Source organism: Streptomyces sp. NPDC033845, assembly GCF_055576225.1.
In genome coordinates, this window is record NZ_JBVIRI010000010.1 from 1 (window position 1) to 56,348 (window position 56,348).

Genomic DNA, 56,348 nt, shown 5'->3' on the forward strand with positions numbered 1-56,348 from the left:
CACGGCCCCGTAGGCACGGCCGCGGAAGATCCGGCCGTCCTCCAGGACGAGTACGGCGGGAGCTTTCACAGCTCCCCTGGTGGAGGTCGTCATCGTTCGGCGCCTTCCGTCGTGATGGATTGGTTCATGAGGTTGATCGCCTCGACCCAGGCGGCGTGCTCGGCCGCGCGGTCGGAGCGGAATCCGGAGTCGATCAGCTTGTCACCGTGCGCCCAGGTGACGACGAGCAGACCGCCCTCGGTCAGTACCTTGCCCGCGATTCCCTTGTCGAGGCGGGCGCCGCGCAGCTGCGCGGCCGGTACGAAGAAATCGGTGGCCCCCGGACGGACCACGTCGAGGCCCTCGTCGGTGAGGGTGAGCTCGACCCGGCTGCGGACGCCCAGACCGTGGGCCACGATCCGGTCGAGCCACTGCCCGGCCGTCGTGGACCCGTGGTACCGGCCGGTCAGTGCCAGCCGGTGTTCGGGGAGCCCGCCGGGGGCGGCGGGCAGCTCCGGCAGATCGTTCTGCAGGGCCCCCCGCCATTTCCAGCCCTGGCGCATCAGCCAGTACACGAATGCGATGAAGACGAGCAGACCGATGATCCACGCGATCCGCGCGTCCCAGTCCGTCACCTCCGCCGACTTCCGTTCGGCGGCCAGGCCGGCCTCGGAGGCCAGCTGGATTACTGCAGGTGTCACGCCAGTTTCCCGTCCACGACCGTTGCCCGGCCCCGCAGGAAAGTGTGAGTGACGCGACCCGGCAGCTCACGGCCCTCGTAAGGCGTGTTGCGGCTGCGGGAAGCGAAGTGTGCGGGGTCCACGACACCACGGTACGAGGTATCGACCAGCGTCAGGTTCGCGGGTTCACCTGCCGAGACGGGACGTCCGTGGTTCGAGAGGCTGCCGATGCGCGCGGGAGCGAAGGACATCCGGTCCGCGACCCCCGCCCAGTCCAGCAGTCCGGTCTCCACCATGGTCTGCTGGACCACCGACAGGGCGGTCTCCAGACCGACCATGCCCATGGCGGCGGCGGCCCACTCGCAGTCCTTGTCCTCGTGCGGGTGCGGGGCGTGGTCGGTGGCGACGATGTCGATCGTGCCGTCGGCCAGCGCCTCGCGCAGGGCCAGCACGTCGGCCTCGGTGCGCAGCGGCGGGTTCACCTTGTAGACCGGGTCGTAGGAGCGGACCAGCTCGTCGGTGAGCAGCAGGTGGTGCGGGGTGACCTCGGCGGTGACGTCGATGCCGCGGGACTTGGCCCAGCGGACGATCTCGACGGAGCCGGCCGTGGAGAGGTGGCAGATGTGCACGCGGGAGCCGACGTGCTCGGCGAGGAGCACGTCGCGGGCGATGATCGACTCCTCGGCGACGGCGGGCCAGCCGCCGAGGCCCAGCTCGGCGGAGACCACGCCCTCGTTCATCTGGGCGCCCTCGGTGAGCCGGGGCTCCTGGGCGTGCTGGGCGACGACCCCGCCGAAGGCCTTCACGTACTCCAGGGCCCGGCGCATGATCACGGCGTCGTCCACGCACTTGCCGTCGTCGGAGAAGACGGTGACCTGGGCGGCGGACTCGTGCATGGCGCCGAGCTCGGAGAGCTGGCGGCCTTCGAGGCCGACGGTGACGGCTCCGATGGGCTGCACGTCGCAGTAGCCGGACTCCTTGCCGAGCCGCCAGACCTGCTCGACCACGCCGGCGGTGTCGGCGACGGGGAAGGTGTTCGCCATGGCGAAGACGGCGGTGTAGCCGCCGGAGGCGGCGGCGCGGGTGCCGGTGAGGACGGTCTCGGAGTCCTCGCGGCCGGGCTCGCGCAGATGGGTGTGGAGGTCGACCAGGCCGGGGAGGAGGGTCTGGCCCTCGGCCTCGATGACGGTGGCGTCGCCGGCGTCCAGGCCGGTGCCGACGGCGGCGATGGTCTCGCCGTCGATCAGGACGTCCTGCGGCTCGCCGCCCAGTACCTTCGCGCCTCGGATCAGGATCTTGCTCATGGCTACTTGCTCTCCTCGGTACGCGTGGCGGGGGCGGCGGTGCTGGTGGTGACTGCGGGCTCGGAGCCGCCGAGCAGCAGGTAGAGGACGGCCATCCGGACGGAGACCCCGTTGGCGACCTGCTCGACGACCGTGCAGCGGTCGGAGTCGGCGACCGCGGCGGTGATCTCCATGCCGCGGACCATCGGGCCGGGGTGCATGACGATGGCGTGCTCCGGCATCCGGGCCATCCGCTCGGAGTCCAGGCCGTAGCGGCGGGAGTACTCGCGCTCGGTGGGGAAGAAGGCCGCGTTCATGCGTTCGCGCTGCACACGCAGCATCATCACCGCGTCGGACTTCGGCAGCACCTCGTCGAGGCTGTACGAGATCTCGCAGGGCCAAGTCTCGACGCCGACCGGCACCAGGGTGGGCGGGGCCACCAGGGTGACCTCGGCGCCCAGGGTGTGCAGCAGGTCCACGTTGGAGCGGGCCACCCGGCTGTGCAGCACGTCGCCGACGATGGTGATGCGGCGGCCGTCCAGGCCCTTGCCGAGGCCGGCGTCCCGGCCGACCAGCCGGCGGCGCATGGTGAAGGCGTCCAGCAGGGCCTGGGTGGGGTGCTGGTGGGTGCCGTCGCCGGCGTTGATCACCGGGGCGTCGATCCAGCCGGAGGTGGCCAGCCGGTAGGGGGCGCCGGAGGCGCCGTGCCGGATGACCACGGCGTCCACGCCCATGGCCTCCAGGGTCTGCGCGGTGTCCTTGAGGGACTCGCCCTTGGAGACGCTGGAGCCCTTGGCGGCGAAGTTGATGACGTCGGCGGAGAGGCGCTTCTCGGCGGCTTCGAAGGAGATCCGGGTGCGGGTGGAGTCCTCGAAGAACAGGTTGCAGATCGTGCGGCCGCGCAGGGTGGGCAGCTTCTTGATCGGCCGGTCCGCGACCCGGGCCATCTCCTCGGCGGTGTCGAGGATGAGGACGGCGTCGTCGCGGGTGAGGTCGGCGGCCGAGATGAGGTGGCGCTTCATCTGGGTGCTCCGTTTTTTCGGGGCGGGCGAGGGAGGGTGCGGCGGGCGGTACGGGCGGGCCCGGGGCCCGGGCATGCCTCTCCCGGCTGGGCGGGTCGGGGCGCGCGGCCGGGGGCTTGCCGGGGTTCCGCCTCCGGGACGTGCCGGGGGCGGGTCGGGCGGTGGGCCGGGGGGCGTGACCGGCTAGCGCCGGTCTCCGGCGCGGTCGGGGCCCTGCCCGAGCAGCACGGCGTCGCGGCCGTCCTCCTCCTGGAGCTGGACCTTGACGGTCTCCCGCAGCGAGGTGGGGAGGTTCTTCCCGACGTAGTCGGCGCGGATCGGGAGTTCGCGGTGGCCGCGGTCGACCAGGACGGCGAGCTGCACGGCGCGGGGGCGGCCCAGGTCGCCGAGGGCGTCCAGGGCGGCGCGGATGGTGCGGCCGGAGAAGAGCACGTCGTCGACGAGGACCACGAGCCGGCCGTCGATGTCGTCGCCGGGGATCTCGGTGCGGCCGATCGCGCGGGCGGGCTTCATCCGCAGGTCGTCGCGGTACATGGTGATGTCGAGGGAGCCGACCGGGATCTTGGTCCCGGTGATCTCTTCGAGCTTGGCGGCCAGCCGGCGGGCCAGGAACACACCGCGGGTCGGGATGCCGAGGAGCACCACGTCGTCGGCGCCCTTGGCGCGTTCGACGATCTCGTGGGCGATGCGGGTCAGCACCCGGGCGATGTCCTGCGCCTCCAGTACGGGGCGTGCGGTGTCGCCGGCGGGGACCCGGTCGTTCTGAGCGTCCATGGAAAGGACCTCCTTCTCCGCCTCACGGGACGGCTCTTAAAGGACGTCTGATGTACGGGAGCAACGTTACCAGGGGGATTCCGGGGCCCGCACAGGGGGCGTCCCATTCGGCTTGACGCAGGCAAGTAACGCTGCGTAACCTCACAGTGAGTTACCAGCCTCGCGGCGGAGCCGCATGTTGCCCATGTCGTCACAGCGTCCGGGAGCGTTATGTCCAGCGAATACGCCAAGCAGCTCGGGGCCAAGCTCCGCGCCATCCGCACCCAGCAGGGCCTTTCCCTCCACGGTGTCGAGGAGAAGTCCCAGGGCCGGTGGAAGGCCGTCGTGGTCGGTTCGTACGAGCGCGGGGACCGCGCCGTGACCGTCCAGCGTCTCGCCGAGCTGGCGGACTTCTACGGGGTGCCGGTGCAGGAACTGCTGCCGGGCACCACCCCCGGCGGGGCCGCCGAGCCGCCGCCGAAGCTGCGTCTGGACCTGGAGCGGCTGGCCCACGTGCCCGCCGAGAAGGCCGGTCCCCTGCAGCGGTACGCGGCGACCATCCAGAGCCAGCGCGGCGACTACAACGGCAAGGTGCTGTCGATCCGCCAGGACGACCTGCGCACCCTCGCGGTCATCTACGACCAGTCCCCCTCGGTGCTGACCGAGCAGCTGATCAGCTGGGGCGTGCTGGACGCGGACGCCCGCCGGGCCGTGGCCCACGAGGAGATCTGAGCCGTTTCCACTGAGCCCGACCGGCCCAGCAGAAACGTATAGCCACGAGAAAGGGCCCGCAGCGCTCGCGCGCTGCGGGCCCTTTTCCGTCCGGCTCAGCCCTCGCTGCGCCGCAGGCTCGGCTTGAGGTCCTTGAAACGGCCCAGCAGGCCGTTCACGAACGCCGGGGAGTCGTCGGTGGAGAACTCCTTGGCGAGCTGCACGGCCTCGTCGATCGCCACGGCGTCCGGGGTCTCGTCGACCCAGATCAGCTCGTAGGCGCCGAGCCGCACGATGTTGCGGTCGGCGACGGGCATCCGGTCGAGGTCCCAGTCCACCGCGTAGGTGGCGATCAGATCATCGATCCGGTTCACCCGATCGGCGTAGCCCTCGACGAGGTTCATCGTGAACTCGTTCACCGCGGGCTGCCGGGGGTCGTTCCGGGAGTGGCGGACCCAGTCCGCGAGGACCTCGCGCACGGGCACGTCGCGCTGGTCGGCCTCGAAGAGGATCTGGAAGGCGCGCTTGCGCGCGTTGCTCCGGGCGGCCACGGTTAGCTGTTCACCCGGCCGAGGTAGTCGCTGGTGCGGGTGTCGACCTTGACCTTCTCGCCGGTGGTGACGAAGAGCGGGACCTGGATCTCGTGACCGGTCTCCAGCTTCGCCGGCTTGGTGCCGCCGGTGGAGCGGTCGCCCTGGACGCCCGGGTCGGTGTGCTCGATGGTCAGCTCGACGGCGGCCGGCAGCTCGACGTAGAGCACCTCGCCCTCGTGCTGGGCGACCGAGGCGGTGAAGCCCTCGATCAGGAAGTGGGCGGCGTCGCCGACGGCCTTGCGGTCGACCATCAGCTGGTCGTAGGTCTGCATGTCCATGAAGACGAAGTAGTCGCCGTCCATGTACGAGAACTGCATGTCACGGCGGTCGATGGTGGCCGTCTCGACCTTGGTGCCGGCGTTGAACGTCTTGTCGACGACCTTGCCGGACAGCACGCTCTTGAGCTTGGTGCGCACGAAGGCCGGGCCCTTGCCGGGCTTGACGTGCTGGAACTCGACGACGGACCAGAGCTGGCCCCCGTCGAGCTTGAGCACCATGCCGTTCTTGAGGTCGTTCGTGGAAGCCACGGTTGCGAAATCTCCTGGACTGGTGGACCACGGATGGCGCGCACAGCAGAGCTAGAGCGCGAGCAGCTCCTTGGTCGTAATGGTGAGTAGCTCGGGTCCGCCGTCCGCCTCGGGGCGTACGACGAGCGTGTCATCGATCCGGACTCCGCCCCGTCCCGGGAGGTGAACCCCCGGTTCGACGGTGACCGGCACGCAAGCGTCCAGTTTACCCATGGCTGTAGGTGCAAGCTGCGGGTCCTCGTCGATTTCGAGCCCCACCCCGTGTCCGGTCCACGGGGCGAGGGCCTCGCCGTGGCCGGCGGAGTCCAGCACGGAGCGCGCCGCGTGGTCCACGTCCCGGTACGCGGCCCCCGGCAGCAGGGCCTCCCGGCCGGCCCGCTGGGCGGCGAACACCAGGTCGTACAGGTCGATCTGCCAGTCGGCGGGAGTGGTGCCGATCACGAAGGTCCGGCCGATCTCGCAGCGGTACCCCCGGTAGTTGGCGCCCAGGCAGACGGACAGGAAGTCGCCCTCCTCCACCCGGCGATCGGACGGCCGGTGCCGGGAGCGGCCGGAGTGCGGGCCGGTGCCCACCGAGGTGGGGAAGGCCGGCCCGTCGGCCCCGTGGTCCACCAGCCGGCGCTCCAGCTCCAGGGCCAGATGGCGTTCGGTCCGGCCGACCAGGATGGATTCCAGCAGCTCGCCCAGGGCCTGGTCGGCGATCTCGGCGGCGATCCGCAGACAGGCGATCTCCTCCTCGTCCTTGACCAGCCGCTGCTGCTCCACGGCCCCGCCGAGGTCGGTGAGGCGCAGCCCGGGGGCCACCGAGAGCAGGGCCCGGTGCCGGGCGACGGTGAGGTGGTGCTCCTCCACGGCGAGGGTCTCGGCCCGGGCGGAGCCCGCGCAGTCGGCGGCGGCCACCGCGGGATCGCCGCCGGGGCCGGTCAGCACCGAGATCCGCAGCCGTTCGTCCAGCCGGCCCTCGTCCGGTTCCCCGGTGGGTGCGTCGGCGCTGAACAGCACGTCCTCGGACGGGCCGACCAGCAGCACGGCCCCGCGGGGGCTGCCCCCGGTGAGGTAGCGGACGTTGGCCGGACGCGTGACCAGAGCGGCCGAGTTTCCGGCGGCGGCACAGCGGTCGCGAAGCGTGGCCCGGCGGGAGGCGTACACGTCTGACATGACTTGAGCGTATTTGCGGCCCGCGCGGTCGGCGCGTTGAGCGCCGCCGCCCGTGGCCGCGCCCGGCACCGGGGGTCGGGCCCCTGCATCCGGCCCCAGGTGTCCGGCCCCTGGTGCCCGGGCCCCGGCTACCAGCGGGGCGGAGCGGTGAGGGCTCGGGCCAGCGCCTCGTCCAGGGCGCGGGCGGTGCCCTCCACGTCCAGGTGGGAGTTGTCGATGATGGGGAGGCCGGAGCCGTACCAGCCGGCCATCCGGCCGTGGATCCGGGCGACCTCCTCGTCGGAGAGCCGGCGGTTCCCGGAGCGGGCCGCGTTGCGCTCCAGGACCACTTCCAGTCCCGGCAGCAGGACCACGGGCAGCAGGTGCGGTCCCACGTGCCGCTTCCAGCCGCCGAGGCCCACCACCGGCCGGTCCGGGAAGACGGCGTCGTCCAGGATGCAGGAGATGCCGTTGGCCAGGAAGTTCCGGGCGGCGAACCCGCAGGTGCGGCGGGCCAGCCGGTACTGGGCCTCGGAGTGCTCGTTCCAGCCGGCCTGGGGGTCGGCGAATCCGGCGCAGACCCATTCGCGGACGTCGTCCAGGCTGATGTGGGCGGTGGCCACCTTGCGGGCGGCGGCCCAGTGCCGGGCCACCGTGGTCTTCCCGGCACCGGCCGGGCCGATCAGCAGTACGGCCAGGGTGGTGGTCCCGGTGCCCGGCCCGGGGGCGGCCACCGGGGCCGGGGCCGCCGGGGGCAGCGGCACGTGCCCGGTGGCCTCGGGCACGGGGCCCGCAGGCCAGCCGTGCGGGGGCGGTATGGGCGGCTGCGGGGGCGCCGCCGGGTGCTGTCCCGGGGCGCCCCAGCCGCCCACTCCTTGCTGCATCCGCTGCCATCCGTCTCGTATCGGCGTCTCGTCTCGGCGACGACTGATGCGAGAACGTTATCTCAGGCGTCGAGTTCCTCCGCCAGCGCCCGGAGCGCCAGCCGGTAGGAGCCCAGTCCGAAGCCCGCGACGGTGCCGGTGGCGACCGCGGCGATGACCGAGGTGTGCCGGAACTCCTCCCGTGCGTACGGGTTGGAGATGTGCACCTCGATCAGCGGGGCGGTGCGCTGGGCGGCCGCGTCCCGCATGGCGTAGGAGTAGTGGGTGAAGGCACCGGGGTTGATGACCACCGGGATCCGCCCGTCCGCCGCCTCGTGGAGCCAACGGACCAGCTCGCCCTCGTCGTTGGTCTCGCGGACCTCGACCTCGAAGCCCAGCTCCTTGCCGAGCTCGGTGCAGCTCGCCACCAGCCCGGCGTACGAGGTGGCCCCGTAGACGTCGGGTTCGCGGGAGCCGAGCCGGCCCAGGTTGGGGCCGTTCAGCACCAGCACCGGGCGGCTCACGCCGACACCTCGCCGTAGGCCGCCACCAGGTGGGCCGGGTCCGGTCCCTCCAGTACGGAGGGCTTGCCCAGGCCGTCCAGGACGATGAACCGCAGCAGGTTGCCGCGGGACTTCTTGTCCAGCTGCATGGTCTGGAGCAGCTGCGGCCACTGGTCGCCGCGGTAGCTGAGCGGCAGTCCGACCGAGCCGAGGACGGCCCGGTGCCGGTCGGCGGTGGCGTCGTCCAGCCGGCCGGCCAGCCGGCCCAGTTCGGCGGCGAAGACCATGCCCACGGACACGGCGGCGCCGTGCCGCCACTTGTAGCGCTCGTTCTTCTCGATGGCGTGCGCCAGCGTGTGGCCGTAGTTGAGGATCTCCCGCAGGCCGGACTCCTTGAGGTCGCTGGAGACCACGTCGGCCTTGACCTGGATGGACCGGACGATCAGCTCGGCGGTGTGCGGGCCCTCGGGGGTCCGCGCGGCCGCCGGGTCGGCCTCGATCAGGTCCAGGATCACCGGGTCGGAGATGAACCCGGCCTTGATGATCTCGGCGAGCCCGCTGACGTAGTCGTGGACGGGCAGCGAGTCCAGCGCGGCCAGGTCGCAGAGCACTCCGGCGGGCGGGTGGAAGGCGCCGACCAGGTTCTTGCCCTCGGCGGTGTTGATGCCGGTCTTGCCGCCCACGGCCGCGTCCACCATGGCCAGGACGGTGGTCGGCACGGCGATCCAGCGGACCCCGCGCAGCCAGGAGGCCGCGACGAAGCCCGCCAGGTCGGTGGTGGCGCCGCCGCCGACGCCGACGACCACGTCGGTGCGGGTGAACCCGGACTGGCCGAGCGCCTTCCAGCAGTAGGCGGCGACCTCGGCGGTCTTGGCCTCCTCGGCGTTCGGCACCTGGATGGCGACCGCCTCGTAGCCCTGCTCGGCGAGGTCGGCGCGGAGCGCCTCGCCGGTCTCGGCGAGGGCCTCCGGGTGGATCACGGCGACCCGCTGGGCCCGGTTCCCGATCAGGTTGCCGAGCTCGCCGAGCAGCTGCCGGCCGACCAGCACCTCGTACGCGTCGTGTCCGGCGCTGGCGCCGACCTGGATCCGCGTCACCTGGTCCGTCATACGTCCTTCAACTCCAGTGCGTCGAGGACCGCCTGGGCGACCTCTTCGGGGGTGCGGTCGTCGGTGGGTACGACGATCCGCGCGACTTCGGTGTACAGCGGCCGGCGGGCCTCCATCAGCTCGCGCCACTGCCGGCGCGGGTTGATGGCCAGCAGCGGCCGGGCGGTGTTGAGGCCGACCCGGCGGACGGCCTCGTCCACGTCCATGGACAGGTAGGCCACCGGCCGGCCGGCGAGCTCGGCCCGGGTGCCCGGGTCGAGCACCGCGCCGCCGCCGAGGGCGAGGACTCCGGTGTGGTCCCGGAGGGCGTCGGCCACGGCCTGCCGTTCCAGCTGCCGGAAGTGGGCCTCGCCCTCGTCGACGAAGATGTCGGCGATCTCCCGGCCCTGGGCGGCGACGATGTCGGCGTCGGTGTCCCGGTAGCCGGCTCCGAGCCGCTCGGCGAGCAGCGAGCCGACCGTGGACTTGCCGGACCCGGGGGGCCCGACCAGGACGACCAGGGGTCCGCCGGTCACCGGATCTGCAGGTTGTCGAGGTAGGCGCGGACGTTGCGGCGGGTCTCGGGGACCGAGTCCCCGCCGAACTTCTCCACCACGGCGTCGGCGAGGACCAGGGCGACCATGGCCTCGGCGACGATGCCCGCGGCGGGCACCGCACAGACGTCGGAGCGCTGGTGGTGGGCGACGGTGGCCTCACCGGTCGCCACGTCCACGGTGGCGAGCGCCCGGGGCACCGTCGCGATGGGCTTCATCGCGGCCCGTACCCGCAGCAGCTCGCCGGTGGTGAGTCCGCCCTCGGTGCCGCCGGCCCGGCCGGAGGTGCGCCGGATGCCCTCGGGGGTGGAGACGATCTCGTCGTGGGCCTGGGATCCTGGGACCCGGGCGAGCTCGAAGCCGTCGCCGACCTCCACGCCCTTGATGGCCTGGATGCCCATCAGGGCGCCGGCCAGCCGGGCGTCGAGGCGGCGGTCCCAGTGCACGTGGGAGCCGAGGCCGACGGGCACGCCGTAGGCCAGGACCTCGACCACGCCGCCGAGGGTGTCGCCGTCCTTGTGGGCCTGGTCGATCTCGGCGACCATCGCCTCCGAGGCGGCCTCGTCCAGGCAGCGCACCGGGTCGGCGTCGAGCTTCTCGACGTCGGCGGGGGTCGGGTAGAGCCCGTAGGGGGCCTTGGCCGCGGCCAGCTCCACCACGTGGGAGACGATCTCGATCCCGGCGACCTCCTTGATGAAGGAGCGGGCGATGGCGCCCAGGGCCACCCGGGCCGCCGTCTCACGGGCGCTGGCGCGCTCCAGGATCGGCCGGGCCTCGTCGAAGCCGTACTTCTGCATGCCGGCGAGGTCGGCGTGACCGGGCCGGGGCCGGGTCAGCGGCGCGTTGCGGCCGGTGTCCTTGAGCAGCGAGGGGTCGACCGGGTCGGCCGACATCACGGTCTGCCACTTGGGCCATTCGCTGTTGCCGACCATCACGGCGACCGGGGAGCCCAGGGACAGGCCGTGACGGACGCCGCCGATGAAGGTGATCTCGTCCTGCTCGAACTTCATCCGGGCACCGCGGCCGTAGCCGAGCCGCCGCCGGGCCAGGTGGTCGGCCACCAGCTCGGTGGTGATCGGGACGCCGGCGGGAAGACCCTCCAGCGTCGCGACCAGCGCCGGTCCGTGAGATTCCCCGGCGGTCAGCCAACGCAACCTGCTCAACGATGCTCCTCATGCTCGCGCCTGATCCAGCGATGGCGCGGCCGGGTGCGCGGCCCGGGCCCGCCGTACCCCGATCCTGCCATGTCCGGAAGGGTTCGCCGGGCCGCGGTCCAGCTATCGGACGCCGGGAGCGCTCCCGGTGGACGCGGTCCGCCCCGCTGACCACCGGGCTACGGGCCCTCCGGCGGCGGTCCGGGGCGCCGACGGGCCCGGGGAATCCATCACGTCAGCGGGCCGAGAGGGCCCTCTCCCCCGCGACGCGCATGGCGGCGAGGGGGGCCGGGCCGCGGCCGGTCATCTGTTCCACCTGGAGGACGGCCTGGTGGACGAGGAGGTCGAGGCCCCCGAGCACGGCGCCCGCACGGGCCGACCAGGCGGCGGCGAGGGGGGTGGGCCAGGGCTCGTAGAGCACGTCGAAGAGGGTGCCGGGGCGGTCGGGGACCGCGTCGGCGAGCGCGTCGGTGCTGCCGGCCGGGGTGGTGGCGATCACCAGCGGGGCGCCGAGCGCCTCGGGGGCGTCCGCCCAGTCGGCGGTGCGGACCGCGACTCCGAGGCGGTCTCCCCACTGCTTCATCTCGTCGGCCCGGGCCGACGAGCGGACGTAGGCGGTGACCTCGCCGGTGCATATCCGGGAGAGGGCGGCGAGGGCGGAGGAGGCGGTGGCACCGGCGCCGAGGACGGCCGCGCTGTCCACCTTCTCCACCCCCCGTTCGCGGAGGGCGGAGATCAGGCCGGGGATGTCGGTGTTGTCGCCGACCCGGCGTCCGTCCTCGGTGAACACCACCGTGTTGACGGCCTCCACCGAGGCGGCGGTGTCGGTGATCTTGTCGAGCAGCGGGATCACCGCCCGCTTGAGCGGCATGGTCAGGGACAGCCCGGCCCATTCGGGGCCGAGGCCGGCCAGGAAGCCCGGGAGCGCGGCCTCGTCGATCTCGAACCGGTCGTAGGACCAGTCGTCGAGGCCGAGCTCCCGGTAGGCGGCGCGGTGCAGCACCGGTGAGAGGGAGTGCTCGATGGGCGAGCCCAGCACCGCGGCCCTGCTGCCTGCCATGTCGTTCCTACCCGCCGTTCTTGTTCTTCTGCCGTTCGTTGAACTCGGCGACCAGCCTCATGTGGTCGGCGTAGTTCGTGGTGAACGTGGTCTTCTTGCTGTCCACCGAGACGAAGAACATCCAGTCCCCGTCGTCCGGGTCGAGGGTCGCGGTCAGCGCCTCGTCGCCCGGGTTGCCGATCGGGCCGGGCGGCAGACCCTCGTGGACGTAGGTGTTGTAGGCGTGGGTGATCCCCTTCGCCTCCGCACGGCTCACGTGGATGTTACTGGTGCCCTTGAGGTAGTTGATCGTGGAGTCGAACTCCAGCTTGCGGTTGGTCACGTCGTTGTCCGGCTTGAGGCGGTTGTAGACCACCGCGGCCATCTTCCGGTAGTCGTCGTGGGTCATGCCCTCGGCCTGGACCAGGCTGGCCACGGTGACCACGTCGAGCGGGGACTTCAGACCGAGGTCCTTGGCCTTGCCCTCGATGCCGAGCTCGTCGTACTTGGACTTCGCCCTCGTGACCATCTGCTTGAGGAGTTCCTCGGGCGCCATGTCCTTGCGGAGGTCGTACCGGGCCGGGTAGAGGAAGCCTTCCAGCGGCTCCATGATCGGCGCACCGGTCGGGGCCCAGGACGGCAGGCCGAGCTTGTTGAGGTCCCGTTTGGCGACCGTCCGGGTGGTGCCGGGCTTCAGCTGGAGCTTCTTGTCGATGGCCGCGAAGACCTCGACGGCACGCTTCCCCTCGGGGATGGTGAGCACGTTCAGCTTGCTCGGGTCGGTCATGACCTCGACCACGGCCTTCGCCGACATGCCCTTGCGCAGCGGGTAGACACCCGGCTGGATCGAGGTGCCCTGCTTGTCCGCCTGGGCGGCCTCGGTGAAGGCCTCGACGCTGGCGACCACACCGGCGTCCTTCAGGGCACGGCCCATCTGCCCCAGGCTGGAGCCGGCCGCGATCTCCACGTCCACCGGTTCCGAGCCCTCGCCGGTGAAGTCGGCCGGCTCGCCGAACCGCTCCGACAGGAAGGAGTAGCCGTAGTAGCCGATGCCGCCGACCCCGCCGAGCAGGACCATCGCCACGAACAGGCAGGCGACCCCGTTGCGGCCCTTCTTGCCTTTGCCTTTGCCACGGCCGGAACGGCGGCCTCCGCCGCCTCCGCCGCGCCCGTCGTCGTCTCCCCCGTCGCCGTCGTCACCGCCGCCCCGGCGGTCCTCCGGCTCCTCGGTGTCCACCTCGGTGGCCGGTTCGGGGACCAGCCGGCGGCCCGGGGGCCGCGGCGGCGGGTAGGCCTCCTCGGTGCTGTAGAGGTCGGGGGCCTCCCCCGGGTAGCCCGCGGGCTGCTGGGCGTACGGGTCGGGGGCCGTCGCATAGGGGTCGACGGCCTGGACCTGGTACGCCTGCTGCTGTTGTTGCTGCGCGTAGTACTGCTGCTGCTGTTGCTGCTGGTACTGGGGTTGCTGCTGGAACTGCTGCTGGTACTGCTGTTCCTGGGGGTACTGCGGCTGCTGCGGGTATTGCTGCTGGGCGTACTGCTGCTCCTGGGGAACGTACTGCTGCTGCTCCTGGGCGTACTGCTGGGGGGCCTGCTGCTGCTCGGCCCAGCCCTGGTCGCCGTACAGGGGGTCACTGGGGTGCCACGGTTCGGGGGCCGGGCCCCGCCCATACTCAGTCATCGATCCCCTAGGAGCCGCGTCGGAGAGCCGACGGCTGTTCGAATGCCGCCATCTGGCGCGGAACGTTACCGTATCGCGATCAGATGACCACTTCGACGCACTCGCCGGGCGGATTTCCCGATACCCGTTCGGTCTCAAGAGCGTTCTGAAGGATGATCACAGCGGCGGCCTGGTCGATGACCGAGCGGCCCTTCTTCGCGTTCTTCCCGGCGGCCCGCAACCCCTGGGCCGCGGTCACCGTGGTCATCCGCTCGTCCACCAGACGCACCGTCACCGGTTTGACGCCCTTGGCGAGTTCGTTGGCGAACGCGCGGACCTTGGCCGCGGCCGGCCCCTCCCGCCCGCTGAGCGAGCGCGGAAGGCCGACCACCACTTCGAGGGGCTCGTACTCCGCGACCAGCTGGCGCAGCCGGCGGTGCGCGAACGGGATGTCCCGTCCGGGCACGGTTTCCACCGGTGTGGCCAACACCCCATCGGGGTCGCACGAGGCGACCCCGATCCGGGCGTCACCGACATCGATCGCGAGGCGTCGGCCACGGCGCAGCGTCACGGCGGTCAGACCGTCTCGACGACGAGGCGCTCGACCGCGGCGATGGCCTGCGGCACGGCGGCCGGGTCCTGGCCGCCGCCCTGGGCCAGGTCCGGCTTGCCGCCGCCCCCGCCGCCCAGGGTCTTGGCGGCGGTGCGCACCAGGTCGCCGGCCTTGAGGCCGCGCTCGCGGGCGGCCTCGTTGGTGGCGATCACGGTCAGCGGACGGCCGCCCGAGACGGTGAACAGGGCCACCACGACCGGGCGGTCGCCCTGGATCCGGCCGCGCACGTCGAGGACCAGCTTGCGCAGGTCGTCGGCGCCGGTGCCGTCCGGCACCTGGCCGACCACCAGGGCGGTGCCGCGGATGTCCTGGGCGCCGGCGGCCAGGCCGGCGGCGGCCTGGAGGACCTTCTCGGCGCGGAACTTCTCGATCTCCTTCTCGGCGTCCTTCAGCTTGCCGAGCATGGAGGCGATCTTCTCGGGGAGCTCCTCCGGACGGCCCTTGACCAGCTCCTGGAGCTGGGCGACGACCGTGTGCTCCTTGGCGAGGAAGTTGTAGGCGTCCACGCCGACGAGGGCCTCGACCCGGCGGACGCCGGAGCCGATGGAGGACTCGCCGAGCAGCTTCACCAGGCCCAGCTGGGCGGTGTTGCCGACGTGGGTGCCGCCGCACAGCTCCTTGGAGAAGTCGCCGATGGTGACCACGCGGACCCGCTCGCCGTACTTCTCGCCGAACTCGGCGATGGCGCCCTGCTTCTTCGCCTCGTCGATGCTCATGATCTCGGCGGTGACGTCGAGCTCCCGGGAGAGCACGTCGTTGATCTTCTGCTCCACGTCGGTGAGCACCGAGCCGGGCACGGCGTTCGGGGAGCCGAAGTCGAAGCGGAAACGGCCGGGCGAGTTCTCGGAACCGGCCTGGGCGGCCGTGGGGCCGAGCGCGTCGCGCAGCGCCTGGTGGGTCAGGTGGGTGGCCGAGTGGGCGCGGGCGATGGCCCGGCGGCGGTTGACGTCGATGGCGGCGTACGCGGAGGCGCCCACCGTCACCTCGCCGACCTGGACGGATCCCTTGTGCACGGAGACGCCGGGGACCGGCTGCTGGACGTCGCGGATTTCGATGACGGCGCCGGAGTCGAGCCGGATGCGTCCCTGGTCGGCGAGCTGGCCGCCGCCCTCGGCGTAGAAGGGGGTGCGGTCGAGGACGACCTCGACCTCGTCGCCCTCGGAGGCGGCGGGCGCGGAGACGCCGTTGACCAGGAGGCCGACGATGGTGGACTCGCCCTGGTTGGTGGCGTAGCCGGTGAACTCGGTGGCGCCGGAGCCGTCGGCGATCTCCCGGTAGGCGGACATGTCCGCGTGGCCGGTCTTCTTGGCCTTGGCGTCGGCCTTGGCCCGGTCCCGCTGCTCCTGCATCAGCCGGCGGAACCCGGGCTCGTCCACGGAGAGGCCCTGTTCGGCGGCCATCTCCAGGGTGAGGTCGATCGGGAAGCCCCAGGTGTCGTGGAGCAGGAACGCCTTGTCGCCGCCGAGGACGGTGCCGCCGGCGGCCTTGGTCTCGGACACGGCGGTGTCGAGGATGTTGGTGCCGCCCTTGATGGCCTTCAGGAAGGCGGCCTCTTCGGCGAGGGCGACGGTCTCGATGCGCTTGCGGTCGGTGACGAGCTCCGGGTACTGCTGCCCCATCGTCTCGATGACCACGTTGATCAGGTCCTGGACCACCGGGCCGGTGGCGCCCATCAGGCGCATGTTGCGGATGGCGCGGCGCATGATGCGGCGCAGCACGTAGCCGCGGCCCTCGTTGCCGGGGGTGACCCCGTCGCCGATGAGCATGGTGGAGGTGCGGATGTGGTCGGCGACCACGCGCAGCGAGACGTCGGTGCCCTGGGCGGCGCCGTAGGCGACCCCGGTCAGCTCGGTGGCCTTGTCCATGACCACGCGGAGGGTATCGGTCTCGTACATGTTCTGGACGCCCTGGAGGATCATCGCGAGGCGTTCCAGGCCGAGGCCGGTGTCGATGTTCTTGGAGGGCAGGTCCCCGAGGATCGGGAAGTCCTCCTTGCCGTCGCCGGCGCCGCGCTCGTACTGCATGAAGACCAGGTTCCAGATCTCCACGTAGCGCTCGTCGTTGACGGCCGGGCCGCCCTCGACGCCGAACTCGGGGCCCCGGTCGTAGTTGATCTCCGAGCAGGGGCCGCACGGACCCGGGACGCCCATGGACCAGAAGTTGTCCTTCTTGCCCAGGCGCTGGATGCGCTCGGCGGGGACGCCGATGACGTCGCGCCAGATCTGCTCGGCCTCGTCGTCGTCGAGGTAGACGGTGATCCAGAGCTTCTCGGGCTCCAGGCCGTAGCCGCCGTCCGCCACGGAGCTGGTGAGCAGCTCCCAGGCGTACTTGATGGCGCCTTCCTTGAAGTAGTCCCCGAAGGAGAAGTTGCCGCACATCTGGAAGAAGGTGCCGTGCCGGGTGGTCTTGCCGACCTCTTCGATGTCCGGGGTGCGGACGCACTTCTGGACGCTGGTGAGCGTGGGGGCGGGCGGCTTGACCTCGCCGAGGAAGTACGGCTTGAAGGGCACCATGCCCGCGGGCACCAGCAGCAGAGTCGGGTCGTCCGCGATCAGCGACGCCGAAGGGACGACGGCGTGACCGCGCTCCTCGAAGAAGCTCAGCCAGCGGCGGCGGATCTCAGCCGACTCCATCAGTGGTCCTCATTCCGGTTGTACGAATCGTAGGAAGGGTTGGTTCGGGTGGTGCCGTGGTCATTCTGGACGGCCCGCAGCCGGCGCGGACCGGGTAGGACGCGCAGGTTCTCGGCCGGTGCCGGGCGGTCGGGGTCCTGGGTGAGGCCCAGTGCGTCGTTCAGCTGTTCCTCGCGCTGGGACATTCCCGACCGGACGTCGAGGGCGAAGTCCTTGAGCCGGTGTCCGGCCTCGACGGCCTTGTCGGCGGCCTGTGCGGCCAGGCTCTCCGGGGTGAGCTGCTTGAGCTTGCGGTTGACCTTGGTGGTGGCCCACACGCCGGCGGCTGCGCCCGCGGTGAACCAGAAGGTGCGGCGGAACATCGCGTCTAGCCCTTCTGCTTCCGGCGCCGGGCGGCCGGCACGGTCCGTCCGGCGATCACGTTACGTCGATCCGGGCGGGGCGGCACGTCATCCGTGCGGCCCAGCGCCCGGCGCACCCCGTACCCGAAGGCGGCGATCTTCACCAGCGGGCCGCCGAAGGTGGAGGCCACCGTGGAGGAGAGCGCGGAGGCGTTGGAGGTGACCTCCTGGACGTCGCTGGCGATGGCGTCGACCCGGTCGAGCTGGGTGCGGGCGGAGCGGACGGTGCCGGCGGCGTCCGCCAGCAGCGGGACGGCCTGCTCCGTGACCTCGGCGACCATCCGGGTGGTGGCCTTCAGGGTCTGGGCCAGTCTCGTCAGGGCCACCGCGAGGAAGGAGACGAGGATCGCCCAGAAGACGGCCACGAGGATCCCGGCCACCTCTCCACCCGACACGTCGCACCGCTCCCTGAAGTCAAAGAAAAGTCGTCCCCCGACCCTATCGCGCCGGGGCCCGGCCGCCGTACCGGAATTCGCCGGTGGGGGGCCCGCCTTGTACGCAGTGCACGCGGAGCAGTACCCTCCGTGTCCCATGCGATCCAGGACGTACGGCAATCTTCCCTCGGAGCTGAACGGTCTCGTCGGCCGGGGTGGCGAACTCGCCGGGCTGGGGCGGTCGCTGGGGTCCTCCCGGCTGGTGACGGTGACCGGGGTGGGCGGGGTGGGGAAGTCCCGGCTCGCGGTGGCGGCCGCCAGGAACGTGCAGGAACGCTTCCCCGACGGGGTGTGGCTGGCCGAGCTGTCGGCCGTACGCGATCCGGCGCTGCTGGCGCTGGCGCTGACCGACGCCCTCGGACTGACCGACCACACCGCCCGGCCGCCGCGTGCGGTGCTGGCCGAGCGGCTGGCCGGCCGGGAGCTGCTGCTGGTGCTGGACGGGTTCGAGCAGGTGGTGGACGGGTGCGCCGAGCTGGTGCGGGAGCTGCTGCTGCGGGCCCCCGGACTGCGGGTGCTGGCCGCCGGGCGGCGGCCGCTGGCCCTGGACGGCGAGCAGGTGTTCCCGCTGTCCCCGCTGGGCACCGAGGACGCGGTGCGGCTGCTGGGCGGGCGGGCGGCCGCGGCCGATCCGGGGTTCGCGGCGGATCCGGACGTGCTGCGGGAGCTGTGCCTGCGGCTGGACGGCATCCCGCTGTCGCTGGAGCTGGCCGCGGGCCGGCTGCGCACGCTCTCCGCCGAGCAGGTGCTGGCCCGGCTGGAGGACCGGTTCCGGCTGCTGACCGGCGGGACCCGGGGGGCGCTGCCCCGGCACCGGGCGCTGCGGACCGCGATCGGCTGGAGCCACGAGCTGTGCACGGCCCGGGAGCGGCTGCTGTGGGCGCGGCTGTCGGTGTTCGGCGGGGTCTTCGACCTGGACGCGGCGGAGTACGTGTGCGCGGGCCCGGACCTGCCGGCCGAGGAGGTGCTGGACGTACTGGGCGAGCTGCTGGCGCAGTCGCTGCTGGTGCGGGAGGAGCCCGGCCGGTCCGGGGCCGGGGTGCGCTACCGGATGCTGGAGACCGTACGGGAGTACGGGGCGGGCTGGCTGGAGTCTCTGGGTGACGCGGACCGGCTGCGCCGGCGGCACCGGGACTGGTACCTGGGGCTGGCGACCTGGTGCGAGCTGGACTGGTTCAGTCCGCGGCAGCGGGAGGTGGCCCTGCTGGTGGGGGCGGAGTTGCCGAACCTGCGGCTGGCCATGGAGTTCTCCCTGGAGGATCCGGAGGAGGTGCACCTCGGCCAGTACCTGGCGGGCACCCTGTGGTTCTACTGGGCGGGCTGCGGCCGGCTCACCGAGGGCCGGCACTGGCTGGACCGGGCCCTGGAACAGGAGCCGGCCTGCGGCACGGACGCGGACAGCTCCCGGCTGAAGGCCCTGTGGGTGCTGGGGTACGTGGCGGCGCTCCAGGGCGACGGGGTGGCCTCGCTGAGCGCCCTGCACGAGTGCGGGGAGGGCGCCGCGGAGGCGGAGAACCCCCTGGCCGCGGCGTACGCGGTGCACCGGATGGGCTGTCTGGCACTGGTCTCGGACGACATGGCGCGGGCCTCGGAGCTGCTGGGGGCGGGACTGGAGCGCTACCGGGAGGCCGGGGAGCTGAACAGCAACGTGCTGATGTGCCAGGTGGAGCTGGCGATGTCACTCGCGTTCCAGGGCGAGCGGGAGCGGGCCCTGGAACTGTGCGCCGAGGTCCGGGAGATCTGCGAGGAGCGCGGGGAGCGCTGGGCGAAGACGTACGCCCTGTACGTGCTGGCGTACGCGGCGCTGGAGGCGGGCGATCCGCCGGCCGCGCGGGCCCTGCTGTCCGAGTGCGTGACCATCAGCCACGGGTTCCGCGACCTGCTGGGACTGGTGCTGGCGGTGGAGCTGCTGGCCCTGGTGACGGTGACGGAGGGGCATCCGGCGGAGGCGGCGCTGCTCCAGGGCGCGGTGGAGCCGGTGTGGGACTCGGTGGGGCTCCAGCTGTTCGGCTCGGGGTACTTCAACGCGCCCCGGCTGATGTGCGAGGAGCGGTCCCGGGAGCGGCTGGGTCCGGTGCGGTACGCGGCACGGGCCGCGGAGGGCCGGAGCCTGGGGGTGGACGCGCTGGCGGAGCGCGCGGTGCGCGGTCCGGAGCTGCGTCCGGCGGCGGGGGCGGGGACGGCGGCGGCGGGCGGTCCGGCCGGCAACGCGGTGCGCCCCGGGGCCGTGGCCGGATCGCGCCGGGAAGGCCCGAAGCCCGCCGCACCCCATGGAGGGAGTGCGACGGGCTTCGGAACGAACAGCCTGTGAGGCTACGACCGGATCAGCGGGCGTAGTACTCGACGACGAGCTGCTCGTCGCAGATCACGGGGATCTCCTTGCGCTGCGGGTCGCGGTCCAGACGGAACGCGAGCGCCTTCAGGTTGATCTGAAGGTAGCGCGGGGCCTCGCCCTCGCCGGCGTAGCCACCCTCGCGAGCCACCTGGAAGGGGTGCTTCTCGCGGGAGCGCTCGCGCACGGTGATGACGTCGTCCGGGCGGACACGGAACGACGGCTTGTCGACCTTGCCACCGTTGACCTCGATGTGGCCGTGGACGACCATCTGGCGGGCCTGGTAGATGGTCCGGGCGATGCCCGAACGCAGCACCAGGGCGTCGAGACGACGCTCAAGCTCGACGACCAGCGCCTCGCCCGTCTTGCCCTCGGCCTTCTTGGCGCGGTCGTACGCGCGGGCCATCTGACGCTCAGAGATGTCGTACTGAGCGCGCAGACGCTGCTTCTCCAGCAGGCGGACCTTGTAGTCCGAGTTCTGCTTGCGGCCACGGCCGTGCTCGCCCGGCGGGTAGGGGCGGGCCTCGAAGTACTTGACGGCCTTCGGGGTCAGCGCGATGCCGAGAGCACGCGACTTCTTGACCTTGGGTCGCTTCTGGTTCACGGGGAACCTACCTCCATGTAAGTTAGGTGAGGCTTACCTTATTTCGAGGAGGACGTAATGTCTCGACCGCATGGGATCCCCCTGCCCAGTGCGCATCGCAGTCCGGACGAGAAACAATCCACGTCCGCTTACGACGACGGTAGGCAAGGTCAGCCGCGTCCCAGGGAAGGCGCTCGACAGCTCACCGGAGCCGAGCGCGTACGAACCCTCGTAGAGTCCAACGCCTCAGTATCCCTCACTCTGCCGGGTGCTCGTGACACACGGCTGCTGCCACAGGTCCCTCAGGACTCCGGCGAGTACGGGACGGGGATTCCGGCCGCGCGGACCGTCACCCCGGACGGGGACGTGCTTCTCCTTGTCTCAGGGGAATCCGCGGCCGCCAGGGCAGCCGCTCACGCCCAGGACGACGACCTGCCCGCGGTGATCGAGATCACTGATGTGGCGCCCGTGTCCGTGCCCCATCGTATCCGGGGCCGCGCCCGGCTGTCCGGCTGGCTGACCCCGGTCCGCGGCGCGGCCGACCGGACCGCCTGCACCACCCTGCTCGCGGAACGCCACCCGGTGGGCGAACTCCTCGGCATGGGCGACCCGCTGCACCCCGACCCGGCGCCCGGCCAGTACGGCCGGCCCGCCTGGATGCTGCTGCGGCTGGAGATCGACGAGATCACGCTCGACGACCTGTGGGGAGCCGAACGGGTGGACCCCGAGGCCCTCGCCGGAGCCCTCCCCGACCCGCTGATGGCCCACGAGACCGAACTGCTCCAGCACCTGCACGCGGCCCACGGCAACCGGATCGCCGATCTGCGCGGACTGCTGGGACCGCGGGCCGGCGCCGGCCGGACCCTGCGGCCCGTCCCGCTCGCCCTGGACCGGCTCGGGCTGCGGGTCCGGTTCGTCGCCGGACCCGGTGAGGACCCGGGCGCCTCCTTCGACGCGCGCTTCGACTTCCCCGAGCCGGTCACGGACGTGTGCGGGATGCGCCGCGCGATGCACCACCTCTTCGCCGCGGCCGCCGCCCCGGACACCGCCTGAGCCCCGGGCCGCCCGACCGGCTCAGGGGCAGCCGGCCAGCAGCTCCCCCAGCGCCGTCTTCTCGGGCGGGGTCACGCTCAGCCGGTACTTGGCCTTGATGCCGACGTAGCGCCGCCCGTACTCGCACCAGTAGGCCCGCCGCGGCGGCCGCCACTTGTCGGCCGTCCTGCTGCCCTTGTCCTGGTTGGTCTGCTTGTCCACGGCCAGCAGCACGTCGAGGTCGTTGGCGTAGGCCAGCCGCCGCTCCGGGGTCCAGGCGTACGCCCCGCCGCGCCAGGCCGCGCCCAGCGCCACCACGTGATCGGTCTGGATCTGCGAGGCCCTGCGGTAGGTGTAGGGCAGTTCCTTGCCGGTGTACGGGTCGTGCAGCACCCCGGAGACCACCACACAGGGGTTGCGGTCCCCCTCCCGGAGCTCGGAGAGGTCCCGGCGGAGCACGTCGTCCCGGGTGTCGCAGCCGTTCCGGCCGCCGACCGCGTCGGTGTCGTCCGACCAGTAGCGGCCGAACTCCTCCCGCCTGTACGTCTGCCAGTTGCGGCCCCACTCCACCGCCAGCCCGGCCAGCTCCCGCCGGGCGGTCTCCGCCGAGGGCGGGAAGCCGGGGCTCGCGAGCGGCACCCTCCCCTCCCCCACCAGCGGCGCGGTCCCCCGGACCGGGTCCCGCCCGTCCCCGTGATGGCAGCCGCAGAGCAGCAGGACCGCGGCGAGCACGGCGGCTGCCGGGACGGCTTCGCGTCGGTGACCCATGGGGCGGAGCCTAGGCTCCGGATCAGGTCTCGCCGCGGAGGCGGGCGCGGACCCGTTCGGCGATGTCCGCGTAGCGGGCCTCCGCGCCGTAGCGGGTGGGCTCGTAGTAGCGCTTGCCGTGGATAGCGTCCGGTGCGTACTGCTGGGCGGCGATGCCCCCCGGCACGTCGTGCGGATAGACGTACCCCTGGGCGTGCCCCAGCTTGGCGGCCCCCTTGTAGTGCCCGTCCCGCAGATGCGCCGGGACCGTGCCCGCCAGCCCGGCCCGGACATCGGCCAGGGCCGCGCCGATCGCGGTGGTGGCGGTGTTCGACTTGGGGGCGAGCGCCAGCGCGATGGTGGCGTGGGAGAGGGTGAGCGCGGCCTCCGGGAAACCGATCATGGCCACCGCCTGGGCCGCGGCCACCGCGATCGGCAGCGCCGTCGGATCGGCCAGCCCGATGTCCTCGCTCGCCGAGATCATCAGCCGCCGGGCGATGAACCGGGGGTCCTCCCCCGCGTCGATCATGCGGGCCAGGTAGTGCAGGGCGGCGTCCACGTCGGAGCCGCGGATGGACTTGATCAGCGCCGAGGCCACGTCGTAGTGCTGGTCGCCGTCCCGGTCGTAGCGGACGGCGGCCCGGTCGACGGCCTCCTCCACGGTTTCGAGGGTGATCTCCCGCTCGCCCTTGGCGATCGCCGACCCGGCCCCCGCCTCCAGTGCCGTCAGCGCCCGGCGGGCGTCGCCGCCGGCGATCCGCAGCAGATGGGCCTCCGCGTCGGCGGGCAGGGTCACCGCCCCGCCCAGCCCCCGCTCCTCGGTCAGCGCCCGCCGCATCAGGGCGCTCAGGTCCTCGTCGGTCAGCGGTTCCAGGGTCAGCAGCAGCGAGCGCGACAGCAGCGGGGAGATGATCGAGAAGTAGGGGTTCTCGGTGGTGGCCGCGACCAGCGTCACCCAGCGGTTCTCCACCGCCGGGAGCAGCGAGTCCTGCTGGGCCTTGCTGAAGCGGTGGATCTCGTCCAGGAAGAGGACGGTCTCCTTGCCGTACCCCCCGGCCGCGCGCTTGGCGCCCTCGATGACCGCCCGGACCTCCTTGACCCCGGCGGTGATGGCCGACAGCTCCACGAACCGCTTGCGGGTCGCCTGGCTCACCACGTACGCGAGGGTGGTCTTGCCGATGCCGGGCGGGCCCCAGAGGATCACCGAGGAGGCGCCGGCCGGACCGCCCGCGCCGTCGCCGACCAGGCGTCGCAGCGGGGATCCGGGCTTCAGCAGGTGCTGCTGGCCGACCACCTCGTCCAGGGTGCGCGGGCGCATCCGGACGGCGAGCGGGGAGCTGGACGGGTCCTTCTCCTGGCGTTCCTCGGCTGCGGCGGTGAAGAGATCTGGTTCCACACCGGAAGCCTAAGCGAGCCCGCCGACAGCCCGTCCCGGCTCAGGAGGTCCAGAAGTCCCACCAGCGGGTGAGGATCAGCATCCCGATGATCCCGATGTGCAGCACCGGGAGCACCCAGGTGAACTCGTCGAGGAAGCGCCGCAGCCAGCCCGGGGCGGGCAGCAGTCCCTCGCGGACGTTGTGCGCGGTGACGTACCAGAACATGACGATGGTGGCGACCCAGGCCAGGCAGCACCACAGGCACAGCGAGTTGATGTTGTAGAGGGACTGGTAGGTCAGCCAGGCGCAGAACCCGACGCCGAACAGGGTCCCGGCGTTGAAGGTGAGCCAGTACCAGCGGCGGAACCGGGCCCCGGCCAGCAGGCTCATGCCCACGCAGATCACCATGCCGTAGGCGACCAGCCCGAGCATCGGGTTGGGGAAGCCGAAGGCCTCCGCCTGCTCGCTCTTCATGATGTTGCCGCAGGCCACGACGGGGTTGAAGCTGCATCCGGGGACGAAGTCCGGGTCTTCGAGCAGCTTGAACTTGTCGATGGTGATCACCCAGGCGGCCAGCAGGCCCATCGCGCCGGTGACCACCAGCAGCCAGGCCAGTACCCGGCTGCCACCGGTGGTCCGGGGGGCCGGGGCGGCCTGTGCAGCGGTAGTCGTCATGGGGAGCATTCTGCCGCAACGCGAACGTGCCGGGTCCGGGGGGAGGCGGTCCCCCCGGACCCGGCACGCTGCGGGGTCAGGCCAGCCGGGTGCGGAGGGTCTCCACGAGCTCGGCCACCGGTACGGCGCCCTGCTCGCCGGTCTCCATCTCCTTGAGCTGGACCACGCCCTCGGCCAGGTCCCGCTCGCCGGCGACCACGGTGAAGCGGGCTCCCGAGCGGTTGGCGTCCTTCATGGCGCCCTTGAGGCCCTTGCCGCCGAAGGCGAAGTCGGCCGCGATCCCGGCCCGGCGGAGTTCCACCACCGCACCGAAGAGCACCCGGCGGGCCTCCTCGCCCAGGGCCACCGCGAACACGCTGGTGGTGGGCGGGATGTCCAGTTCGATGCCCTCGGCCTCCAGGGCCAGTACGGTGCGGTCCACGCCGAGCGCCCAGCCCACCGACGGCAGCGCGGGGCCGCCGATCATCTCGGACAGGCCGTCGTAGCGGCCGCCGCCGCCGACCGCGGACTGGGAGCCCAGGCCGTCGTGGACGAACTCGAAGGTGGTGCGGGTGTAGTAGTCCAGGCCGCGGACGAGCTTGGCGTCGTCCTCGAAGACCACGCCGGCGGCGCCGATCAGGGCGCGCACCTCCTCGTGGTACGTCTTGCAGGCGTCGCACAGGTAGTCGGCCAGCATGGGGGCGCCGACCAGCTGCTTCTGGACCTCGGGCCGCTTGTCGTCGAGGACCCGCAGCGGGTTGATCGCGGCGCGGCGGACGGTCTCCTCGTCCAGGTCCAGGCCGGCCAGGAAGGACTGGAGGGCCTCCCGGTACACCGGGCGGCACTCCTTGTCGCCCAGCGAGTTCAGCAGGATCCGGAAGTTCGACAGGCCCAGCGAGCGGTACGCCTGGTCGGCCAGGATGATCAGCTCGGCGTCCAGGGCCGGGTCCTCGGCGCCGATCGCCTCGGCGCCCACCTGGGAGAAGTGCCGGTAGCGGCCCTTCTGGGGGCGCTCGTAGCGGTAGTAGGACCCGGAGTACCAGAGCTTGACCGGCAGGCCGCCGGCCTTGTGGAGGTTGGCCTCCAGGGCCGCGCGCAGCACCGAGGCGGTTCCCTCGGGGCGCAGGGCCAGGTTGGCGCCGCCCTTGGTGGTGAGGGTGTACATCTCCTTGGTCACGATGTCGGTGGACTCGCCGACGCCGCGGGCGAAGAGGTCCACGTCCTCGAAGCCGGGGGTCTCCACGTATCCGTAGCCCGACTTCCGCAGGGGCCCGGAGATGGCCTCGCGGACCGCCAGGTACTTGGCGGAGTAGGGCGGGATCAGGTCGTAGGTGCCCTTGGGGGCCTTGAAGGTGCTCACGAAACTCTCGTCACATTCCTCGTCGTGGAGCGGGGCTGCCGGCTCCGCGCTGCGGGTGGTCCGCGGCGACTTCCCGGAGGTACGGGTTGGTCGCGCGTTCCCGCCCGATGGTGGTCTGGGGACCGTGGCCGGACAGCACCACGGTCGAGTCGTCGAGCGGCAGGCACACGCGGGCCAGCGATTCGAGCATCTCGGCGTGGGAGCCGCCGGGCAGGTCGGTGCGTCCGATGGAGCCGGCGAAGAGGAGGTCGCCCGAGAAGAACACCGGCGGGACGTCCGCGGCCTCGGGCATCCGGAAGGTCACCGACCCCCTGGTATGGCCGGGGGCGTGGGCGACCGAGAACCGCATGCCGGCGAGCTCCAGCGCGGCGCCGTCGGTGAGGGTGCGGACGTCGTCCGGTTCGCCGACGGTCAGCTCGCCCATGAGCGGCATGCCGATGGAACGGCCGAGGGCCTTCTCCGGGTCGCTCATCATGTAGCGGTCCTCGGGGTGGATCCAGGCGGGGACGTCATGGGCTCCGCAGACCGGGACCACGGAGGCCACATGGTCGATGTGGCCGTGGGTGAGGATCACGGCGACGGGCTTGAGGCGGTGCTTCCTCAGCGTCTCCTCGACTCCCTGGGCGGCCTGGTGGCCCGGGTCGATGATGACGCACTCCTCACCTGCGGCGGGGGCGACCAGATAGCAGTTGGTGCCCCAGGCCCCGGCGGGGAATCCGGCAATCAGCACGATGGTCCTCACGTCGGCCGCGGATATTGCTGCTGATCAGAGGGTACCGGCGCCACTCATCGCACAGCGAACCCATATACGGTACGGCCTAGCCTTCCCTCCGGACACCGGTACCAGAAACGCACAAGGAGACGACCCAGGTGGTCACGAGCGATCAGCGGCGGCGTCAGCTCGCCCGAGAGAAGTTCGAGCGTCAGCAGCAGCGCCGCGCCGAGGCCCGGCGCAAGACGCGCCAGCGCACGGTGGTGATCGGCGCCGCGGCGGCCGTGGTGGCCGCCACCCTGATCGGCCTGGCCGTGGGCGGGGTGTTCAGCGGCGGGGACTCCTCCGGTGAGCCGAGCGCGCAGAACTCCCCCTCGGCCCAGCCCACGCCGACGCCCAAGACCTCGGCCTCGCCCGCGATGTCGATCGACCAGAAGGCGAAGTACACCTTCACCCTGGGCACCAACCAGGGCGACATCAAGATCAGCATGGACGCGGCGAAGACCCCGAACACGGTGAACTCCTTCAAGTCGCTCGCCGACCAGGGGTACTTCGACAACACCAAGTGCCACCGCCTCACCACCGAGGGCATCTTCGTGCTCCAGTGCGGCGACCCCGAGGGCACCGGCCAGGGCGGCCCGGGCTACAACATCCCGGACGAGAACCTGACCGCGCTCGGCAAGCCGGACGCGCAGGGCCAGGTGATCTACCCGGCGGGCACCGTGGCGATGGCCAACACCGGCCAGCCCGGCTCCGGCGGCAGCCAGTTCTTCCTGGTGTACAAGGACAGCCCGCTGGCCCCGACCTACACCCCCTTCGGCACCATGGACGCGGCCGGTCTGAAGATCGTCCAGGACGTGGCCAAGGAGGGCACCGTGACGGGCGGCATCGCCCCGAAGAAGGAAGTCGCCATCAAGAAGGCCACGGTCACGAAGAACTGACCGTACGGTCACGAAGGACCGGCCGCCGGGCGGCCCGTGGCGCGTCCCCGCCGATATTCCGTCGTGCGGGATGCGGACAGCCGGCCCGGCGGTCGCCTATGTTTGCGTTGTGCAGGGCGGGCGCGGCCCGCCCCAGGAACTGTGGACGATGCCGTGGGGGCGACCCCCGCGCAGGCATCAGGTGGAGGAGGCGCTGTGAGCAGCGACCCGTGGGGCCGTGTCGATGAGACGGGCACCGTGTACGTGCGTACTGCCGAGGGCGAGCAGGTCGTCGGTTCGTGGCAGGCGGGGACCCCCGAGGAGGCCCTGGCTTACTTCGAGCGCAAGTACGAGGGGCTGGTGGTCGAGATCGGCCTCCTCGAACGGCGGGTGCGGACCACCGACCTGTCCGCCAAGGACGCCCAGACGGCGATCGACCACCTGCGGACGCAGGTCGAGGAGCACCACGCGGTGGGCGACCTCGACGCGCTGCGGACCCGGCTGGACAAGCTCGTCGCCAGCGTGGACTCGCGCCGCGAGGAGCGCAAGGTCGCCAAGGCCAAGCAGACCGACGAGGCCCGCAAGGCCAAGGACGACCTCGTCACCGAGGCCGAGCAGCTGGCGCAGAGCGACCAGTGGCGCAGCGCCGGCGAGCGGCTGCGCGCCCTGGTGGACATCTGGAAGGGTCTGCCGCGGCTGGACCGCAAGTCGGACGACGAACTGTGGCACCGCTTCTCGCACGCCCGTTCCGCGTTCTCCAAGCGCCGCAAGGCCCACTTCGCCTCGCTGGACGCGCAGCGCGAGGACGCCCGCAAGGTCAAGGAGAAGCTGGCGGTCGAGGCCGAGTCGCTGTCGAAGTCGACCGACTGGGGTCCGACGGCGGCCCGCTACCGCGAGCTGATGGCGGACTGGAAGGCGGCCGGCCGCGCCCAGCGGGAGGCCGAGGACGAGCTGTGGAACCGCTTCCGCGGGGCCCAGGACGTGTTCTTCGCGGCCCGTGGCGAGGTCTTCGCGGAGCGGGACGCCGAGCAGGTGGAGAACCTGAAGCTGAAGGAGGAGCTGGCCGACGAGGCCGAGAAGCTCGTCCCGGTGACGGACCTGAAGGCGGCCCGGGCCGCGTTCCGGTCCCTCAACGAGCGCTGGGAGGCCATCGGGCACGTCCCGCGGGACGCCCGGCCGAAGGTGGAGGGCCGGATGCACGCCGTGGAGCGTGCCATCCAGGAGTCCGAGGAGACCGAGTGGCGGCGCACCAACCCGGAGGCGCGGGCCCGTGCGGCCGGTCTGACGGGTCAGCTGCAGGCGGCCGTGGACAAGCTGCGCACCCAGATCGACGCGGCGCGCGCGGCCGGCAACAACGCCAAGGCCGACAAGCTCGCCCGTGAGCTGGAGGGCCGGCAGGCGCTGCTGGACCAGGCCCTGAAGGGTCTGGAGGAGTTCGGCGGCTGAGCCCCGGACCCCGCGGCACACGACCGGGCCCCGGTACGGATCTCCGTACCGGGGCCCGGTCGTCTGTGCGGGTGCGCCGGCGGGTGCCGGCGCGGGTGCGTCAGGGCCTGCGGGCCGAGGTGACCCGGTAGACGTCGTAGACGCCCTCCACGCCGCGGACGGCCTTCAGGACGTGCCCGAGGTGCTTGGGGTCGCCCATCTCGAAGGTGAAGCGGGAGGTGGCCACCCGGTCCCGGGAGGTCTGGACGGCCGCCGACAGGATGTTGACGTGCTGGTCCGACAGGACCCGGGTGACGTCGGAGAGCAGCCGGGACCGGTCCAGCGCCTCGACCTGGATGGCGACCAGGAAGACGGAGGACTGGGTGGGGGCCCACTCGACCTCCAGGATCCGTTCCGGCTGCTGGGACAGCGAGTCCACGTTCACGCAGTCCGCCCGGTGCACCGAGACCCCGCTGCCGCGGGTGACGAAGCCGATGATCGGGTCGCCGGGGACCGGGGTGCAGCAGCGGGCCAGTTTGACCCAGACGTCCTCGACGCCCTTGACCACCACGCCGGGGTCGGCGCTGCCGCGCCGCTTGGAGCGGCCGCGGGATGGCGGGACGCTCTCCTCGATGTCCTCGTTGGCGGCCTCCTCGCCGCCGAGGGCCTGGACCAGTTTCTGGACCACGGCCTGCGCGGAGACATGGCCCTCGCCGATGGCCGCGTAGAGGGAGGAGATGTCCGGGTAGCGCATCTCGTGGGCGAGGGTGACCAGGGAGTCCCCGGTCAGGATCCGCTGGATCGGCAGGTTCTGCTTGCGCATGGCCCGCGCGATGGCGTCCTTGCCCTGCTCGATGGCCTCGTCGCGGCGCTCCTTGGAGAACCAGGCGCGGATCTTGTTGCGGGCGCGGGGCGACTTGACGAAGCCGAGCCAGTCCCGGGAGGGTCCGGCGCCCTCCGCCTTGGAGGTGAAGACCTCGACCAGGTCCCCGTTGTCCAGGGTGGACTCCAGCGGGACCAGTCGGCCGTTGACCCGTGCCCCTATGGTCCGGTAGCCGACCTCGGTGTGGACGGCGAAGGCGAAGTCCACCGGGGTGGCGCCGGCCGGGAGGGCGATGACATCGCCCTTGGGGGTGAAGACGAACACCTCGTTGCGGGACAGGTCGAAGCGCAGGGACTCCAGGAACTCGCCCGGGTCCTCGGTCTCCTTCTGCCAGTCCAGCAGCTGGCGCAGCCAGGCCATGTCGTTGACGGTGTCCTGGCCGGCGGTGCCCTTGCCGGCCCGCGGCACGTCGGTGCGGATCTTGGAGGCCCCGGCGACGGTCTCCTGCTTGTACTTCCAGTGCGCGGCGATGCCGTACTCGGCGCGGCGGTGCATGTCGAAGGTGCGGATCTGGAGCTCGACCGGCTTGCCGCTGGGCCCGATGACCGTGGTGTGCAGCGACTGGTACATGTTGAACTTGGGCATCGCGATGTAGTCCTTGAACCGGCCGGGGACCGGGTTCCATCGCGCGTGGACGGTGCCGAGGGCCGCGTAGCAGTCGCGGACGGTGTCCACCAGGACGCGGATGCCCACCAGGTCGTAGATCTCCGCGAAGTCACGGCCGCGGACGATCATCTTCTGGTAGACGCTGTAGTAGTGCTTGGGGCGGCCGGTGACGGTGGCCTTGATCCGGGCGGCCCGGAGGTCGGTCTGCACCTCGTCGGTGACCACGGCGAGGTACTCGTCCCGCTTGGGGGCGCGCTCGGCGACCAGCCGGACGATCTCGTCGTACATCTTGGGGTAGAGGATCGCGAAGGCGAGGTCCTCCAGCTCCCACTTGATGGTGTTCATGCCCAGCCGGTGGGCCAGCGGAGCGTAGATCTCCAGGGTCTCGCGGGCCTTCTTCTCCTGCTTCTCCCGCTTGAGGTAGCGCATGGTGCGCATGTTGTGCAGGCGGTCCGCGAGCTTGATGACCAGGACCCGGGGGTCCTTGGCCATGGCGACGACCATCTTGCGGACGGTCTCGGCCTGGGCGGCCTCGCCGAACTTGACCTTGTCGAGCTTGGTGACCCCGTCGACGAGCAGGGCGACGGCGTCGCCGAAGTCCCGTCTCAGCTGCTCCAGCCCGTACTCGGTGTCCTCGACGGTGTCGTGCAGCAGACCCGCCATCAGGGTGGCCGGATCCATCCCCAGCTCGGCGAGGATGGTGGTCACCGCGAGCGGGTGCGTGATGTACGGGTCCCCGCTCTTGCGCTTCTGGCCGCGGTGCCAGCGCTCGGCGACCTGGTAGGCCTGCTCGATCTGCCGGAGGGTGGCCGTCTCGATCTTGGGGTCGTTGCTCCGGACTATCCGCAGCAGCGGTTCCAGCACCGGGTTGTACGGGTTCGAGCGCTGCACCCCGAGCCGGGCGAGGCGGGCCCGGACCCGGTTGGAGGACCCGGCGGGCTTCACCGGCGCCGGTCGGACCGGGGGTGCGGCCGGGGGCGCGGGGGCCGGCGGGGCGGTCGGCTCGGGCGCGGCGGCGGCCTGCCCGGTCGGCCCGGCGGCGGGGTCGGGCTGCGCGGCGGAGATGGGCTGGACCTCGTCTGGCAAGAGTGCTCCTCAAGCGGATCCGGGGCCCCGGTCAGGTCCGGACAACCCATGGTAGCGAGCCCCGCCGGATGGCGTTCTCCCCGGCCGGGCCCGGTGCGGGCCGGAACGGCGAAGCGGCGGGCGCCCCCGGGAGATGATCCCGGAAGGGCGGCCCGCCGCTTCGCCAGAGGCAATCCGGCCAATCAGACCACGATCAGCGCGTCCAGTGGTGCGCCGGCCAGGGCCGGCTCCAGCCGGGCCCGGCCGGGCAGGAAGGACAGCTCCATCAGTACCGCCACTCCGGCGACCTGGGCGCCGGCCCGCCGGATCAGCTCCAGCGAGGCTCCGGCGGTGCCGCCGGTGGCCAGGACGTCGTCGATGACCAGGACCCGGTCCTCGGCGGCCAGCGCCTCGGCGTGGATCTCGATCTCCGCGGTGCCGTACTCCAGCTCGTACGACTGGGCCAGGGTGGCCCCGGGCAGCTTGCCGGCCTTGCGGACCGGGACGAAGCCCAGGCCCGCGCGGACGGCCACCGGGGCGGCCAGGATGAACCCGCGGGCCTCCAGGCCCACGATCTTCGTGGCCCCGCGCTCGGCGGCCAGCGCCGCCAGCGCCTCCGTCAAGGCCGTGAAGGCCTCCGGGTCCGCCAGCAGCGGGGTGATGTCCTTGAACATCACCCCCGGCTTGGGGTAGTCCGGGACGTCGGTGATCCGGCCGAGCAACAGCTCGCGGACCCCCTCGGGGAGGGCGGTCACCGGCGGTGGCCGCTCGCCCGGCCGGGACGGGCCTGCGGCACGACCTCGGCGGAGTCCTCGTCCTCGTCGGCACCGGTGTCGGTGACGTCCTCGCCCCGGGCGGCGGCCGCCGCCCGCTTGGCCAGCACCCGCTTCTTCAGGGCCTTCATGGCCGGCTCGCGCTCCTTGAGGTCCACGACCAGCGGGGTCGCGATGAAGATCGAGGAGTACGCACCGGCGGCGAGGCCGACGAACAGCGACAGCGAGATGTCGTTCAGCATGCCGGCGCCCAGGAAGCCGCCGCCGATGAACAGCAGCGCGGCGACCGGCAGGAGCGCCACCACGGTGGTGTTGATCGAGCGGACCAGGGTGCCGTTGACCGACTTGTTGGCCAGCTCGCTGTAGGTGGAGCGGGTCTGCTTGGTGATGTCCTTGGTGGACTCCTTCAGACCGTCGAAGACGACGACGGTGTCGTAGAGGGAGTAACCGAGGATGGTCAGCAGACCGATGACCGTGCCCGGGGTGACCTCGAAGCCGACCAGCGCGTAGATGCCGACGGTGATGGTGAGGTCGTGGATCAGCGCGACCAGGGCCGCGACGGCCATCCGCCACTCGAAGGCGATCGCCAGGTAGATCACCACGAGGACCATGAACACGCCGAGGCCGGTCCAGGCCTTGTTCGCGATCTGCTCGCCCCAGCTGGGGCCGACCAGGTCCGCGTTGATGTCCTTCTCGGGCACCTTGAGGTCGGCGGCGAGGGTCTTCTTCACGTCGGCGGCGGCGTTGGTGTCCAGCTGGGTGATCTGGATCCGCAGACCGCCGGTGCCGAGCTCCTGGACGATCGCGTCGTGCCCGGAGGCCTTCTCCGCGCTCTCCGCGGCCTGTGCCACCGAGACGTCCGTCTTCGGGGTGGTGAAGACGGCACCGCCCTTGAACTCGATGCCCATGTTGAGGCCCTGTACGGCCAGGGCCACGATCGCCACGATGGTGATCAGGATGGAAACGCCGTACCAGAGGAAACGCTTGCCGACGAAGTCGTACCCGACCTCACCGCGGTACAGCTTGGCGCCGAGATCTCCCAGCTTCGACATCTCACGCCTCCTTTGCTTCGAGGGGGGCGGCCGAGGCGGTGGTGCGGCGGGACCGGCGCAGCGGCGGCTTGGCGCCGAGCCGCTTCGGGTCCAGACCGGACCACGGGTGGCCGCTCGCGAAGAAGTTCGTCCGGGCCAGCAGGGTCATGACCGGCTTGGTGAACAGGAACACCACGACCACGTCGAGCAGGGTGGTCAGACCCAGGGTGAAGGCGAAGCCCTGCACCTTGCCGACGGTCACGATGAACAGCACCGCGGCGGCCAGGAAGGACACGAAGTCGGACACCAGGATGGTGCGCCGGGCACGCGGCCAGGCACGCTCCACCGCGGGCTTGATGGTGCGGCCCTCGCGGATCTCGTCACGGATGCGTTCGAAGTACACGATGAACGAGTCCGCGGTGATGCCGATGGCCACGATCGCACCGCAGACGGCGGGCAGGTTCAGCGCGAAGCCGATGCCCTTTCCGAGCAGCGCCATGATCGTGTACGTGAGGATCGCGGAGACCAGCAGCGAGACGATCGCGAGGAACGCCAGACCGCGGTAGTAGACCAGCAGGTAGATCACCACGAGGGCGAGGCCGATGGCGCCGGAGATCAGACCGGCCTTCAGCTGCTCGCCGCCGAGCGCCGCGGTCACCGTGGTGACGCTGTCCTCCTGGAAGGAGAGCGGCAGGGCGCCGTAGGAGAGCATGTTGCCCAGGTCCTGGGCGGACTGCTGGTTGAAGCCGCCGGAGATCTGGGCGTTGCCGCCGGTGATCGCGGAGCTGACGGACGGGTCGGAGATGACCTCGCCGTCGAGCACGATGGCGAACTGGTTCATCGGCGACTGCTGGGTGGCCAGCTGACCGGTGGTCTTGGCGAAGGCGTCGGAGCCGCGGCCGTTGAACTCCATGGTCACGATCCACATGCCGGACTGCGGGTCGATGGTGCCCTTGGCGCTCTTGACGTCCTTGCCCTCGACGCCGGCCGGGCCCAGGATCCACTTGCCCCAGCTCTCGCCGCGCTTGCCGCAGGCGACGATGGTGTCGGTGGGCTTGGCGTTCTTGCCGGCGGTGGCGCGCTGGTCTTCCTTGGTGCAGTCGAGCGCGGCGAACTTCGCCTGGATGTCGGCGACGGCGGGGTCGGTCGACGGCGTCGGCGCCGGGGTGGTGGCCTTGTCGTCTGCCTTCTTCGACTGGCTCGCCGAGGGGTTCGGCGAAGGGCTGCCGGTGGCCTTGAGGGCCTCACCGACGGCACGGCCCTGCGAAGTGGCGCTGGACGACGGGCTGGCCGGCGGGCTGGACTTGCCGCCCTTGCCGTCCTCGGCCTTCGGGGAGCCCGAGGCGCTCGCCTTGGGGCTCGGGGAGCCGCTGGGGGCGCCCGAGGGGTTCGCCGAGGGCGTGGGCTCGGGGGCCATCGCGCTGTCCTGGTAGGCCAGGACCGGGCGGAAGTAGAGCTGGGCGGTGGTGCCGACCTGCTCGCGCGCCTGCTTCTCGTTCGATCCCTTGGGGATGTTCACGATGATGTGGTCGCGGCCCTGCGTCTGGACCTCGGCCTCGGAGACGCCGAGACCGTTGACGCGGCGCTCGATGATCCCGACCGCCGTGTTCATGTTGGTCTCGTTGATGGCGTTCGGCTTGCCGGGCTCGTTCTTCGCCTTCAGCGTGATGCTCGTACCGCCGGCGAGGTCGATGCCCAGCCTGGGCGTCGTCTGCTTGGTGAGGAACATCCCCGCGGTGAGCGCCACCATCGCGATCAGGATGATCGCCAGGGCACGCCCCGGCCTCCCCTGAGCCCCCGTGGGCCGCCGGCCCTTCTTCGGTGCTGCCACCTTGTCGTATCTCCCTGTCCAACCGTCCCGCGCCGGGTCAGCGCGCGGACGGCCACGAAATGTGTGTGGGGACCCCTGCCCCCCGCAGAAAACGGGTCACTGACGGGGACCGCTGCGGGCGCCGGTCAGGCGCACACGGCCCCCCGTCGTGTGCGCTACTTCGCGCCGGTCTCGCCGTCGGTCTTGCCGTCGTTCTTCGGCTCCTCGTCGGCGGGCTCGTCCTTCTTGCCCAGGTCCAGCTTCGGGGCCTGGCCGGCGGCCTTGTCCTCGGAGTCGAGCAGCGAGGACGCGTCGTCCGGGACCACCGGCGTGTCGATGGTCAGATCATCGGTGGCGCCGTGGACGATGCGGTTGTACTCCTCGTCGTCGAGGACCGCGCCGATGGCGTTCTTCGCGTAGACCGCGTGGACACCGGGAGCCACCTCAAGGGTGACGGTGTCCTCGCCGATCTCCTTGACCGTGGCGTACATGCCACCGATGGTGCGGACTCCGGTGCCGGGCGTCATCTGGTCGCGCATCTGCGCGGCAGCCTGCTGCTTCTTCTTGGCAGAGCGGGTCATCAGGAACATCGCCCCGATGAGCACGATGAACGGGAGGAAGGTCACGAGGTTCACGAGACGAAGATCCTTCGCACGACCGCGCGGAAGGCGGCCTTTTCTACGGGGGTGGGCATGCCGACCTGCACGGTCGGCATCGGCGGAGTCTAGGCGAGTCCGCACCGATGGAACAACGCCCAGCATCTCACCGCAGTTCCACGGGGGTCGAACCTCCGCGCCGTCAGGCCCCGAAGAGCCCTTGTTGTCCGGTCTGTGCCACCGGCGGGACCAGTCCCAGGTGGGCCCAGGCCGCCGGGGTGGCGACCCTGCCCCGCGGGGTCCGGGCCAGCAGACCCTCTCTGACCAGGAAGGGTTCGGCGACCTCCTCGACGGTCTCGCGCTCCTCCCCCACCGCGACGGCCAGGGTGGACAGGCCCACCGGGCCGCCGCCGAAGAGCTTCAGCAGGGCCTCCAGGACGGCGCGGTCCAGCCGGTCCAGGCCGCGCGCGTCCACCTCGTAGACGGCCAGGGCGGTGCCGGCCACCTCCTTGGTGATCACACCGTCGGCCCTGACCTGGGCGTAGTCGCGGACCCGGCGGAGCAGCCGGTTGGCGATCCGGGGGGTGCCGCGGGACCGGCCGGCGATCTCGGCGGCGCCCGCTGTGTCGATTTCCACATCGAGGAGCCGGGCGGAGCGGTGCACCACCCGTTCCAGTTCCTCGGGGGCGTAGAACTCCATGTGCCCGGTGAAGCCGAAGCGGTCCCGCAGCGGCGGGGGCAGCAGACCGGCCCGGGTGGTGGCGCCGACCAGGGTGAACGGGGGCAGTTCCAGGGGGATGGCGGTGGCTCCCGGGCCCTTGCCGACGATCACATCGACCCGGAAGTCCTCCATGGCCATGTAGAGCATCTCCTCGGCGGGCCGGGACATCCGGTGGATCTCGTCGAGGAAGAGCACCTCGCCCTCCTGGAGGGAGGAGAGGATCGCGGCAAGGTCCCCGGCGTGCTGGATGGCCGGGCCGGAGGTGATCCGGATCGGGGCGCCCATCTCGGCCGCGATGATCATGGAGAGGGTGGTCTTGCCCAGGCCTGGGGCGCCGGAGAGCAGCACGTGGTCGGCGGTGGCGCCGCGCTGCCGGGCCGCCTTGAGGACCAGGTCGAGCTGCTGGCGGACCTTCTCCTGGCCGACGAACTCGCCGAGGTCCTTGGGGCGCAGGGCGGCCTCGACGGCGGTGTCCTCGCCGTCCGCCGACCCGCCCACCAGGCGGTCGGCGGCTGCGGCGGTGTCGGGGTCCGTCTCGTCGTCCCAGTTCACGGTTGTCTGCCTTCTCGGTTCGTACGGTGGCTGCGCGGCGGACCGGGTCAGCGGGTGCGGTTCAGGGTCTGGAGGGCGGCCCGGAGCAGTTGCGGGACCGGGGCGGAGCCGGTCTCGGCGAGGGCGGCCTCGGCCTGCGGGGTGACCGCGCCGACGGCCTCCTCGGCCTCGCGGGCGGCGTAGCCGAGGCCGATCAGGGCGGCGGTCAGCTGGTCAGTCCAGGGGGCCGGACCGCTGTGCAGGCCGGCCCGCTGGGCGCCCACCAGGCCGCTGCTGCCCAGCGGGGCGCCCAGCTTGTCCTTGAGGTCCAGCAGGAGCTTCTGGGCGCCCTTCTTGCCGATTCCGGGCACGGCGGTGAGGGCCTTCTCGTCCCCGGTGGCCACGGCGGTCCGCAGGGCGTCGGGGCTGTGCACCCCGAGCATGGCCTGGGCGAGCCGGGGGCCGACCCCGCTGGCGGTCTGGAGGAGCTCGAAGACCTGGCGCTCGTCCTCGTCGGCGAAGCCGTAGAGGGTGAGCGAGTCCTCCCGGACCACCAGGGAGGTGGCCAGCCGGGCCGGCTCGCCGGTGCGCAGCCCGGCGATGGTGTTCGGGGTGCAGTGCACGGCCATGCCGATGCCGCCGACCTCGATCACGGCGGTGGTGGGGGCGAGTGCGGCCACCGGGCCGCTCACAAAGGCGATCATCGGGTCCGGCCTTTCGCTGCGGGGGCGGGCCGCCGGGCGGACCGCGCCTGCTGGGCTTGCTGGGTGTGCTGCGCGACCGCCTGCTGGAGGCGGTTCTGGGCGGGGGCCCGCCAGATGTGGCAGATGGCGAGGGCGAGGGCGTCGGCGGCGTCGGCCGGCTTGGGCGGGGCGTCCAGTCGCAGCAGCCGGGTGACCATGGCGCCGACCTGAGCCTTGTCGGCCCGTCCGCTGCCGGTGACGGCGGCCTTGACCTCGCTGGGGGTGTGCAGGGCCACCGGGATGCCGCGGCGGGCCGCGCAGAGCATGGCGACCGCGCTGGCCTGGGCGGTGCCCATCACGGTGCTGACGTTGTGCTGGCTGAACACCCGCTCCACCGCGACGAGTTCGGGGCGGTGCTCGTCGAGCCAGGCTTCCAGGCCGGCTTCGATGGCCACCAGCCGGTGGCCGATCTCGGCGTCGGCCGGGGTGCGGACCACCCCGACCCCGAGCATGGTCAGGGGGCGGCCGGCGACTCCCTCGACCACGCCGACACCGCACCGGGTCAGTCCCGGGTCCACACCCAGTACGCGCACCCCGCCCCCTTCTTCGCTCACCTGTTTGTGCAGGCTATCGGCTGCCGCCGACAGCCGCGGACAACACGGCGGGCCGACGGGATGTGTCCCCGTCGGCCCGCCGTCAGAGCGTGTGCGCGAACGCTACGCGTCGACCTTCTCCATGACCTCGTCCGAGACGTCGAAGTTGGCGAAGACGTTCTGCACGTCGTCGCTGTCCTCCAGCGCGTCGATCAGCTTGAAGATCTTGCGGGCGCCCTCCTCGTCCAGCTCGACCTGCATGGTCGGCAGGAAGTTGGAGTCGGCCGAGTCGTAGTCGATGCCGGCTTCCTGGAGCGCGGTGCGGACCGCGACCATGTCGGTGGCCTCGCTGATGATCTCGAAGCTCTCGCCGAGGTCGTTGACCTCCTCGGCGCCGGCGTCGAGCACCGTCTCCAGCACGTCGTCCTCGGAGAGCGAGCCCTTGGGCAGCAGGACGACGCCCTTGCGGTTGAACAGGTACGAGACCGAGCCCGGGTCGGCCATCGAGCCGCCGTTGCGGGTCATCGCCACGCGCACGTCCGAGGCGGCGCGGTTGCGGTTGTCGGTGAGGCACTCGATGAGCACCGCGACACCGTTGGGGCCGTAGCCCTCGTACATGATCGTCTCGTAGTCGGCGCCGCCGGCCTCCAGGCCGCCGCCGCGCTTGACCGCGGAGTCGATGTTCTTGTTCGGGACCGAGCTCTTCTTGGCCTTCTGGATGGCGTCGAAGAGGGTCGGGTTGCCGTCGATGTCGGCGCCGCCCATGCGGGCCGCGACCTCGATGTTCTTGATCAGCTTCGCGAAGAGCTTGCCGCGCTTGGCGTCAACCACGGCCTTCTTGTGCTTCGTCGTAGCCCATTTAGAGTGGCCGGACATCTGCCTGTCTCCTTCGCGTCACCAACAATGTTCGCCTCAGATCCTACCGGGACACCGTTACAGCCCGGCGCGCACCATCTCGACGAAGTACGCGTGGACGCGGTCGTCCCCGGTCAGCTCGGGGTGGAAGGAGGTGGCGAGGACGTTGCCCTGGCGGACGGCGACGGTGTGGCCCTCGTACGAGGCGAGCACCTCGACGGCCGCGCCGACGGACTCCACCCAGGGCGCGCGGATGAACACGCCCTCGACCGGGCCGCCTTCGACGCCCGCGAAGTCGATCTTCGCCTCGAAGGACTCGTTCTGCCGGCCGAACGCGTTGCGGCGGACGATCATGTCGATGCCGCCCAGGGTCTCCTGGTCCTCCCGGCCGTCCAGCAGCTTGTCGGCCAGCATGATCATGCCGGCGCAGGTGCCGTACACGGGCATGCCGGCGGCCACCCGCTCGCGCAGCGGCTCCAGCATGCCGAACAGCACGGCGAGCTTGGACATGGTGGTGGATTCGCCGCCGGGGATCACCAGGGCGTCGATCTCGGCGAGCTCCTCGGGGCGCCGGACCGGCCTGGCCACGGCGTCCGCCGCGGCCAGGGCGATCAGGTGCTCCCGGACGTCGCCCTGGAGGGCGAGCACCCCGATGACGGGGGTCGCGGGGGTGTTCGTCATGAGTGGTTACCAGCCGCGGTTGGCGTAGCGCTCGGACTCGGGAAGGGTGTCGCAGTTGATGCCGACCATGGCCTCGCCCAGGTTGCGGGAGGCGTCCGCGATGATCTTCGGGTCGTCGTAGAAGGTGGTGGCCTTCACGATGGCGGCGGCGCGCTTGGCCGGGTCGCCGGACTTGAAGATGCCGGAGCCCACGAAGACGCCCTCGGCACCGAGCTGGCGCATCAGCGCGGCGTCGGCCGGGGTGGCCACACCGCCGGCGGAGAACAGCACCACGGGGAGCTTGCCGAGCTCGGCGACCTCCTTGACCAGCTCGTACGGGGCGCGCAGGTCCTTGGCGGCGGCGAACAGCTCGTTGTTGTCGAAGCCGCGCAGCCTGGCGATCTCGTTCTTGATCTGGCGCAGGTGGCGGACGGCCTCGACCACGTTGCCGGTGCCGGCCTCGCCCTTGGAGCGGATCATGGCCGCGCCCTCGGCGATGCGGCGCAGGGCCTCGCCCAGGTTGGTGGCACCGCAGACGAAGGGGGTGGTGAACGCCCACTTGTCGGAGTGGTTGACCTCGTCGGCCGGGGTGAGGACCTCGGACTCGTCGATGTAGTCCACGCCGAGCGACTGGAGGACCTGGGCCTCGACGAAGTGGCCGATGCGGGACTTGGCCATCACCGGGATGGAGACCGCGCCGATGATCTCCTCGATCATGTTCGGGTCGGACATCCGCGCGACGCCGCCGTCCTTGCGGATGTCGGCGGGGACCCGCTCCAGGGCCATGACGGCCACGGCGCCGGCGTCCTCGGCGATCTTCGCCTGCTCGGCGTTGACCACGTCCATGATCACGCCGCCCTTGAGCTGCTCGGCCATGCCCCGCTTGACGCGGGAGGTGCCGATCGCGGACTCGGCGGACTGCGGGGTGGGGGAAAGCGTGCTCACGGGGTGACCTCACTCGAAGGAAGGGTTCTACTCGACCCGAGCAAACCTCCCCCGACCAGTCCACTGCAAGGGCCAATAAGGAGCCGGTGGCCTCTTCCGATTTGGCCGCCGGGTACAAGTCGGGGCCGCGCCGGGATCAGGGGCGGTCGGCCAGGTCGGCCGGGGGCTCGTCGTCCATCTCGAACGCGAGCGGGAACGGTGCGTGCCCCGCCAGTCTGAACCAGCGGACCTTGCGGTGCCTGCGCAGCGCGCGGGCGGCGCGCACCGCGTCGTTGTGGAACCGGCGGGCCATCGGCACCCGGCGGACCGCCGCGGCCAGCTCCTCGGCGGCCTGCTCGCCGCCCGGGGCCTCCTTGAGCGCCTCCACCTGCGCCGCGTCCCCGAAGACCGCGCGCAGCGCCTGGCTGAGCTCGCTCTCGGCGACCTCGCGGTGCTCCTCCTCGGCCTGCCGGGCCGCGTGCGCGGCCTCGTAGAGCACCAGCGAGGAGGCCGGGTCGAGGACCCCGGAGGTGGCCACCTCGACCACCACGGAGGCCCGGCGCAGCAGTTGGGCGTCCAGGGCGGCCCGGGCCGCGTCCATCCGGGAGTGCAGCCGGTCCAGGCGGCCGGCGGTCCAGCTGAGGTAGACCCCGGTGACGCCGAGCGCCAGGGCGATCCACACAAGGGTTTCGATCACGCCGGGTGACACTACCGGTCCGGGACCGGCCCGGACGGCGGGGGTCCGGACGGCGCGGGTCCGGAGCGGGCCTTACCGGCCGCCTACCGGGCCCGTGATCTCGTGGTTGGCCATGACCATGACGAGCCATCGCACGGCCGGCCGCGGGGACTCCGCGCGCTGCCGGCCGCTCGCGCTCGCCCTCGCCCTGGCGGCGCTCGCCGTGACCGGCTGGACGGCGGCCGGACGGCTCTGGGGCGGTGACGGCGGGCTGGTGATCCTGGCCTCGGCCCGGCAGCACCTGGTACCTGCCGTCTGGCTGGTCCTCGGCTCGCTGTTCGGGGCCCTCGCCCTCGGGGTGCGGCGGAGCTCGCTCCGGGCGGCCGGCTACCTGTGCCTGAGCCTGGCCGCCCTGCCGGCCCTGGTGCTGGGCGAGTTCCTCTCCGGCGGGGAGACGGAGTCGGCACGGACCGCGGCCCCGGGGCGGACCGACCGGCAGCTCCTCGTGTACGAGGCGCGGTCCTTCGTGGACCCGGTCTGGCGGGTCTACGTTCAGCAGGGCGAACGGCCCCTGGAACGGCGCTGGCTGCTCGGCACCTTCCACGGCGACGCCACGGCCCACGAGCCGTCCGCGGTGGTCTGGGACGGGCCCGACCGGGTCCGGCTGGAGACCGTCGGCGGTGAGACCTACCTGGTCGGGGTCGGCCCCTCCGGGCGCCCCGACCGAACCGTCTCCGTCCCCTGAGCCGTGCCCCGGTCAGGCCCCCGGATCCCTGGTGAGGCCCAGCCGGGTGCGCAGCGGGACCCGTTCGTCGGCGGCGACCGCCGCCGCGCCCAGGGTGACCGTCTCGTAGACGGCCAGGATGTCGGCGCCGACCGTGGACCAGTCGAACCGCCGGACGTGCGCCGAGCCGTGCTCGGACAGGGCCGCGCGCCGGTCCGGGTCGCGGAGCAGGGCGATCGCGGAGTCGGCCAGCGACCCGGCGTCCTCGTTGGCGAACAGTTCGCCGGCCGCGCCCTGGTCCAGCACCTGGGCGAAGGCGTCCAGGTCGGAGGCGAGCACCGCGGCCCCCGCCGACAGGGCCTCGACCAGGATGATGCCGAAGCTCTCGCCGCCGGTGTTGGGGGCCACGTACACGTCCACGCTGCGCAGCAGCCGCGCCTTGTCCTCGTCCGAGACCATCCCGAGGAAGGTGACCCTGGCGCGCAGTTCGGGCGGCAGGGTGGCCACCGCCTCCTCCTCGTCACCGCGGCCGGCCACCAGCAGGCGGACGTCGGGGCAGGCCTCGGCGATCTTCGGGAAGGCGGCCATCAGCACCGGGAGGCCCTTGCGGGGCTCGTCGATCCGGCCGATGAAGCCGAGGGTGGTGCCCTCCCAGTCCGGGTTGGGTTCGGCCTTGGCGAAGAAGTCCACGTCCACCCCGTTGGGGATGACCACGGCGTCCCCGCCCAGGTGCTCGACCAGGGTGCGGCGGGCGTACTCGCTGACCGCGATCCGGGCGCTGATCTTCTCCAGCGCGGGCTGCAGGATCGGATAGGCGGCGATCATCGCCCGGGACCGCGGGTTGGAGGTGTGGAAGGTGGCGACGATCGGGCCCTGGGCCGCCCAGCAGGACAGCAGTCCCAGCGAGGGCGAGGCCGGCTCGTGGATGTGGATCACGTCGAAGGTGCCCTCGTGCAGCCAGCGGCGCACCCGGGCGGCGGACAGGAACCCGAAGTTGAGGCGGGCCACCGAGCCGTTGTACGGGACGGGGACGGCGCGGCCGGCCGAGACCACGTAGGGCGGCAGCGGGGTCTCGTCGTCGGCCGGGGCCAGCACGGACACCTGGTGGCCCAGCCCGATCAGGTGCTCGGCCAGGTCGCGGATGTGGAACTGGACCCCGCCGGGGACGTCCCAGGAGTAGGGGCAGACGATGCCGATCCTCACGCGCCGGCCTCCGCCGCGGCCTGCGCCGGGCGCGGTTCCAGGTCGTCGAGCCAGAGCCGCTGGAGCATGTGCCAGTCCTCGGGGTGCGCGGCGATGCCGGCCGCGAAGACATCGGCCACCGCCTGGGTCATCGCGGCGGTCTTCTCGGGCCGGGTGCCGGTCCCGGGCACCGGGACCGGCGGGTGGATCCGGCCGGACATCCGGGCGCCCTCCTCGTACCAGAGGGTGACCGGCAGCAGGGCGGCCCCGGTCTGCTGGGCCAGCAGGGCAGGACCGGCGGGCATCCGGGCGGTGGCTCCGAAGAAGTCCACCTCGACCCCGGTGGCCGACAGGTCCCGGTCGGCCACCAGGCAGACCAGTCCGCCGGCCCGCAGCCGGCGGGCGAGCAGCCCGAACGCGGCGCCGCCGGTGTGCGGCAGCACCTCCATGCCCAGGCTCTCCCGGTAGGCGACGAACCGGTCGAACAGGGTCTCCGGCTTGAGGCGCTCGGCGACCGTGGTGAACGGGAACCCGGCGTGCGCGGTGGCCCAGGCGCCGGCCAGGTCCCAGTTGGCCAGGTGCGGCAGGGCCACGATCACCCCGCGGCCGGCCGCCATGTGCTCCCGGAGGATGTCCTCGCCCTCGATCCGGACGTCCCGGCCGAACCGCTCCCGGGGCACCGTCGGCAGCCGGAACGACTCCATCCAGTAGCGCAGGTAGGAGCGCATGCCCGCCCGGGAGAGCTCGCGCAGCCGCTCCGGGGAGGCCTCGGGCACCACCCGGGCCAGATTGGACTCCAGCCGGAGCACCCCGGCCCCGCGCCGCTTCCAGGCGATGTCGGCGATCTTCCGGCCCAGGGCCGCGGCGGCCGGTTCGGGAAGCTTCTTCACCCCGGCCCAGCCGGCCCCGTAGAGCCCGTCGACCAGCCGGTCCTTCAGCGGGAGCCCCTCCCGCACCCGGCCCATCAGACGGTGCCGCTCTCCGGGGAGGCGCCCGCGCCGGAGGCCTCCGCGGCGGCAGCGGCGTCCGCCTCCGCGGACTCGCGGCGTACGGTCACCACCCGCTGGACCAGGGTCACCAGCGAACCGACCGCGACCACCCACAGGGCGATCGGCAGCAGCACGCCGATCCACGAGGGCACGCCGAAGGTCTGGAGCCCGGACAGGCCGGCCGCGACCAGCGAGATCACCAGCCGCTCGGCCCGCTCGATGAGCCCGTTGACCGCCACCGGCAGACCGATGGACTCGCCGCGGGCCTTGGTGTAGGAGACCACCTGGCCGCTGGCCAGGCAGAAGATCGCCACCGCGCACAGCACGTTGTCGTGGCCGCCGCCCGCGTACCAGAGGGCGAGCCCGCCGAAGATCGCCGCGTCCGCCACCCGGTCCAGGGTGGAGTCCAGGAAGGCGCCCCAGCGGCTGGAGACACCGGCCTGCCGGGCCATGTTCCCGTCCACCAGGTCCGAGAAGACGAAGGCGGTGATGGTGATGGTGCCCCAGAAGAACTCGCCCCGGGGGAAGAAGATCAGCGCGCCCGCGACCACTCCGGCGGTGCCGATCAGCGTGACCGCGTCCGGGCTCACCCCCCGCCGCAGCAGGAACGTGGCGAACGGTGTGAGAACACGCGTGAAGAATGCACGCGCGTACTTGTTCAGCATGGCCTTCCCAGGGGGTCGCTGGGCCGCACGGCCACCACGGCCACCGGCTGGCCCATCGTAGCCAGCACCCGGGGCCGCCGACGCCGCGCACCCGCCGTTGTGTCACGTGCGCACCCCGCACGGCCCGTCCGGCCGCGGGCCCCGCGGATGGACGGCCGGTGCCGACGGTGCAAAGCTTCAAGGACTCCATCCTCCGTACCGTCGCACCGGGAGGCACGAGCACCATGGGCGACAAGTCACGCGCGCGACCGCCCGGAGCCGCGGGCCGGGCACCGACGGCCGACCGGCCCGGGGACCTGCGGAACGTGGTGCTGGTCGGCCCCAGCGGATCGGGCAAGACCACCCTGGTCGAGGCCCTGGCACTGACCGCCGGGGCGGTGCAGCGGGCCGGGCGGGTCGAGGACGGCGGGACCGTCTCCGACCACGACGAGATCGAGCACCGGCAGCAGCGCTCGGTCCAGCTCTCCCTGGTACCGGTCAGCTGGGACGGCATCAAGATCAACCTCCTGGACACCCCCGGATACGCCGACTTCGCCGGAGACCTCCGGGCCGGTCTGCGCGCCGCGGACGCCGCCCTCTTCCTCGTCTCCGCCGCCGACGGCGCCGAGGGACTGAGCGGCCCCACCCGGGCGCTCTGGGAGGAGTGCCGGGCCGTGGGCATGCCCCGGGCCATCGTGGTGACCCATCTGGAGACCCCCCGCGCCGACCACGAACGGATCACCGCCGTCTGCGCCGACGCCTTCGGCGGCGAGGACCCCGACGCCGTCCTCCCCCTCCACCTCCCGCTGCACGGACCCGCCGGACCGGACGGCCACGCCCCCGTCACCGGACTGCTCGGCCTCCTCTCCCGCCGGGCGTACGACTACACCTCCGGCGAGCGCGTGGAGCGCGACCCGGATCCGGCCGAACTGGAGCGGATCTCCGCCGCCCGTGACCGGCTCATCGAGGGGATCATCGCCGAGAGCGAGGACGAGACCCTGATGGACCGCTACCTCGGCGGCGAGGACATCGACCCCGCCACCCTGGTCCGGGACCTGGAGCGGGCGGTGGCCCGCGGCACCTTCCACCCCGTCCTGCTCGCCGCCCCCGCCGCCGACGGGGCCCGCCAGGGCCTGGGCACCGTGGAACTCCTCGAACTCGTCACCCGCGGCTTCCCCACCCCCCTGGAGCGCCCCGCCCCGCCCGTCACCACCCCCGACGGGCAGCCCCGCCCGGCGGTCGTCTGCGACCCCGACGGCCCGCTGCTCGCCGAGGTGGTGAAGACCTCCTCCGACCCCTATGCCGGCCGGATCTCGCTGGTGCGGATGTTCTCCGGCACCCTGCACCCCGACCGGACCGTGCACGTCTGCGGCCACGCACACCCCGACCGCACCCCCCGGGACCACACCCCGGACCCGGACCGGGACCCGGAGGAGGAACTCCACGAGGCGGACGAACGGGTGGGCGCCCTCACCTCCCCGTTCGGCCGGCAGCAGCGGGCCCTCCCCCGGGTCATCGCCGGAGACCTCGCCTGTGTGGCCCGGCTCACCCGGGCCGAGACCGGGGACACCCTCTCCGCCAAGGAGGACCCCCTGCTGGCGGCCCCCTGGGAGATACCCGAACCGCTGCTCCCGCTGGCCGTCCATGCCCACGGCAAGGCCGACGAGGACAAGCTCTCCCAGGCCCTGGCCCGACTGGTCGCCGAGGACCCCACCCTGCGCCTGGAGCAGAACCCGCAGACCCGGCAACTGGTCCTCTGGGCGCTCGGCGAGGCCCACCAGGAGGTGGCCCTGGAACGGCTGCGCACCCGGCACGGGGTCCGGGTGGACCCCGAACCCCACCGGGTCGGCCTGCGCGAGACCTTCGGCGGACCGGCCACCGGCCGCGGCCGGCACGTCAAGCAGTCCGGCGGCCACGGCCAGTACGCCGTCTGCGAGATCGAGGTGGAGCCGCTCCCGGCCGGCAGCGGCATCGAGTTCGTCGACAAGGTGGTCGGCGGAGCCGTCCCGCGCGCCTTCGTGCCGTCCGTGGAGAAGGGGGTCCGAAGCCAGGCCGCCAAGGGCGTCGCCGCCGGGCACCCGCTGGTCGACGTACGGATCACCCTCCGCGACGGCAAGGCCCACTCGGTGGACTCCTCCGACGCCGCCTTCCAGACCGCCGCCGCCCTGGCCCTGCGGGAGGCCGCCGCCGGGGCCCGGATCCAGCTCCTGGAACCGGTGGCCGAACTGACCGTACTGGTCCCGGACGCCTATGTGGGACCGGTGCTCGGCGACCTCGCCGGCCGCCGCGGCCGGGTCCTCGGAACCGAGCAGTCCGGCGCCGACCGCACCCGGGTGCGCGCCGAGATCCCGGAGATCGAGATCGACCGGTACGCCGTGGACCTGCGCTCCCTGACGCACGGCACCGGCCGCTTCGAGCGGGCGTACGCCCGGCACGAACCCATGCCCGCCCAGCTGGCGGACAAGATTCGCGAACAGGCGGAGAGGGGAACCTAGTTGTCATAGCGTGTGACCGGCCGCCCACCCAACGCGCTTGCGGTGGGCGGCATTTCCCTGTCCCATAAGGCCGGGGAGACAGGTACGACGATGGGGGCGGTAAGCGGTGGCGGACGACGGTTTCGACTTCAGGCCCGGAGCGCAGGTCCCGCTCCAGGGCTCGGGCGGCCAGACCGCGGCGACCAACGCGCTCGCCTCGGTCGCCTACCGGGAGGGCGCCAAGACCAAGATCGAACAGATCCTCGACACCAAGAACGAGCACTACGAGCCCGTCTTCAAGGCCGGCCGCTCCTGGGCCACCCTCTTCAAGCCCAGCCTGGGCGAGGCCTACAGCCGGGCCGTGGAGACCCGGATGCTGGGCGCCGGGCGCAAGCCGCTGATCCAGGCCTTCGGCGCCGACCCGCAGACCGTCGTCGAGCACTGCCTGTCCGCCAACCGCATCCGCAAGGAGCGCGACACCCGGCTCCGCGTGATCACCCTGGTCTGCGGGGTGCTGTTCCTCCCCGGAATGCTCCTGTGGATGGGCCTCTTCCAGCTCCGCAAGATGATCGCCGGCACCCGGCACGCCTCCTGGGCGGGCACCGCCCTGCTGGTGCTGATCGCCCTCGGCGTGGCCGTCCTGATGTTCCGGCTGCCCTACACCGGCTTCTGGGCCCTCTACCTCCGCGCCATGATCATCGCCCCGGCCGTCGGCTGGCTGCTGGCCCGCCGCCTCTGCCTCAGTACCGCCGTGGACCTGCGGTCCCGCTGGGACGGACTGCTCTCCGGCGGCGGGGTGGCCGCCAAGATCCCCGAGGCCGTCCCCGGCAACCCCGGCGAGAAGTCCGCCGAGGACCTGCGCCACCAGCTCGCCAAACTGACCGCCGAGGACCGCAGCAACTCCGTCTTCTACGCCGGACCCAAGGGCATCCTCGGCATGGGCACCCGCTGGGGCAGCTGGCAGATGGCCGAGGACCTCCTCCCCCGCGAGGGCACCCCCGAGATCCACCCGTTCCGCAGCTGGGACGTCATCCGCGCCATCCACGACCAGCTCCGGCTGATCGAACGCGGCCCGCTGCACACCGGCGGCTTCCCCACCCCCGACGTCCGGCACTGGATCGTCACCCCGGTCGGCGAGGGCGCCAAGGAGGTCGCCCGGCCCAGCGGCGAGAACGTCGACGCCTTCCAGGTCAAGGCCCACGAGATAACCCGCATCTGCAACGAGCAGCAGTTCGGCGCCGGCAACCGGCACTACCTGGGGATCCAGTGGCCGCTCTGGGACGGCCAGCTGGTGATCACCATGATGGTCACCGTCACCGTGCTGCACCAGACCCTCCGGGTCGAGGTCACCGGGCACGCCCTGGGACCCGTGCACGGGCTGTTCACCAGCAAGTCCGAGAACGAGACCGTCGAGGTGGCCAAGACCGTCAGGTTCTGGGAGAACACCGAACGGGTCCTGCCGGTGATCGACACCAGCGAGGTGGTCCGGCTGATGGTCCGGGCCCCCCTCACCTGGTACCCGCCACTGCTGGAATGGCTCGGCGGCAAGCTGGTGCTCCCCGAGCCCTTCGGCGTCCGCCACGTCTGGGCCGGCTCGATGTGGCGGCACCGCTTCATGGCCGACGACGCCCTCCGGGCCGCCACCCCCGTGCTCCGGGTGGTGCACGCGGCGGCCCTGCGGGTACTGGAGGAGAACGGCTGCGACACCGACAAGTTCGGCAACCGCGCCTCGGTGGTCAGCGGGCTCGTCCAGGACGCCTCGCCGCGCAAGGCCGACGTCTACGAGTAGCCGCCGGCCCCGCCGTACGCCGCCCGGCCGTCAGTCCTGCGGCCAGGCGTCGGCCAGCATCTTCCGGGTGTCCGCGAGCAGTTGCGGCAGCACCTTGGTGTGGCCGACCACCGGCATGAAGTTCGTGTCCCCGCCCCAGCGGGGCACGATGTGCTGGTGCAGGTGCGCGGCGATACCGGCACCGGCCGCCGCCCCCTGGTTGATGCCGATGTTGAACCCGTGCGCCCCGGAGGCCTTCCGCAGCGCGGCCATCGCCCGCTTCGTCAGGTCCGCCAGCTCGGCCGTCTCCGGCCCGTCCAGCTCCGTGTAGTCGGCGACGTGCCGGTAGGGGACGACCATCAGGTGCCCGCCGTTGTACGGGTAGAGGTTCAGCACCGCGTAGACGTGCTCGCCGCGGGCCACGACCAGCCCGTCCTCGTCCGACAGCCGGGGGATCCCGCAGAAGGGACAGCCGTCCCCGGCCTCGGGGCCGGTCGGCTTGTTCTCCCCCTGGATGTACGCCATCCGGTGAGGCGTCCACAGCCGCTGGAACGCGTCCTGCGTGCCCACACCGATCTGCTGCTCCGGCTCAGTCGTCATGGGATGCAGCATATGACCTCGCCCGAGCACGGCGTGTCGCCGGGGCTGAGATGCCCCGGGGTCCGGGGATGCTGGCCCGATGGACGACAAGGACAACCCCCGCCTGCTGCTGTGGGAGCGGCGCACCGAGGTCCCGCTGTTCGCCGCCTCGCTGCTCTTCACGGCCGCGTACGCGGTCCGCGTACTGGCCGGCCCCGACCTCCGGGAGCTCCGCGACACCGCCCTGCTGGTGACCCTCGTGACCTGGCTGCTGTTCGTCCTCGACTACCTGGCCAGAATGCTGATCAGCGGCCACAACCCGGTCCGCTTCGTCCGCACCCACGTCCTGGACACCGTGGTCGTGGTCCTCCCGCTGCTGCGCCCACTGCGGATGGTCCGCATCTACCAGGCCTTCCAGGCCCGGCACGAGCAGCCCCGGTGGAGCCTGTACGCCCGGGTGATCGTCTACGCCGGGATGACCGCGGTGCTGCTCGGCTTCTGCGGGGCCCTGACCGTCTACAGCTACGAGCGGGACGCCCCCGGGGCGACCATCCGGACCTTCGGCGACGCCTGCTGGTGGGTCTGCGAGACGCTGACCACGGTCGGGTACGGGGACGTGGCCCCGGTGACCCCGATGGGCCGGCTGGTGGCCGCGCTGATGATGGCCTGCGGTCTGGCCCTGCTGGGCGCGGTGACCGGCAGCTTCTCCTCCTGGCTGCTGTCGGTGTTCTCCCGGGAGGACGAGAGGACCCCCGGGAGGTGAGCCACCTCCCGGGGGTCCCGGCCCGTGCGTGCGCGCGCCCGCGGAGCCGTTGTCCGCCGGATCAGACCTGGACGCGGTCCTCGACGACCTTCGCCAGCTTGGCGAGGGCCTCGTCCTTGGGGATGCCGTTCTCCTGCGAGCCGTCGCGGTAGCGGAAGGAGACGGTGCCCGCGGCCATGTCCTCGTCGCCGACGATCACCATGAAGGGGACCTTCTGCTTCTGCTGGTTGCGGATCTTCTTCTGCATCCGGTCGGAGGAGGCGTCCACCTCCACCCGCAGGCCCTTCTTCTTCGCCTCGGCGGCGAACTCCCGGAGGTACTCCACGTGCGCGTCGCCGATCGGGATGCCGACGGCCTGGACCGGGGCGAGCCACGGCGGCATGGCGCCCGCGTAGTGCTCCAGCAGGACCGCGAAGAACCGCTCGATGGAGCCGAACAGGGCGCGGTGGATCATGACCGGGCGCTGGCGGGAGCCGTCCGGGCCGGTGTACTCCAGGTCGAAGCGCTCCGGCAGGTTGAAGTCCAGCTGGACGGTGGACATCTGCCAGGTCCGGCCGATGGCGTCCCGCGCCTGGACGGAGATCTTCGGGCCGTAGAAGGCGGCGCCGCCCGGGTCGGGGGTCAGCGGGAGGCCCTGCTTCTCGGCGACCTGCTGGAGGACGGCGGTGGCCTCCTCCCACACCTCGTCGGAGCCGACGAACTTCTCCGGGTCCTTGGTGGACAGCTCCAGGTAGAAGTCGTTCAGACCGTAGTCGCGGAGCAGGTTCAGCACGAAGGTGAGGGTGCGGTCGAGCTCGTCCGCCATCTGCTCACGGGTGCAGTAGATGTGCGCGTCGTCCTGGGTGAAGCCGCGGGCGCGGGTCAGGCCGTGCACCACGCCGGACTTCTCGTACCGGTACACGGTGCCGAACTCGAAGAGGCGCAGGGGCAGTTCGCGGTAGGAGCGGCCGCGCGCGTCGAAGATCAGGTTGTGCATCGGGCAGTTCATGGGCTTGAGGTAGTAGTCGGTACCACCGTCGAGCTGCATGGGGGGGTACATGCCCTCCGCGTACCAGTCCAGGTGGCCGCTCTTCTCGAAGAGGGCGCCCTTGGTGGCGTGCGGGGAGTAGACGAACTCGTAGCCCTCCTCCTCGTGCCGGCGGCGCGAGTAGTCCTCCATGGTGCGGCGGATGATGCCGCCCTTGGGGTGGAAGACGGCGAGGCCGGAGCCGATCTCGTCCGGGACGGAGAAGAGGTCGAGCTCGTTGCCGAGGCGGCGGTGGTCGCGCTTCTCGGCCTCGGCGAGGAAGTCGAGGTGCGCCTTCAGCTCCTCCTTGGAGGGCCAGGCGGTGCCGTAGATGCGCTGGAGCATCGGGTTCTTCTCGCTGCCGCGCCAGTAGGCGGCCGCGTTGCGCATCAGCTTGAAGGCCGGGATGTTCCGGGTGCTGGGCAGGTGCGGGCCCCGGCAGAGGTCCTTCCAGCACAGGTCGCCGGTCTTGGCGTCCAGGTTGTCGTAGATGGTCAGCTCGCCGCCGCCCACCTCGACGTTCGCGCCGTCGTCGGTGGAGGCCGAGCCCTTGATGCCGATGAGCTCCAGCTTGTAGGGCTCGTTGGCGAGCTCCTCGCGGGCCGCCTCGTCGGTGACGACGCGGCGGGCGAACTTCTGGCCGCGCTTCTGGATCTCCTGCATCTTCTTCTCGATGGCCTTGAGGTCATCGGGGGTGAAGGGGCGGGCGACGTCGAAGTCGTAGTAGAAGCCGTCCCGGACCGGCGGGCCGATGCCCAGCTTGGCCTCGGGGAAGAGCTCCTGCACGGCCTGGGCCATGACGTGGGCGGTGGAGTGGCGGAGGATGTCGAGGCCGTCCGGGGAGGAGATCTCGACGGGTTCGACGCTCTCGCCGTCCTTCGGCTCGTACGCCAGGTCCTTCAGCTCGCCCGCGACGCGGACGGCGATGACGGTGCGTTCGCCGGAGAAGAGTTCCGCCGCCGTGGTGCCCGTGGTCACCACGCGCTCGTCCCGCTCGGAATCGCGTTGGATGACCACACGGACGTCTGACACCGGTCTCTCCTGAAATCTCGGGGGCGGGCCGGTGGACACCGGTCGCGCCTGAATCGTACCGAGCGGGGCGGCCCGTCCGCGAAACGGTTACCGCCGGGGCCCGGCCCCGGTCAGAGTGGGGTGGTGCAGAGGCCGGGGACCCGGCGCCACCCGCCCATGGAGGAGACCCGGACATGACCGAACCGCTGGTGCGCCCGCTCGATCCGGCGGCGGACGGGGTCGCCGAGGCGCTGCACCGGGTCGGCCGGGCCGCGTACGCCGTCGAGGCGGAGCTGATCGGCTTCGACGGGATCCCGGCACTCCGGGAGAGCCCGGCCGAGCTCCGGGCCCGGCCGCTGCGGTGGGCCGGGGCCGTGCGGGCGGACGGCTCCCTCGCCGGGTTCGTCGCCTGGGAGGAGCCGGTGCCCGGCGGGGCGGGCGCCCCGGCCCGGATCGACCGGCTGTGCGTGGACCCGGCCGGGTTCCGCCAGGGTGTCGGCGGGCGGCTGGTGCGCTGGTTCCTGGCGGAGGTGGCGGCCGGCCGGCCGGTGGAGGTGACCACGGGGGCGGCGAACGCCCCGGCCCTCGCGCTGTACGAGGGGCTGGGTTTCGTCCGCGGCACGGACTTCTCGCCGGAGCCGGGGCTGCTGATGGCCGCGCTGCGGCGGCCGGCGGCGTAGCCCCGGCGCCCGGGCGGGCCGCCGGGGTCAGGCGTCGGGAAGGTCGGCGGACGGGTCGGCCAGGCCGTCCTCCAGGGACTTCAGCAGCCGGTCGCGTTCGACCTCGTCGAGCGGGACCGGGGCGACGTCCGCGGCGTCGGTGAGCCGGCGGAAGCCTCCGCGCCGCTGGAGCCGGCCGCTGACCCGGATCGGCAGGCCGACCAGGTGCGCGTGCCCGGCCACCCGGTACGCCTCCTCGTCGAGGACCACCCGGACGAAGGGGACCTCGGCCCCGGACAGCACCCGCAGCCGGACGGTGCCCCCGCCGCCGGGGGCGGAGCGGCGCATCCGGACCACGGCCCCGGCCAGCCGGACCGGGACGGCGGGTTCCCGCCGGGTGTAGCGGTCGGCGGCCTCGCGCAGGGCCGGCAGGTCTCCCGGGGAGAACTCCACCGGTTCGGGGCGGGCGGCGCAGCCGGCCGGGACCCCGGCGGCCGGGGCCCAGGCCAGGGCGACGGCGGCGCCCTCGGAGCCGTGCACCAGGGCGATCAGGGCCTGGGTGAGTTCCCGGCTGACCCCGGCGCCGACCGCCGCGTCGAAGGCCTCCATGCCGCCGGTGGCCCGCTGGTAGTCCACCGCCTCGCGGGCGGCGTGCAGGGCGTGGTGGAGCCGGGTGACGGTGCCGCGGCCGCCGGCCACCGGCACGTAGGCGGTCAGCCGGCGGCCGCCGGGGGCCGGGCCCACCAGGACTCCGTCCAGGGCGCGTTCGGCCTGGCCGCGGTGGCGGGCCCCGTAGTAGCCGGCCCGGGCCCGGTCGGCCAGCGCCCCGGCGAGCAGCAGTTGCCGGGCGGCCGTCCGCAGTTGTTCCTGGGCGGTCCAGTCGGCTTCGGCGCGGGGGGCGATGTCGCGGTCCCAGCGGATCTCGTCGCTGGGCACGGTCAGCCCGTACAGCACTTCCCGGGCGGAGGGCAGTCCGCTGTGGCCGAGGGCGGTGAGGGCCTCCTCCAGGAGGTCCGCGCAGTCCGGGAAGCCTCGGTGTTCGGGGACCAGCAGGCTGGTTCCGGAGCGGCCGCCGGGCGGGGTCCACCGCCCGTAGCGTCCGGTGGCGCCGCCGCGGCGCTGCCAGCCGTGCCGCCGCAGCAGGGCGGCGAGCACCGCCGGGTCGACCTGGGCCGGGTCGGGGTGCGGTGGCGGTGAGGGGTGCGGGTCTCCGTACGGCTCCGGGTGCGTGGGCTGCCAGTGCATCAGGGTGTCCCTCCCGACCCGACCCGGGTCATGATCTCGCACAGCGCCCGGTCGTCGAAGATCCGCGCGGTGGGGATCCGGACGGTGGTCCGGCGCCGGCCGGTGACCTGGTGCCCGGCCAGGTTGGTCCAGTAGCAGCAGTGCCGCAGGCCGAGCAGGTCGTGTCCGGCGTCCAGCCAGTCCCGGCGCTCCCGCGGTACGAGCATCACCACGAGGATCTTGTGCACCGCGACCGGGCTCCGGGCGAGCTTGACGAGGTGGTCGTTGTCCAGGGTGAAGGCGAAGGTGGGGCCGGGCGGCCGGGGCGCGGTCTGGTAGGTGGCCTTCAGCTGGACCTTGATGGTGACCTCGTCGTCCACGGAGTGTTCGGCGGAGCCGTGGCTGACGTGCCAGTCGATGCCGTTGTCGGGGAAGGGCTGGGACAGGGAGCAGCCGGCGGCGGCCGCGACGGCGTGCAGGTAGCCCACCTGGAGGGTCTCCATGCAGGCGGTGGTGGCGAGGCTGCCCCGCAGTACCTCACCCGGCTCGGGATGCGCGAGCGCCATGGCTCCCCCACGCCTTCCAGGCTCGACGGCTCGACTGGCCGGATTCTGACGGCCGATCATGTGTGCGGTCCGTCAAGGTTGTTGTTGCCGCACCCGGGGGGCCGCAAACGGCGTACGGGGCAAACCGCGCGGGTATCACCGTTCCGGGCAGGCCTCGCCTGCCGTTCGGGGACGAGGAGTTCGCCATGACGCGCTGGTATGAGGGGCCATTGGCCGCATTCGACACGGAGACCACCGGGGTGGACGTCGAGCAGGACCGCATCGTGTCCGCCGCTCTCGTCGTCCAGGAGTGTGCGGGCGGGCGCGCCCGGGTCACCCGCTGGCTGGTCAACCCCGGTATCCCGGTTCCGCCGGGGGCGACCGAGGTGCACGGGCTGACCGATGACCACCTCCAGCGGAACGGGCGCTGGCCGGCGCCGGTGGTGGAGGAGATAGCCCGGTCGCTGGCGGAGCAGCAGACGGCCGGGCGGCCGGTGGTGGTGATGAACGCGCCGTTCGATCTGACGCTGCTGGACCGGGAGTTGCGCCGGCACCGGGCGTCGAGTCTGACCCGCTATCTGGACAACAGGCCGTTGACGGTGCTGGATCCGCGGGTGCTGGACAAGCATCTGGACCGCTACCGCAAGGGGCGGCGGACCCTGACGGACCTGTGCGGGCACTACGGGGTGGAGCTGGCCGAGGCGCATGACGCGGCGGCGGACGCGCTGGCCTCGCTGGAGCTGGTGCGGGCGGTGGGGCGGCGGTTCTCGGCCCGGCTGGAGCGGTTGAGTCCGGCGGAGCTGCACACCCTGCAGGCGGTGTGGCACGCGGCCCAGGCGCGCGGGCTGCAGGCGTGGTTCGCGCGCAACGGTTCGGAGGAGGCGGTGGATCCGCACTGGCCGGTGCGTCCGGAGCTGTCCACGGCCGCCTGAGCGGGGACACGGGGTGCTCGGGGTGCTCGGGGTGTCCCGGGCATGAGAAAGCCGGTCCGTCGGTGACGGACCGGCTTGTCCCGGTGGTGGGCGATACTGGGATCGAACCAGTGACCCCTTCGGTGTGAACGAAGTGCTCTCCCGCTGAGCTAATCGCCCGGGAACGGGTTGAACGATACAACGCGTCCGGGGGTTCGTTCAAACCGCCTCCAGCCTGCGGGTCAGTCCGCGCCGTCCGGAGCGCATCATCAGGGCGTGGTTGAGCCGGAAGAAGGGCCTGCCGGGGACGGCGAGGATCCGCATCAGGGGTTTGGTGACCCGGACCTCCTGGTCGTAGACGGCGCGGGTGGCGGTGGTGCCGAGGGGTTCCAGGGTCCAGCGGACCCAGCCTTCGAGGTCTCCGGTGAGGTCGACGGCGAGGGTCCGGCGGGCCGGGTCGGCCGGTCGGCCGGTGGCGGCCACCCGGAGTTCGTAGGGCAGGACGGAGCGGAAGACGGCGCTGCCGGAGCGTTCGTCGGCGGGGTCGGGGAGCACCCGGCGGATCTGCGGCCACCACCGGGGGTAGTCGCCGGGGCGTTCGAGGACGGCGTAGACGCGGTCGGGCGGGGCGGGGAGCTCCCAGACGCTGTGGAAGCGGTAGTGGGTCCAGTCCACGGGCGGTCCTCCGGGGTGAGCG

At 72.2% G+C, this 56,348-nt stretch carries 55 protein-coding genes and 1 tRNA gene; 11 read left to right on the forward strand and 45 right to left on the reverse strand.

Annotation, left to right across the window (positions count from 1 at the left end):
• Positions 1-89: 89 nt before the first annotated feature.
• The 4 genes from ACZ50K_RS21590 to pyrR form a co-directional block, all read right to left on the reverse strand.
• Positions 90-680, reverse strand: coding sequence for a PH-like domain-containing protein (locus tag ACZ50K_RS21590; protein WP_468905402.1), 591 nt, complete (start codon positions 678-680; stop codon positions 90-92).
• Positions 677-1,963 (reverse strand): dihydroorotase, encoded by a 1,287-nt coding sequence (locus ACZ50K_RS21595; protein ID WP_468905405.1) that lies wholly within the window; start codon positions 1,961-1,963, stop codon positions 677-679. Before ACZ50K_RS21595 ends, ACZ50K_RS21590 begins: the two co-directional genes overlap by 4 nt.
• A 2-nt stretch (positions 1,964-1,965) precedes the next feature.
• Complete coding sequence (locus ACZ50K_RS21600) at positions 1,966-2,964, reverse strand: aspartate carbamoyltransferase catalytic subunit (RefSeq protein WP_468905407.1); 999 nt, start codon at positions 2,962-2,964, stop codon at positions 1,966-1,968.
• Between the two features lie 183 nt (positions 2,965-3,147).
• Positions 3,148-3,738 carry a bifunctional pyr operon transcriptional regulator/uracil phosphoribosyltransferase PyrR gene (pyrR, locus tag ACZ50K_RS21605; RefSeq protein ID WP_468905410.1) on the reverse strand — a complete coding sequence of 197 codons (591 nt, stop codon included), beginning with the start codon at positions 3,736-3,738 and terminating at the stop codon, positions 3,148-3,150.
• A gap of 210 nt (positions 3,739-3,948) precedes the next feature.
• Here pyrR and bldD point away from each other — a divergent pair, with 210 nt between their 5' ends.
• The gene (gene bldD, locus ACZ50K_RS21610; protein WP_226733476.1) at positions 3,949-4,449 is read left to right on the forward strand and encodes a transcriptional regulator BldD; all 501 of its coding nucleotides are present in this window, start codon (positions 3,949-3,951) and stop codon (positions 4,447-4,449) included.
• Positions 4,450-4,544: 95 nt separating this feature from the next.
• On the opposite strand, the gene nusB is transcribed toward bldD, so the two are convergent.
• The 14 genes from nusB to ACZ50K_RS21680 form a co-directional block, all read right to left on the reverse strand.
• Positions 4,545-4,979, reverse strand: coding sequence for a transcription antitermination factor NusB (nusB, locus tag ACZ50K_RS21615; protein WP_468905414.1), 435 nt, complete (start codon positions 4,977-4,979; stop codon positions 4,545-4,547).
• A gap of 2 nt (positions 4,980-4,981) precedes the next feature.
• Positions 4,982-5,548, reverse strand: coding sequence for an elongation factor P (gene efp, locus ACZ50K_RS21620; RefSeq protein WP_468905417.1), 567 nt, complete (start codon positions 5,546-5,548; stop codon positions 4,982-4,984).
• Positions 5,549-5,599: 51 nt separating this feature from the next.
• On the reverse strand, positions 5,600-6,706 hold the full coding sequence (locus ACZ50K_RS21625; protein WP_468905419.1) for an aminopeptidase P family protein: 1,107 nt from the start codon (positions 6,704-6,706) through the stop codon (positions 5,600-5,602).
• Between the two features lie 128 nt (positions 6,707-6,834).
• A complete protein-coding gene (locus tag ACZ50K_RS21630) occupies positions 6,835-7,569 on the reverse strand; it encodes an AAA family ATPase (protein WP_468905421.1) in 735 nt (244 codons plus the stop codon).
• Between the two features lie 62 nt (positions 7,570-7,631).
• Positions 7,632-8,072 (reverse strand): type II 3-dehydroquinate dehydratase, encoded by a 441-nt coding sequence (gene aroQ / locus ACZ50K_RS21635; protein WP_468905424.1) that lies wholly within the window; start codon positions 8,070-8,072, stop codon positions 7,632-7,634.
• Positions 8,069-9,160, reverse strand: a complete 1,092-nt coding sequence (aroB, locus tag ACZ50K_RS21640; protein ID WP_468905426.1) for a 3-dehydroquinate synthase — start codon at positions 9,158-9,160, stop codon at positions 8,069-8,071. Before aroB ends, aroQ begins: the two co-directional genes overlap by 4 nt.
• The gene (locus ACZ50K_RS21645) at positions 9,157-9,675 is read right to left on the reverse strand and encodes a shikimate kinase (RefSeq protein ID WP_468905429.1); all 519 of its coding nucleotides are present in this window, start codon (positions 9,673-9,675) and stop codon (positions 9,157-9,159) included. Before ACZ50K_RS21645 ends, aroB begins: the two co-directional genes overlap by 4 nt.
• Positions 9,672-10,856: a chorismate synthase gene (aroC, locus tag ACZ50K_RS21650; RefSeq protein ID WP_468905431.1), complete on the reverse strand. Its 1,185-nt coding sequence runs from the start codon at positions 10,854-10,856 to the stop codon at positions 9,672-9,674. The genes ACZ50K_RS21645 and aroC overlap by 4 nt, the downstream gene beginning before the upstream one ends.
• 226 nt (positions 10,857-11,082) lie before the next feature.
• On the reverse strand, positions 11,083-11,907 hold the full coding sequence (locus ACZ50K_RS21655) for a shikimate dehydrogenase (protein WP_468905433.1): 825 nt from the start codon (positions 11,905-11,907) through the stop codon (positions 11,083-11,085).
• 7 nt (positions 11,908-11,914) lie between these two features.
• Positions 11,915-13,564 carry an endolytic transglycosylase MltG gene (gene mltG, locus ACZ50K_RS21660; RefSeq protein WP_468905436.1) on the reverse strand — a complete coding sequence of 550 codons (1,650 nt, stop codon included), beginning with the start codon at positions 13,562-13,564 and terminating at the stop codon, positions 11,915-11,917.
• A gap of 79 nt (positions 13,565-13,643) precedes the next feature.
• On the reverse strand, positions 13,644-14,114 hold the full coding sequence (ruvX, locus tag ACZ50K_RS21665) for a Holliday junction resolvase RuvX (RefSeq protein WP_468905438.1): 471 nt from the start codon (positions 14,112-14,114) through the stop codon (positions 13,644-13,646).
• Between the two features lie 5 nt (positions 14,115-14,119).
• Positions 14,120-16,789 carry an alanine--tRNA ligase gene (gene alaS / locus ACZ50K_RS21670; RefSeq protein WP_468905440.1) on the reverse strand — a complete coding sequence of 890 codons (2,670 nt, stop codon included), beginning with the start codon at positions 16,787-16,789 and terminating at the stop codon, positions 14,120-14,122.
• The gene (locus ACZ50K_RS21675) at positions 16,789-17,151 is read right to left on the reverse strand and encodes a DUF6167 family protein (RefSeq protein ID WP_468905443.1); all 363 of its coding nucleotides are present in this window, start codon (positions 17,149-17,151) and stop codon (positions 16,789-16,791) included. Before ACZ50K_RS21675 ends, alaS begins: the two co-directional genes overlap by 1 nt.
• Positions 17,152-17,156: 5 nt before the next feature.
• Positions 17,157-17,585 carry a DUF948 domain-containing protein gene (locus tag ACZ50K_RS21680; protein ID WP_468905445.1) on the reverse strand — a complete coding sequence of 143 codons (429 nt, stop codon included), beginning with the start codon at positions 17,583-17,585 and terminating at the stop codon, positions 17,157-17,159.
• 136 nt (positions 17,586-17,721) lie between these two features.
• Here ACZ50K_RS21680 and ACZ50K_RS21685 point away from each other — a divergent pair, with 136 nt between their 5' ends.
• Positions 17,722-19,935 (forward strand): ATP-binding protein, encoded by a 2,214-nt coding sequence (locus ACZ50K_RS21685; protein WP_468905447.1) that lies wholly within the window; start codon positions 17,722-17,724, stop codon positions 19,933-19,935.
• Between the two features lie 13 nt (positions 19,936-19,948).
• On the opposite strand, the gene rpsD is transcribed toward ACZ50K_RS21685, so the two are convergent.
• On the reverse strand, positions 19,949-20,560 hold the full coding sequence (gene rpsD, locus ACZ50K_RS21690; protein WP_150210796.1) for a 30S ribosomal protein S4: 612 nt from the start codon (positions 20,558-20,560) through the stop codon (positions 19,949-19,951).
• A 264-nt stretch (positions 20,561-20,824) separates the two neighbouring features.
• On the opposite strand from rpsD, the gene ACZ50K_RS21695 reads away from it, so the two are divergent.
• Positions 20,825-21,592: a DUF2470 domain-containing protein gene (locus tag ACZ50K_RS21695; RefSeq protein ID WP_468905998.1), complete on the forward strand. Its 768-nt coding sequence runs from the start codon at positions 20,825-20,827 to the stop codon at positions 21,590-21,592.
• A 21-nt stretch (positions 21,593-21,613) separates the two neighbouring features.
• On the opposite strand, the gene ACZ50K_RS21700 is transcribed toward ACZ50K_RS21695, so the two are convergent.
• The 5 genes from ACZ50K_RS21700 to ACZ50K_RS21720 form a co-directional block, all read right to left on the reverse strand.
• Positions 21,614-22,339, reverse strand: coding sequence for an HNH endonuclease family protein (locus ACZ50K_RS21700; protein ID WP_468905449.1), 726 nt, complete (start codon positions 22,337-22,339; stop codon positions 21,614-21,616).
• 22 nt (positions 22,340-22,361) lie between these two features.
• Positions 22,362-23,714, reverse strand: a complete 1,353-nt coding sequence (locus ACZ50K_RS21705) for a replication-associated recombination protein A (RefSeq protein WP_468905451.1) — start codon at positions 23,712-23,714, stop codon at positions 22,362-22,364.
• A 40-nt stretch (positions 23,715-23,754) separates the two neighbouring features.
• Entirely contained in the window at positions 23,755-24,369 is a 615-nt protein-coding gene (locus ACZ50K_RS21710) for a vitamin K epoxide reductase family protein (RefSeq protein WP_468905453.1), read from the reverse strand.
• A gap of 76 nt (positions 24,370-24,445) precedes the next feature.
• Complete coding sequence (hisS, locus tag ACZ50K_RS21715) at positions 24,446-25,708, reverse strand: histidine--tRNA ligase (protein ID WP_468905456.1); 1,263 nt, start codon at positions 25,706-25,708, stop codon at positions 24,446-24,448.
• A gap of 10 nt (positions 25,709-25,718) precedes the next feature.
• On the reverse strand, positions 25,719-26,438 hold the full coding sequence (locus ACZ50K_RS21720) for an MBL fold metallo-hydrolase (RefSeq protein WP_468905458.1): 720 nt from the start codon (positions 26,436-26,438) through the stop codon (positions 25,719-25,721).
• A 140-nt stretch (positions 26,439-26,578) separates the two neighbouring features.
• Here ACZ50K_RS21720 and ACZ50K_RS21725 point away from each other — a divergent pair, with 140 nt between their 5' ends.
• Entirely contained in the window at positions 26,579-27,361 is a 783-nt protein-coding gene (locus tag ACZ50K_RS21725) for a peptidylprolyl isomerase (RefSeq protein ID WP_468905461.1), read from the forward strand.
• Between the two features lie 195 nt (positions 27,362-27,556).
• Positions 27,557-28,786 (forward strand): DUF349 domain-containing protein, encoded by a 1,230-nt coding sequence (locus tag ACZ50K_RS21730; protein WP_468905463.1) that lies wholly within the window; start codon positions 27,557-27,559, stop codon positions 28,784-28,786.
• Between the two features lie 100 nt (positions 28,787-28,886).
• On the opposite strand, the gene ACZ50K_RS21735 is transcribed toward ACZ50K_RS21730, so the two are convergent.
• From ACZ50K_RS21735 to ACZ50K_RS21790, 12 genes are all read right to left on the reverse strand, one after another.
• Positions 28,887-31,340 (reverse strand): RelA/SpoT family protein, encoded by a 2,454-nt coding sequence (locus ACZ50K_RS21735; RefSeq protein ID WP_468905466.1) that lies wholly within the window; start codon positions 31,338-31,340, stop codon positions 28,887-28,889.
• A 182-nt stretch (positions 31,341-31,522) separates the two neighbouring features.
• A complete protein-coding gene (locus ACZ50K_RS21740) occupies positions 31,523-32,074 on the reverse strand; it encodes an adenine phosphoribosyltransferase (RefSeq protein WP_468905468.1) in 552 nt (183 codons plus the stop codon).
• Positions 32,071-33,144 carry a protein translocase subunit SecF gene (gene secF / locus ACZ50K_RS21745; RefSeq protein WP_468905471.1) on the reverse strand — a complete coding sequence of 358 codons (1,074 nt, stop codon included), beginning with the start codon at positions 33,142-33,144 and terminating at the stop codon, positions 32,071-32,073. Before secF ends, ACZ50K_RS21740 begins: the two co-directional genes overlap by 4 nt.
• 1 nt (position 33,145) lies before the next feature.
• Complete coding sequence (gene secD, locus ACZ50K_RS21750) at positions 33,146-34,954, reverse strand: protein translocase subunit SecD (RefSeq protein ID WP_468905473.1); 1,809 nt, start codon at positions 34,952-34,954, stop codon at positions 33,146-33,148.
• Positions 34,955-35,109: 155 nt separating this feature from the next.
• Complete coding sequence (gene yajC / locus ACZ50K_RS21755; protein WP_468905476.1) at positions 35,110-35,568, reverse strand: preprotein translocase subunit YajC; 459 nt, start codon at positions 35,566-35,568, stop codon at positions 35,110-35,112.
• Positions 35,569-35,731: 163 nt separating this feature from the next.
• Positions 35,732-36,802, reverse strand: coding sequence for a Holliday junction branch migration DNA helicase RuvB (gene ruvB / locus ACZ50K_RS21760; protein ID WP_468905478.1), 1,071 nt, complete (start codon positions 36,800-36,802; stop codon positions 35,732-35,734).
• Positions 36,803-36,849: 47 nt separating this feature from the next.
• The gene (gene ruvA / locus ACZ50K_RS21765; RefSeq protein WP_468905481.1) at positions 36,850-37,485 is read right to left on the reverse strand and encodes a Holliday junction branch migration protein RuvA; all 636 of its coding nucleotides are present in this window, start codon (positions 37,483-37,485) and stop codon (positions 36,850-36,852) included.
• Positions 37,482-38,057: a crossover junction endodeoxyribonuclease RuvC gene (gene ruvC / locus ACZ50K_RS21770; RefSeq protein WP_468906001.1), complete on the reverse strand. Its 576-nt coding sequence runs from the start codon at positions 38,055-38,057 to the stop codon at positions 37,482-37,484. The genes ruvA and ruvC overlap by 4 nt, the downstream gene beginning before the upstream one ends.
• A 123-nt stretch (positions 38,058-38,180) precedes the next feature.
• Entirely contained in the window at positions 38,181-38,933 is a 753-nt protein-coding gene (locus tag ACZ50K_RS21775; protein WP_468905483.1) for a YebC/PmpR family DNA-binding transcriptional regulator, read from the reverse strand.
• 57 nt (positions 38,934-38,990) lie between these two features.
• Positions 38,991-39,593, reverse strand: coding sequence for a pyridoxal 5'-phosphate synthase glutaminase subunit PdxT (pdxT, locus tag ACZ50K_RS21780; protein WP_468905485.1), 603 nt, complete (start codon positions 39,591-39,593; stop codon positions 38,991-38,993).
• Between the two features lie 6 nt (positions 39,594-39,599).
• Positions 39,600-40,517 (reverse strand): pyridoxal 5'-phosphate synthase lyase subunit PdxS, encoded by a 918-nt coding sequence (gene pdxS, locus ACZ50K_RS21785; protein WP_468905487.1) that lies wholly within the window; start codon positions 40,515-40,517, stop codon positions 39,600-39,602.
• Positions 40,518-40,653: 136 nt separating this feature from the next.
• A complete protein-coding gene (locus tag ACZ50K_RS21790; RefSeq protein ID WP_468905489.1) occupies positions 40,654-41,193 on the reverse strand; it encodes a LemA family protein in 540 nt (179 codons plus the stop codon).
• A gap of 118 nt (positions 41,194-41,311) precedes the next feature.
• On the opposite strand from ACZ50K_RS21790, the gene ACZ50K_RS21795 reads away from it, so the two are divergent.
• On the forward strand, positions 41,312-41,917 hold the full coding sequence (locus ACZ50K_RS21795) for a hypothetical protein (RefSeq protein ID WP_468905492.1): 606 nt from the start codon (positions 41,312-41,314) through the stop codon (positions 41,915-41,917).
• Between the two features lie 12 nt (positions 41,918-41,929).
• Here ACZ50K_RS21795 and ACZ50K_RS21800 read toward each other — a convergent pair whose 3' ends face one another.
• From ACZ50K_RS21800 to pgsA, 3 genes are read right to left on the reverse strand one after another with little or no spacing between them, the layout of a single operon-like run.
• Positions 41,930-43,099, reverse strand: coding sequence for a glycosyltransferase family 4 protein (locus ACZ50K_RS21800; RefSeq protein WP_468905494.1), 1,170 nt, complete (start codon positions 43,097-43,099; stop codon positions 41,930-41,932).
• Entirely contained in the window at positions 43,096-44,043 is a 948-nt protein-coding gene (locus ACZ50K_RS21805; protein WP_468905496.1) for a phosphatidylinositol mannoside acyltransferase, read from the reverse strand. The genes ACZ50K_RS21800 and ACZ50K_RS21805 overlap by 4 nt, the downstream gene beginning before the upstream one ends.
• Positions 44,043-44,732 carry a phosphatidylinositol phosphate synthase gene (pgsA, locus tag ACZ50K_RS21810; protein WP_468905498.1) on the reverse strand — a complete coding sequence of 230 codons (690 nt, stop codon included), beginning with the start codon at positions 44,730-44,732 and terminating at the stop codon, positions 44,043-44,045. Before pgsA ends, ACZ50K_RS21805 begins: the two co-directional genes overlap by 1 nt.
• 224 nt (positions 44,733-44,956) lie before the next feature.
• On the opposite strand from pgsA, the gene ACZ50K_RS21815 reads away from it, so the two are divergent.
• Both ACZ50K_RS21815 and ACZ50K_RS21820 read left to right on the forward strand, forming a co-directional pair.
• Positions 44,957-47,206, forward strand: coding sequence for an elongation factor G-like protein EF-G2 (locus tag ACZ50K_RS21815; protein ID WP_468905501.1), 2,250 nt, complete (start codon positions 44,957-44,959; stop codon positions 47,204-47,206).
• Between the two features lie 106 nt (positions 47,207-47,312).
• Positions 47,313-48,974, forward strand: coding sequence for a hypothetical protein (locus ACZ50K_RS21820; protein WP_468905504.1), 1,662 nt, complete (start codon positions 47,313-47,315; stop codon positions 48,972-48,974).
• Positions 48,975-49,004: 30 nt separating this feature from the next.
• On the opposite strand, the gene ACZ50K_RS21825 is transcribed toward ACZ50K_RS21820, so the two are convergent.
• On the reverse strand, positions 49,005-49,565 hold the full coding sequence (locus tag ACZ50K_RS21825; protein ID WP_468905506.1) for an HIT family protein: 561 nt from the start codon (positions 49,563-49,565) through the stop codon (positions 49,005-49,007).
• Between the two features lie 67 nt (positions 49,566-49,632).
• On the opposite strand from ACZ50K_RS21825, the gene ACZ50K_RS21830 reads away from it, so the two are divergent.
• Positions 49,633-50,295, forward strand: coding sequence for a potassium channel family protein (locus ACZ50K_RS21830; RefSeq protein WP_468905508.1), 663 nt, complete (start codon positions 49,633-49,635; stop codon positions 50,293-50,295).
• 61 nt (positions 50,296-50,356) lie between these two features.
• Here ACZ50K_RS21830 and thrS read toward each other — a convergent pair whose 3' ends face one another.
• Entirely contained in the window at positions 50,357-52,333 is a 1,977-nt protein-coding gene (thrS, locus tag ACZ50K_RS21835) for a threonine--tRNA ligase (RefSeq protein WP_468905510.1), read from the reverse strand.
• Between the two features lie 173 nt (positions 52,334-52,506).
• On the opposite strand from thrS, the gene ACZ50K_RS21840 reads away from it, so the two are divergent.
• Complete coding sequence (locus tag ACZ50K_RS21840; protein ID WP_468905512.1) at positions 52,507-52,992, forward strand: GNAT family N-acetyltransferase; 486 nt, start codon at positions 52,507-52,509, stop codon at positions 52,990-52,992.
• 27 nt (positions 52,993-53,019) lie between these two features.
• Here ACZ50K_RS21840 and ACZ50K_RS21845 read toward each other — a convergent pair whose 3' ends face one another.
• Both ACZ50K_RS21845 and ACZ50K_RS21850 read right to left on the reverse strand, forming a co-directional pair.
• Complete coding sequence (locus ACZ50K_RS21845) at positions 53,020-54,216, reverse strand: hypothetical protein (RefSeq protein WP_468905514.1); 1,197 nt, start codon at positions 54,214-54,216, stop codon at positions 53,020-53,022.
• Positions 54,216-54,761 (reverse strand): DUF4365 domain-containing protein, encoded by a 546-nt coding sequence (locus tag ACZ50K_RS21850; RefSeq protein WP_468905517.1) that lies wholly within the window; start codon positions 54,759-54,761, stop codon positions 54,216-54,218. The genes ACZ50K_RS21845 and ACZ50K_RS21850 overlap by 1 nt, the downstream gene beginning before the upstream one ends.
• A 185-nt stretch (positions 54,762-54,946) precedes the next feature.
• Between ACZ50K_RS21850 and ACZ50K_RS21855 the strand changes: the two genes are divergently transcribed.
• Complete coding sequence (locus tag ACZ50K_RS21855) at positions 54,947-55,672, forward strand: exonuclease domain-containing protein (protein WP_468905520.1); 726 nt, start codon at positions 54,947-54,949, stop codon at positions 55,670-55,672.
• A gap of 84 nt (positions 55,673-55,756) precedes the next feature.
• Here ACZ50K_RS21855 and ACZ50K_RS21860 read toward each other — a convergent pair.
• Both ACZ50K_RS21860 and ACZ50K_RS21865 read right to left on the reverse strand, forming a co-directional pair.
• Positions 55,757-55,831, reverse strand: a tRNA-Val gene (locus ACZ50K_RS21860).
• Positions 55,832-55,870: 39 nt separating this feature from the next.
• Positions 55,871-56,326, reverse strand: coding sequence for an SRPBCC family protein (locus ACZ50K_RS21865; RefSeq protein ID WP_468905522.1), 456 nt, complete (start codon positions 56,324-56,326; stop codon positions 55,871-55,873).
• Positions 56,327-56,348: the final 22 nt, after the last annotated feature.

Bases quoted from the DNA above. Each gene is read 5' to 3' on its own strand.
- aroB (WP_468905426.1), bottom strand. From the start codon at position 9,160: ATGACGGACCAGGTGACGCGGATCCAGGTCGGCGCCAGCGCCGGACAC.
- ACZ50K_RS21815 (WP_468905501.1), top strand. From the start codon at position 44,957: ATGGGCGACAAGTCACGCGCGCGACCGCCCGGAGCCGCGGGCCGGGCA.
- ACZ50K_RS21825 (WP_468905506.1), bottom strand. From the start codon at position 49,565: ATGCTGCATCCCATGACGACTGAGCCGGAGCAGCAGATCGGTGTGGGC.
- ACZ50K_RS21845 (WP_468905514.1), bottom strand. From the start codon at position 54,216: ATGCACTGGCAGCCCACGCACCCGGAGCCGTACGGAGACCCGCACCCC.
- ACZ50K_RS21630 (WP_468905421.1), bottom strand. From the start codon at position 7,569: ATGCAGCAAGGAGTGGGCGGCTGGGGCGCCCCGGGACAGCACCCGGCG.
- ACZ50K_RS21840 (WP_468905512.1), top strand. From the start codon at position 52,507: ATGACCGAACCGCTGGTGCGCCCGCTCGATCCGGCGGCGGACGGGGTC.
- ACZ50K_RS21855 (WP_468905520.1), top strand. From the start codon at position 54,947: ATGACGCGCTGGTATGAGGGGCCATTGGCCGCATTCGACACGGAGACC.
- secF (WP_468905471.1), bottom strand. From the start codon at position 33,144: ATGTCGAAGCTGGGAGATCTCGGCGCCAAGCTGTACCGCGGTGAGGTC.
- ACZ50K_RS21655 (WP_468905433.1), bottom strand. From the start codon at position 11,907: ATGGCAGGCAGCAGGGCCGCGGTGCTGGGCTCGCCCATCGAGCACTCC.
- ACZ50K_RS21595 (WP_468905405.1), bottom strand. From the start codon at position 1,963: ATGAGCAAGATCCTGATCCGAGGCGCGAAGGTACTGGGCGGCGAGCCG.
- alaS (WP_468905440.1), bottom strand. From the start codon at position 16,789: ATGGAGTCGGCTGAGATCCGCCGCCGCTGGCTGAGCTTCTTCGAGGAG.
- pyrR (WP_468905410.1), bottom strand. From the start codon at position 3,738: ATGGACGCTCAGAACGACCGGGTCCCCGCCGGCGACACCGCACGCCCC.
- ACZ50K_RS21775 (WP_468905483.1), bottom strand. From the start codon at position 38,933: ATGTCCGGCCACTCTAAATGGGCTACGACGAAGCACAAGAAGGCCGTG.
- mltG (WP_468905436.1), bottom strand. From the start codon at position 13,564: ATGACTGAGTATGGGCGGGGCCCGGCCCCCGAACCGTGGCACCCCAGT.
- ACZ50K_RS21685 (WP_468905447.1), top strand. From the start codon at position 17,722: ATGCGATCCAGGACGTACGGCAATCTTCCCTCGGAGCTGAACGGTCTC.
- pgsA (WP_468905498.1), bottom strand. From the start codon at position 44,732: ATGCTGAACAAGTACGCGCGTGCATTCTTCACGCGTGTTCTCACACCG.
- ACZ50K_RS21625 (WP_468905419.1), bottom strand. From the start codon at position 6,706: ATGTCAGACGTGTACGCCTCCCGCCGGGCCACGCTTCGCGACCGCTGT.
- ACZ50K_RS21795 (WP_468905492.1), top strand. From the start codon at position 41,312: ATGACGAGCCATCGCACGGCCGGCCGCGGGGACTCCGCGCGCTGCCGG.
- ACZ50K_RS21600 (WP_468905407.1), bottom strand. From the start codon at position 2,964: ATGAAGCGCCACCTCATCTCGGCCGCCGACCTCACCCGCGACGACGCC.
- ACZ50K_RS21830 (WP_468905508.1), top strand. From the start codon at position 49,633: ATGGACGACAAGGACAACCCCCGCCTGCTGCTGTGGGAGCGGCGCACC.
- ACZ50K_RS21805 (WP_468905496.1), bottom strand. From the start codon at position 44,043: ATGGGCCGGGTGCGGGAGGGGCTCCCGCTGAAGGACCGGCTGGTCGAC.
- ruvA (WP_468905481.1), bottom strand. From the start codon at position 37,485: ATGATCGCCTTTGTGAGCGGCCCGGTGGCCGCACTCGCCCCCACCACC.
- ACZ50K_RS21850 (WP_468905517.1), bottom strand. From the start codon at position 54,761: ATGGCGCTCGCGCATCCCGAGCCGGGTGAGGTACTGCGGGGCAGCCTC.
- ACZ50K_RS21675 (WP_468905443.1), bottom strand. From the start codon at position 17,151: ATGTTCCGCCGCACCTTCTGGTTCACCGCGGGCGCAGCCGCCGGCGTG.
- pdxT (WP_468905485.1), bottom strand. From the start codon at position 39,593: ATGACGAACACCCCCGCGACCCCCGTCATCGGGGTGCTCGCCCTCCAG.
- bldD (WP_226733476.1), top strand. From the start codon at position 3,949: ATGTCCAGCGAATACGCCAAGCAGCTCGGGGCCAAGCTCCGCGCCATC.
- ACZ50K_RS21710 (WP_468905453.1), bottom strand. From the start codon at position 24,369: ATGACGACTACCGCTGCACAGGCCGCCCCGGCCCCCCGGACCACCGGT.
- ACZ50K_RS21700 (WP_468905449.1), bottom strand. From the start codon at position 22,339: ATGGGTCACCGACGCGAAGCCGTCCCGGCAGCCGCCGTGCTCGCCGCG.